Origin of the sequence: Caballeronia sp. LZ029 (assembly GCF_031451275.1) — a bacterium.
GTDB classification, from domain to species: domain Bacteria; phylum Pseudomonadota; class Gammaproteobacteria; order Burkholderiales; family Burkholderiaceae; genus Caballeronia; species Caballeronia jiangsuensis.
Genome location: NZ_JARUXO010000001.1, coordinates 3080336 through 3137226, shown reverse-complemented (window position 1 = coordinate 3137226; position 56891 = coordinate 3080336). Strand labels below are relative to the sequence as shown.

Sequence of the window (56891 nt, the reverse complement as noted above, 5' to 3'; positions counted from 1 at the left end):
GCTTGGTCTGCTGTTCGGGACGACGGGCTTTCTGCTGAATCATCGCGCGCCGCCGCTGCGCATTTCCACCGGCGAGCCGCAGGTTTCGCAGATGCAGATGCCGCTGCCTGCCGAAGGCTTCAAGACACCGCGCGACATGGGCGCGTGGCTGAAGAAGGAATTGAAGATCGAAGGCAATCTCGGGCGTGCGCGCCGCGAGCCGGCGCATCCGGTCGGCTGGGGCGACAAGACCACGATGCAGCCGGAGCAATGGTCGGTGATGGTCGCATCGCCAGGCGGCAGCGTGATGGCGGAGTACTGGGTTGCCAATAACTTCGTGTCGGTGAAACGCACCGAAAACACCTTCCTCGCGATGATGACCAACCTGCACAAGGGCGTGGGGCTTAGCGTGGGCTGGGTGCTGCTCATCGATACGTTCGCGGGCAGCATCATTTTGCTGTCGCTGACGGGCGTGCTGCTGTGGACCGAGCTGAACAAGAAACGCACGGCGGGCGTGGTGATCGTGGCGGCATCGCTGATTGCGGCGATTGTTTGCGGGTTGATGTGAGCGATCCGGCTTTTCGCGCCGACCATTTCGGTGACGTCACCGAAATGGTCGGCGCGGCCTGGATTCATGGCGCCGGATTGTCGTCTACGTCCTGCCTCTGTTGATCCAGGGATCTCTTCTGTGCCCGCTCGACCTGCTGAATGCTCGACTGTGGCGTGGGCAGTGCCTCGGGCATTGTTCCGCCGAGCTCACGAATAGTCTGACGCACCTTCGAGCCGACTTGAGTGTGCGTGTCATTGGCGTTCTGCTTGCCGCTGACCCCGTCGCGCCGCAACTTGTCTTCTGTCTGGGTGGCACGGAACAGATTGGCGGCAAGTTCAGTGCTGCCCATATGGTCCAAGATCTTCTGGCTTTTCTTGAGCCCTTTTCTCCCGTGAAGGTCTCTGGCGCCGAGGCCACCGTAGAGCCCCTTGTAGCCGTGGTCCTGAAATATTGCGTAGTCGAGTGTCGTCTCCACTCCGGCCGCGCGCGCCGCCGCACCAAGCGCCTTGTTGTGATGAGCCAGCTCTCCGCGAAGCATCAAGCGACGCTGATCCTCGGACATGCCCGAAAATGCTTTCTCGTCGCCAAGTTCCTGACGGCGCGTCTGAAGCGCAAAGTACGTCTGGCCGTTCGCGATCACCGGCTTCGATGGATCACCGTTCTGAACGATCAAATAACACGCGTACCTCGACAGGGTGACATCGGACACCGGCCGCTTCGCGCCGGACCCTAGCCGGACCATTTTGGTGACGTCACCAAAATGGTCCGCTACTCGATGCCCGGATCGCTCGCACGCGATCCTGGCCTTCTCGATCACCTGAGCGAAGTTTCGCCAGTCCTGATAGTCCAGCAACGGTGAAAGGGTCGCGCGCGAACCAGAATTCACTGTCATCCGCGCTGGTTTGCTTGATGCTTTCGAATGTCCCGTGATGATCTGCTGCAATGGTCTCTCTGTCAGCCATGCCCTGTCTCCCGATGATTGCGGCCCGAGTTCGAGCCGTACTGCGCGATGGCAGTCGGGCATGACTCTAAGCGTCGACGAGAGGCAGATCTCCACGGGAATTCCGAATGTTCGATATGAGACTTTGGTGGTCTCTCCGAGCCTGCAGCTCAGCAGAACATCATCGGCGTTGCGCCTTCTTTCCCCGGTTATGCCGCGTAAGCCACAAATAAAGCCCGCTCCCCAGCACGACAACCGTCAGCACATCGAACACCGCCCAGAAGACCTTGAGCGGCATCCCGCCGAAATCGCCGAAATGCAGCGGCTGCGAGCCGAGCAGCACCTTCAGATACCACGGCAACTCACGTGCGTCGGTGAGCGCGCCCGTCGATGCGTCGACGAGCACCGGCCGCAGCATGCGCGTCGTGAGGATGCCATCGCCGCGCATCCACACGGCATAGTGATGCGGGCTGGCAAAACGCGTCCCCGGAAACGCGACGAACGACGGAATCATGTCGGGCGCGACCTGCCGCGCGGTCTTCACGGCATCGTCGACGGAAGCGCGCACGGTCACCGGCGGCTGTCCGCGATACGGCGCGACCATCTGCGCGAGCTGATCGTTGCGCCACGCTTCGAGCATCAGATCGGCGAGCGTGTTGATCGATCCGGTCGCGCCGACGAGCAACGCCCACGCGAGCGTCAACATGCCGATCGCGTTATGCCAGTCGAGCCAGACGACTCGCCGCTTCTTCTTCAGGCGCACGCGGCCCAGCCCGACCTTGCGCCAGAACGGCAGATACACGACGACGCCCGATACGATCGCCGCAAGAAACACGACGCCCATCGCGCCGAGAAAGAGCTTGCCGAACAGCCCGGCGAACATGTCGATGTGCAACTTCAGCAGAACGAACTTGAGCGAGCCTTTGCCCGGCGGCATGCCGAGCGGCCGCGCGGTGCGTGCGTCGACGGTCGTGCTCAACGTATCGTCGGGCGGCGTGTCGGCGTGCGGCGCCGTGACGACAATTGGCAAGAGCGGATCGTCCGGCTCCCAGATCATGTATTGCGGCACATGGCCGGGATGCTCCGCGAGCGCGGCGCGCAGCACGGCGTCGTAGCTGGCGCGCGCATTGGCCTGCGATGCGGGCAGCTCGGGCGCTTCGATCGCATCGCCGGTGAGGATGTCGAGTTCGTGGCCGAACACGAGCGGCAGCCCGGTCAGACACAGCAGCAACATGAACGCCGTGCAGACGAGACTCGTCCAGCGATGCACGATCGACCATATGCGCAGCGCGCGCTGGCTCATGTGGCGCTTCGCCGTGTGTTCCTCGGCGACGCGAGGCGATGCGGCCGGCGCGACAGCGCGCCGGTCGTCGCCGGTCAAAACCTTGCCGGGCATTCGATGAAGACGTTGAACTGAGAGGAAAAGGCTTCGCGTCGGCCGATCCGGCCGAGCAAATGAGAACGACTATTATATAGCCGTGCGACGCGCACTCAGACGCCGCACACCTCGCCTTTCCCCGCGACCTCACGCGCCGCCTTCGCGCCTTCGACCTGAAGCAGCTCGGGCAACGACACGCCGTTCTTCGCCGCCGTCACCTCCGCGAGGATCGACACGGCGATCTCCGGCGGCGTCCTGCTGCCGATATAGATTCCCACCGGCCCATGCAGCCGCGCGAGCTCGGCTTCGCTCAGATCGAACTCCTTCAGACGCTCGCGACGCGCCGCGTTATTGCGCCGCGAACCGAGCGCGCCGACATAGAACGCGGGCGTCTTCAACGCTTCCATCAGCGCGAGATCGTCGAGTTTGGGATCGTGCGTGAGCGCGATTACCGCGCAGCGCTCGTCGAGCTTCATGTCCATGACGGTGTCGTCGGGCATGGAGCGGACGATCGTCGTGCCCGGCACGTTCCACTCTTCCGTGTATTCCTCGCGCGGATCGCAAACGGTGACCTGATAGTCCAGCCCGACCGCGATGCTGCACAGATAGCGCGACAACTGCCCCGCGCCGATCACCAGCATGCGATAGCGCGGACCGTGAATCGTCAGGAGCCGCTCGTCGTCGAACAGGACGCCATCGGTGGCTTGCGCGGGTTCGAGGCGCACGCCGCCCGTCGCCATGTCGAGAATGCGCGCGACGAGCCTGCCGCTCTCGACCGTCGCGCACAGTTCGGCGATGCCGCTCGACATCGTCAAGGGTTCCAGCACGAGCTGGATCGTGCCGCCGCACGGCAGGCCGAAGCGATGCGCTTCTTCCGCGCTGATGCCGTACTTCACCGCTTCCGGCTTCGTCTGCTCGATGCCCCGCTGCCGCACGCGATCGATGAGATCGTCCTCGATACATCCGCCCGACACCGAGCCGACGACGTGACCATCGCCTCGCACGGCGAGCATCGCGCCTTCCGGCCGCGGCGACGAGCCCCACGTCTTCACCACCGTCACGAGCAACACGCGATGCCCCTCTTCGAGCCATCGCGCGCTGTTCTTCAGGACTTCGAGATCCACGCTGTCCATGATTTCTTTCCTTTCTCCTGCCCTTCCTGCACTTCTGCGCCGTTTTCATCGGCGGCGGCTGCATCCTGTGATTCCGGCGCGCCCTGCAACTGCGCACCGAACCGCTTGAAAAATTCACCCGCAATCTTACGCGCCGCGCCGTCGACGAGCCGAGAGCCGATTTGCGCCAGCTTGCCGCCGACCTGCGCGTTCGCGCTGTAGCTGAGCTTCGTCGTGTCGGCTTCGTCGCCGGGTTCGAGGTTCACGGTCGCGCTGCCCTTGCTGAAGCCGGCCGCGCCGCCCTGCCCTTCGAACACGATCGTGTAAGTACGCGGAGCATCGATATTCGTCAGCTCCATTCTGCCCTTGAAGCGCGCCTTCACCGGTCCGACCGCCGCCGTCATCGCGACGTTGTAGGCATTCTCGCCGTCGGCGTCGATGCTGTCGCAGCCCGGAATGCAGGCCTTCAGGATCGACGTGTCGTTGAGCGCTTCCCACGCGCGCGCCTGCGGCACCGGCAACGTGTGTGTTTCGGTCAGTTCCATCGCGGGCCTCCCAGAGGCTTGTGTTGCGACAGGACGGCGAGTTCGCGGCCCACGGCGCCGAGGCTGTCGAGGTTATGGGCCGCGAGCATCGCATCGACGTGCGGCAAGATCGCGCGCACGCCTCGCGCGCGCGGCGTGAAATCGGCGAAACGCAACAGCGGATTGAGCCACACGAGCCGATGCGCGAAGCGCCTAAGTCGCTGCATCTCGGCGTCGAGCACGTCGATGGCTTCGTGGTCGAGTCCATCGGTGACGAGCAGCACCGTCGCCCGACCTGCCAGCACGCGGCGCGCCCAGCGTCGATTGAACTCCGCGAGCGTCGCGCCGATGCGCGTGCCGCCCGACCAGTCCGCCACGTTCTGCCCGAGCGCCGCGATGGCGACATCGGGATCGCGTTCACGCAATGCGCGCGTCGCGTTGGTCAGGCGCGTGCCGAACAAGAATACCTGCAGACGCTCGCGCGACTGCAAAAGCGCATGGCAGAAATAGAGCACGGCGCGCGAGTAAGCGCTCATCGAACCGGATATGTCGAGCAGCAAGACGAGCGGCGGCCTGCGCTCGACCGCCGCGCGATACTTCCACACGGTCCAGTCGCCGCCCGAACGCACGGCATGACGCGCGCTCGCCTTGAGATCGGCGTGCGTGCCGCGCGATGCGGCCTTCAGCCTGCGCGTCGGCTCGGTCGCGAGCGGCATGCGATGCGCGCGAATCTGATGCCGCAGCGTGCGCCATTCGTCGGCGCTGAGCGTATCGAAATCGCGGTGGCTCAGCCGTTCCTGCGAACTGAACGTGATGCGCGCGTGCGCCTCTTCCGGCTTCGATTCCGACGCCTGCGCCTTCGATGCCGCGGCGCGCGCCGCCAGCGCATCGGCGAGACGGTTGTTGCGCTTCGGCGGCGGCACGCCGCCCTTCACCTTCGGCAGCAACAGCGCGCGCAGCTTGCCTTCCCAATCGGGATCGCGCCAGAAGAGATCGAATGCGGCGTCGAAGATATCGCGCTCGTCGCTCGCGTGAACGAGCAGGCACGCGAGCGTCGCGCGCACGTCGTCGCGGCGGTTCAGATCGACGAAGCGCAGCGCATCGAGCGCGTCCACCGCGTGGGCGGGCGACATGCCGAGACCCGCGCCCCGCAGGAGCCTCACGAAATGCACGACGTTGCGGGCGAACGGTTGCATCGTCATGGCGTGGCGGAGAGGCAGTGCGCGAGCGTGTCGGCGTCCATGCGCGCGAGGTCGTCCTGATACTTCAGCAGCACGCCGAGCGTGTCCTGCACCGACTGCGGATCGAGCTCCGACACCGACAGCGCCGCGAGCGCGCGGCACCAGTCGATCGTCTCCGCGACGCCCGGCGCCTTGAACAGATCCAGCGTGCGCAACGCGTGCACGAACTCGACGGCGCGCTTCTGCAAAGCCTGCCCCGCTTCCGGCGCGCGCGCCGCGACGATCGCGAGTTCCACGTCCCGCTCGGGATACCCAATCCACTGATAGAGACAGCGGCGCTTCAACGCGTCGTGGACTTCGCGCGTGCGGTTCGACGTCATCACGACGAGCGGCGGCCGCGCCGCGCGCACCGTGCCGTACTCCGGAATCGATACCTGAAAATCCGACAGCAATTCGAGCAGAAACGCTTCGAACGGCTCGTCGGCGCGATCGATTTCGTCGATCAGCAACACGCGGCGCGCGTCGGGATTCACGGGGTCGGGCAGCAACGCCTGAAGCAACGGACGCTTCAGCAAAAACTCGCCGCGATACAGCGAATCGTTCGACGGCGTTTCACCCGATGCTTCCGCGAGCCGCAGCGCCATGATCTGCCGCGGATAGTCCCACTCGTAGAGCGCGCTCGCCGTATCGAGTCCTTCGTAACATTGCAGGCGCAGCAACGTGGTGCCGCACAGGCCCGCCGCCGCTTTCGCGAGCTCGGTCTTGCCGACGCCCGGCTCGCCTTCGAGAAACAGCGGACGCTGCATCCTGAACGCGAGAAAGAGCGCCGTCGCGAGTTCGCGGTTCGCGAAGTACTGATGCTCGCGCAAACGCGCGAGCGTATCGTCGATGGAAGCGGGCTCGCCCTGCATCGCGATCAGAAGGACATCGCGCGCTCGATCGCGCGGCCCGCGAGCACAGGAATCAGATGCGCGCGATATTCGGCGCTCGCGTGCATGTCCGAGTTCAGTTCGTCGGGCAGGATCTTGATGCCGCGCGCCGATGCCACCGAAAAGTCCTTCGACAACGCCGCTTCCAGCTCGGCCGGCCGAAACACCGACGACGCCGCGCCCGTCACGCCGACGCGCACGCCATCCTTGAACTTCGCGACGAACACGCCGACGAGCGCGAAGTGCGACGCGGGATTGCGAAACTTCTCGTAGCCCGCGCGCTCGGCGAGCGGAAACTCGACGGCCGTGATCAGCTCATCGGGTTCGAGCGCGGTCGTGTACATGTCGATAAAAAAATCGTCCGCGCCGATGCGCCGCCTGTCCGTCACGACGGTCGCGTTGAGCGCGAGCACGGCGCTCGGATAGCACGCCGCCGGATCGTCATTCGCGAGCGAGCCGCCGATCGTGCCGCGCTCGCGCACCTGTCGATCGCCGATGCGGCTCGCGAGGTCCGCGAGGCCGGGCAGCGCCTTTTTCACGTCGGCGTTCGACGCGACGTCCGCATGACACACCGCGCCGCCGATGGTGAGTTTGTCGCCATCGAGCGTGACGCTTTTCATCGACGCGATGCGCGTCACGTCGATCAGCGCCGATGGCTGCGCGAGGCGCAGGCGCATCGTCGGAAGAAGGCTCTGGCCGCCGGCGAGAAACTTGGCGTCGTCGTTCGCGCTCAGCGCCGCGACGGCTGCTTTTGCTTCGTCGGCCTTCTGGTAGTCGAATGAGTACATTTTGTCGGTCTCCTCAAACGTTCTGCATCGCGGTCCAGACGCGGTGCGGCGTCGCGGGCATCTGCAAATCCTTCACGCCGAGCGGCGCGAGCGCATCGAGAATCGCGTTGATCACCGCCGGCGGCGAGCCGATCGCGCCCGCCTCGCCGCAGCCCTTCACACCGAGCGGGTTATGCGTGCAGGGCGTGCCTTTCGCGGTCTCGACGGTGAAACTCGGCAGATCGATCGCGTGCGGCATCGCGTAATCCATGAACGAGCCGGAGAGCAACTGGCCGGTGCTGTCGTCGTAGACGCAGCGTTCCAGCATCGCCTGGCCGATGCCCTGCCCCAGCCCGCCGTGCACCTGTCCTTCGACGATCATCGGGTTGATCACGTTGCCGAAATCATCGACCGCCGTGAATTTTTGGATGCGCGTTTCGCCCGTGTCCTGATCGACTTCGACTTCGCACACATACGCGCCGGACGGATAGGTGAAGTTGGTCGGATCGTAGAACGCGTTTTCGTTGAGGCCCGGCTCCATGGTTTCGAGTGGGAAGTTGTGCGGCACGTAAGCGGCGAGCGATACATCGACGAACGTCTTCGTGCGGTCCGTGCCCGCGACGCTGAATATGCCGTTCTTGAACTCGATGTCCTCCGCCGCTGCTTCGAGCAGATGCGCGGCGATTTTCTTCGCCTTCGCTTCGACCTTGTCGAGCGCCTTCATGATCGCCGAGCCGCCGACGGAGATCGAGCGCGAGCCGTACGTGCCCATGCCGAACGGAATGCGGCCGGTGTCGCCGTGAATGATCTCGACGTTATCGATCGAGACGCCGAGCCGGTCCGCGACGACCTGCGCGAAAGTCGTTTCGTGCCCTTGCCCGTGACTATGCGAGCCGGTGAAGACCGTGACCGAGCCGGTCGGGTGAACGCGCACTTCGCCCGCTTCGAAGAGGCCCGCACGCGCGCCGAGCGCGCCCGCCACGTTCGACGGCGCGAGCCCGCAAGCCTCGATGTAACACGAGTAGCCGATGCCGCGCAGCTTGCCGCTCTTCTTCGATTCCTCCTTGCGCGCCGCGAAGCCTTTGACATCGGCGAGTTCGAGCGCGCGATCGAGACACGCGTCGTAATCGCCGGTGTCGTAGGTGAGACCGACCGGCGTCGCGTACGGAAACTCGCGGATGAAGTTGCGGCGGCGCAATTCGACCGGATCGATGTTCAGCTCGCGCGCCGCCGTTTCCACGAGGCGCTCGACGACATACGTCGCTTCCGGACGGCCCGCGCCGCGATATGCGTCGACGGGCACCGTGTTCGTGAATACGGCTTTGACTTCGGCGTAGATCGCGGGCGTCGTGTATTGACCGGCGAGCAGCGTCGCATAGAGCACGGTCGGAATCGACGATGCGAATGTCGACAGATACGCGCCCATGTTCGCCGTCGTATGCACGCGCATGCCGATGAACTTGCCGTCCTTGTCCAGCGCGAGCTCGGCCTTGGTCACGTGATCGCGGCCGTGCGCGTCGGAGAGGAATGCTTCGGAACGCTCGGCGGTCCACTTGATCGGCCGCCCGACTTTCTTCGATGCCCACGTCAGCGCGACATCTTCCGGATACAGGAAAATCTTCGAGCCGAAGCCGCCGCCCACATCCGGCGCGATCACGCGCAGTTTCGATTCCGGCAGTTGCAGCACGAACGCCGCCATCAGCAAGCGCTCGACGTGCGGGTTCTGATTCGCGACATAGACCGTGTAGCTGTCGTCGTGCCTCGAATAGCTCGCGTTGACGGCGCGCGGCTCGATCGCGTTCGGCACGAGGCGCTGGTTCACGATATCGAGCGTCGTCACGTGCGCGGCCTGCGCGAACGCGGCGTCGGTTTTCGCCTTGTCGCCGTGGCCCCAGTTGTAGCAGACGTTGTTCGGCACGCTGTCGTGCACGAGCGGCCGGCCGGCATCCGATGCGCTTCCGGTATCGACGGTCGCGGGCAGTTCTTCGTAGTCGACTTCGATCAGTTCGAGCGCGTCCTTCGCCTCCTTCACCGATTCCGCGACGACGAGCGCCACCTGATCGCCCACATGCAGCACCTTGTCGTGCGCGATGACGGGATGCGGCGGCTCGTGCATCGGCGAGCCGTCGGTGCTGTGGATGAGCCATCCGCACGGCAGGCCGCCGACGTTCTCGCCCGCCATATCCTTGCCGGTGAAAATGCCGATCACGCCCGGCGACTTCATCGCCGCATCGATATCGATGCGCTTGATCCTCGCGTGCGCATGTGGCGAGCGCAGGAATACGCCGTAGCTTTGCTGCGGCATGACGACATCGTCGGTGTACTGGCCCGCGCCCGTCAGGAAGCGGTAGTCTTCCTTGCGTTTGACGCCGGCGCCGATCAATTTCTGTTGCTCAGGGGCATTCATCGCGGTCTCCTGTTCAAGGCGCGATTCATCGTTTTCGGGAGGGAGTCTGGGTGGCGTCAGGCGCTGGATTTCATCGCCTGCGCGCCCTGAAGAACCGCTTTCACGATGTTGTGATACCCCGTGCAGCGACACAGATTGCCGTCGAGCTGTTCGCGCACGTCTTCTTCGGAAAGATCGGGCGATTGCGTCGCAAGCGCGCTCGCGCTCATCACCATGCCGGGTGTACAGAAGCCGCACTGCAGACCGTGACACTCCTTGAAGGCCGCCTGCATCGGATGAAGCTGGCCGTCTTTCGCCATGCCTTCGATGGTCGTCACGCTCATGCCGTCCGCCTGCGCGGCGAGGATGTTGCACGACTTGATCGCGCGGCCGTCGAGATGAACGGTGCACGCGCCGCACTGCGCGGTGTCGCAGCCGATATGCGTGCCGGTGAGCCTGAGTTGATCGCGGAGAAACTGGACGAGAAGCAGATGCGGTTCGACGGTGGCGGTCACGGATTTCCCGTTGACCGTCAGGCTGATGCTGAGCGCCATTTTCACTGTCTCCTAGGGGATGACCAGCTTCACGCCACGCACCGCCTACTGCCGCCGTGAGCGTTCAGCCGGATTTGGTGTTATGTGTTTGTGACATCGAGTAAAACACAAATCGGCGGGCCTCGCTATCGGCGCGAACGTCCGTCCCATATTCACGCAGACTCGGCCGCAAAAGCAAAGCGCCGCCTCTCGGGCGGCGCTTTCGCAAGCAACGACGATGCTCAGTGCGTCACGGTTTCACGCTTCTTCTGCATGGCGGCGGCGGTGGCGGCGGGCGGCGCTTCGAGCGACGCGCGTCCGAGCACGGAGTGGCGGCGCGAGTACGCGAAGTAGATCGCGAGGCCGATCACCAGCCACACCGCGAACGCGATCCACGTCATCGCCTGAAGATTCGCCATCAGGAACAGGCACGACGCCACGGCGAGAACGGGCACCACCGGCACGCCCGGGCAGCGAAACGCACGCGGCAGTTCCGGATGCGTGCGGCGCAGGATCAGCACGGCGATGGAGACCATCGAGAACGCGGCGAGCGTGCCGATGTTGATCAGCTCGGCGAGCACGTTGAGCGGCACGAGCGCGCCGATGAGCCCGAAGAAGATGCCGACGATCCATGTCGTGAAGAACGGCGTCGCGAAGCGCGGATGCACCTTCGACAGCCGCGCAGGTAAAAGGCCGTCGCGCGACATCGCGTAGATCACGCGCGTCTGGCCGTAGCTCATCACGAGAATCACGGTGAGCATGCCGAGCACAGCGCCGAGATCGATGAAGCCCGCGACCCAGTTCTGTCCCGCCATTTGAAGCGCGAACGAGACCGGATGCGGATTGTTCGCGAACTGCGCCGCCGGCACGATACCCGTCACGACCGCCGCGACCGCCACGTACAGCACGGCGCACACGGCGAGCGACGAGATGATGCCGATCGGCAGATCGCGCTTCGGATTCTTCACTTCCTCCGCCGCCGACGACACCGAATCGAAGCCGATGAACGCGAAGAACATCACCGCCGCCGCGCCGAACACGCCGGACCAGCCGTTCGGCATGAACGGATGCCAGTTCGCCGGCTTGACGTGGAACACGCCCACGGCGATCACGAGTAGCACGACCGTCACCTTGATCGCGACCATGATGTTGTTGATGCGCGTGGATTCCTTCACGCCGACTGACAGCAGCGCCGTGATCGCCATCATCACGAGAAACGCGGGCAGGTTGAAGAGCGTCGCGTGGCCGGGCAGCGCGCCGGGCGCGGCGGACAGCGCCGACGGCAGCGAAATGCCGAAGCCCGACAGCAGCGACTGCAGATAGCCCGACCATCCGACCGACACCGCCGACGTCGCGAGCCCGTATTCGAGCATCAAATCCCAGCCGATGATCCACGCCGCGAGTTCGCCGAGCGTCGCGTACGAATAGGTGTAGATGGAGCCGGCGACGGGAATCGTCGAGGAAAACTCGGCGTATGCGAGGGCGGCGAAACAGCACGCGATCGCCGCGACGAGGAACGAAATCATGAGCGCCGGACCGGCTTGCACTGCGCCGGTACCGGTCAGCACGAAAATCCCCGTGCCGATGATGGCCCCGATCCCGAGAAACGTCAGATCGAGGGCGCCGAGCGTCTTCTTGAGCGACGTGCTGTGCGCGCCGGCCAGCATGTGCTCGATATTTTTCTTGCGGAACAACGACATTGCGATGAGTCTCCTTCTGGCGCGCGCGGGCGCCCGGCTGCGGGAAAACCCGACATTTTATCGGAGACTCGAAGATTGCCCGCTTATTGGGCACGCGACGCAATGTTGCGGTGATTTGCTACAAATTTATCTCGATTAAGATAAAAATTATCCGGCGATCGCCGGGTTCATATCGACGAGGCGGTTGCTCATCACGTAGAACGTAAGCTCGGCGTTATTGGCGAGCTTCATCTTTTCCAGCAACCGCGCGCGATAAACGCTCACCGTTTTAACCGAAAGCGATAAAGCGAGGGCGATATCGGTCAGCCGCTTGCCCGACGCGAGCATGCAGAGCGTCTGGTATTCGCGGTCCGACAGCTTTTCGTGCGGAAGGCGGTCGGTGTCGAGAGAAACGTAGGTCGCGAGCGCTTCGGCCATTTCCGGGCTCACGTACTTTCGGCCCGCCGCGACCTGCTGGATCGCGCCGATCATCAGCGCGGGGTCCGCCGTCTTCGACAAATATCCCGACGCGCCCGCCTTCAGCGCGCGGACCGCGTATTGATCCTCCCGGTACATCGAGAACATCAGCACGGGCAAGCGCGGGTTTTCGCGCTTGAGACGCTTGAGCACGTCGATACCGTTGACGTCCGGCAGCGAGATATCGAGCATCGCGATGTCGAGCGGTCGGCGCGCGGCCAGCGCGAGCGCCTGCATGCCGGTCTCGGCCTCGGACACTTCGGATGCAACGCCGCGTTCCAGCAGCAATTGCGCGACGCCGCGGCGCACGATGGCGTGGTCGTCGGCGAGCAGAATTCGGAGCATCGCGGGCGGCCTCAGGCGCTGAACATGTGCAGCGAGCCGAGCGTGAAAAGACCGGGACGCGCCGCGGACCACGGCAGACGCGCGCGCACGCATGCGCCGACGGGCTTCGCCGCCGCGACGCGCAGAGTGCCGCCGAGCGCCTCGCAACGCGCGCGCATCCCCGAGAGACCGAAGCGCCCGCTCTTGCGCCGCGCGGCCGCGCTGATGCCGACGCCGTCGTCGGTGACGGTGAGCGTCACGCCCTGGCCGTCGAGCGAAACGGTCACGCTCGTGTGCGCGGCCTGCGCGTGGCGCGCGACGTTGCCGAGCGCTTCCTGCATCACGCGAAAGAGCGCGAGCGACATGTCGTGCGACATGCGATCCAGCCGCGCATCGTCCGGACAGGAGAATTCGACGGAAATCGCCGTGCGGGCGCCGAAGCTCGCGATCCAGTCGTTAAGCGTGGCGGCGAAGTTCGCTTCGAAGGCCGGCGTCTGCAGCCCCTCGACGATGCGATGGCTCGTCTCGCAGACTTCCGCAAGCGCCGCGCGCGCCTGAAGCAGCGCGTCGCCGAACGCGGCGGGCGCGTCGGCGGGCAAGCGGTGCTCGGCGCGCGCGAGCGCGAGACTGGCGACGGTGAGCGCGGCGCCGGTTCCGTCGTGGAAATCCTGCGCAAGCGCCTGACGCGCGCGCTCTTCAGTGACGGCGAGCAGCGCGGCGAGTTCCTGGACGCGGGCGGCGAGTCGCTGAATCTGGCGATCGCCCTTGAGCTTGGCGTCGATCAGCGCGGAATACGGAGAGGCAAACGACGCGCCGGAGCGTTCCGGCAACGGTGACGGAACCCCGCGCAGCGGGGCGCGGCGAATCGGGCTCTCATCGAGCGTGATCGTGGCCGACGGATTCATTCACTATCCTCGCGTTGAGCGCAACTGGAGCTACGTCCTCGGCCAACTCACGAGAGGCGTAACTGAATTTACACTCTGTAACATCGATGACGGACTACACGGTCGTGCGCGCCGTCTCAGCGTAAACGGATCATATCTCAAAAATATTATAAATCCATGTCCGACAAGGCTTCGACGGACGAACTTCATGTCGTTTACCAAGTTCGCTGCATCTAATGCGTAGGAAAAACACTTACTGACGACCGCCAATTTGTAACAAGGCGGAGTTGGCGCAGGCGAAAAAAAACCGGAGCGCGAGGCTCCGGTCTTTGCAAAACTGCGTTCGTCCCGACTCAGCCGACGAACGCCTTTTCCACGACATAGTGGCCAGGATGGTTGTTGCTGCCTTCCTGGAAGCCCATCGAGTCGAGCAACTCGCGGGTGTCGCGCAGCATGTGCGGGCTGCCGCAGAGCATCACGCGATCGTTTTCGATCGAGAACGGTTCGAGCGCGAGATCCGCGAACAGCTTCTTCGTCTCGATCAGATCGGTGATGCGGCCGCGGTTCGCGAATTCTTCGCGCGTGACCGTCGGGTAATACACGAGCTTCTCGGAGACGATTTCGCCGATATGCTCGTGCGCCGGAAGGTGCTCGGTGATGAAATCCTTGTACGCGAGTTCATCGACGAAACGGCAGGTGTGCGTCAGCACGATCTTTTCGTAGCGATCGTAGACGTCCGGATCCTTGATGATCGACATGAACGGCGCGAGGCCGGTGCCGGTCGACAGGAGCCACAGCGTCTTGCCGGGCAGCAGGTTGTCGGCGACGAGCGTGCCCGTCGGCTTCTTGCCGATCAGCACCGAATCGCCGACCTTCAAATGTTGCAGGCGCGAAGTGAGCGGGCCGTCCGGAACCTTGATGCTCAGAAATTCGAGATGCTCTTCGTAGTTCGCGCTCGCGAGGCTGTAGGCGCGCAGAAGCGGCTTGCCCTCGACTTCGAGACCCACCATCGTGAACTGGCCGTTCTCAAAGCGGAACGAGCTGTCGCGGGTGCAGGTGAAACTGAAAAGCGTGTCGGTCCAGTGATGGACGCTCAGAACGGTTTGAGAATTAAGGTTGCTCATGGCTTCTTGAACTGTGCTCTAACTGTGCGAAAGCGGTGACGCTCTGACGCTCGCGGCTGATTGCAGCCGATGCCACGCCGGGCCGGCGTCGAACATAAAGGGCGCTACGAGGGCGCTGCGCTGCCGAACAGACGATCGAATGGTGAAGGTTGCCGATTTGACCCGAAACCCGAGATTCGAAGACAGCGTCTCACGCCGCGCCATGCGTGAAGGTCGCGCAAAAAACCAGACAGCCCGGCGCAATCGGCTATTTTAACCCGATAGTCGTTTCGCGGTCCGAACGTCGTTTCGCCGGCAAAGGCGCGCACGTGCGCCTCGTGGGCGAACGTGCGTGCTGAAGAAATGCGCTTTCGGCTGGCTGCACGGACGGCGGCCTGAACCGGCGGCGATCGCAATCGCTGCCGAAAAGCCGCCGAGCCCGCATGATAGCAACGGATGCCGTCCTATCCCGAAATACCCTTCTGCCGAAAGGCTCGGCGCGTCAGACGCGTTGATCCGTCGACGGCTTTTCCCACAGGTTGATGCCGCCTTCCTGCGCGTGCTGGTCGATCTCCGCGAGCTCTTCCTTCGTGAACTCGAGGTTCTTCAGCGCGCCGACGTTCTCCGCGACCTGTTCCGGCCGGCTCGCGCCGATCAGCACCGAGGTCACGCGCCCGCCTCGCAGCGCCCACGCGAGCGCCATTTGGGCGAGGCTCTGGCCGCGCTTCTGGGCGAGGTCGTTGAGCTTGCGCACGTGCGCGAGGTTCGCGTCGCTCAGATGCTCCTGCTTTAGCGAGCCGCCGCCCGGCTTGTTCACGCGCGCGTCCTGCGGCACGCCGTTCAGGTATTTGCTCGTCAGCAGACCTTGCGCGAGCGGCGTGAACGCGATGCTGCCTGCGCCGACATCGTCGAGCGTATCGAGCAGTTCCTCCTCGATCCACCGATTCAGCATGTTGTACGACGGCTGATGGATCAGGAGCGGCACCTTGTGCTCGGCCAGCAACTTCGCCATTTCACGCGTTTTCGTCGCCGAATACGACGAGATGCCGACGTACAGCGCCTTGCCCGAATGCACGGCGGTCGCGAGCGCGCCGGCGGTTTCTTCGAGCGGCGTGTCGGCGTCGAAGCGGTGCGAGTAGAAAATATCGACGTAATCGAGGCCCATGCGCTTCAGGCTCTGGTCGAGGCTCGCCAGCACGTATTTGCGCGAGCCGCCGCCCTGACCATATGGACCGGGCCACATATCCCAGCCAGCCTTCGACGAAATCAGCAATTCGTCGCGATACGGCCGAAAGTCGTCCTTGAAAATGCGCCCGAAGTTCGCCTCTGCGCTGCCGTACGGCGGGCCGTAGTTGTTCGCGAGATCGAAATGGGTGACGCCGAGATCGAACGCGGCGCGAAGGATGTCGCGTTGCGTGGAGATCGGCGTGGTATCGCCGAAGTTATGCCACAAACCGAGCGACAACGCGGGCAACTTCAAACCGCTCCTGCCGCAGGTGCGGTATTGCATCTGCGTGTATCGCTCGGACGCTGCTTCGTAGGCCATGACGGATTTCCTCTGCGGATTGCTAATTGATCGGACGGCGACCAACAGGAAACGAGCACTCGCCCGCGCCCTGCAAGGGCGTCAATGGTAAGCCAATCGGGGCTGAGCGCGCACGACACGCGCCGCGGCCTCCCAATTCGGCATCGGCCGGATGGTCAGTAAGGGGAACGATCCAACGCGAATCCGGACCAATGCAGATTCTTTTGCAAGGAGCATGACCCATGGATTCGATCGACCGACTGCGCCCCGCCTACGATTCCTTCACCGCCATCGCCGTGACTTATGGCATCGACATCTTGTTGGCGCTGCTGATTCTCGCGGTGGGATGGTGGATTTCGAACACGGTCGCGAACGCCATGCGCCGCGCGCTCGCCCGCACCAATGTCGACGCCACGCTCACGCCCGTGCTGGCCAGCCTGGCGATGTGGGCGATTCGCGTCGTGGCCATCGTCGCGGCGCTCGGCAAGTTCGGCATCGCCGCGGCCAGCATCCTGACCGTGCTCGGCGCCGCCGGCCTCGCCATCGGCCTCGCGCTGCAAGGCACGCTGCAGAATATCGCGGCCGGTCTGATGCTCCTGCTGCTGCGGCCGTTCCGTGTGGGCGATTACATCGAAGGCGTCGGCACGACGGCGGGCACGGTCAACGAGATCGGACTCTTCACGACGCGCCTCACGAAAGCCGACGGCATCGTCATGTTCGTGCCGAACAGCCTCATCTAGGCGAATGCCATCACGAACTACAGCGCGAACGATCGCCGTCGCGTCGTCATCAATTTTCAGGCGCAGCATGGGCTGAAGGTCGAGCACGTGCTCGCGGAATTGCGCAGCCTGATGAGCGAAGATTCGCGCATCGTGCAGGACGGGCCGTCGGCGCCGTGGGTCGCGGTCACCGATTACACGGATACCGGCGTCAAGTACAACCTCGGCGCGTGGACGAACAGGAGCGATCATCAGTACGTGATGGCCGATCTGCTCCGCAAGATCCAGCCCTACACGCGCGAGGAAGCGCAAGCTGCCTGAGCGCAGTGGACGCGCCCGCGCAGACCCGCTAACCTGACGCGCCCTCAAGTTACGAGAACACGATATGACCCGAGCGATTTCCGTTGCGCTGCTTGTCGGCGGCGTCGTGCTGCTGTATTTCGGCGGCCAGTCGTTTCATTCGCTCTCCAACGACGTCGCACGCTTCTTCACCGGCTCGCCCACGAACAAGACCATCTGGCTGATCGCGGGCGGGATCGTCGCGTCGCTCGCGGGGCTGATCGGCCTCGCGATTCCTTCGAAGCGCTGACCTTCAGACCAGCGGCACTTCCGGTTTCGATGCCGAGCGCGTGCCGGGCAGCGCCACGTTGCTCGCGCCGCGATACGTGAACACGAGCGAGAACTTCACCTGATCGGTCAGGTTCTTACCCGCCGAGTGCAGCGTGTTGCAGTGAAAGAAGACGACATCGCCCGGTTCCAGTTCAGGCGACACCGCCGTGCGGATCAGCGCGGCGTTCTCGGGCAGATCGGAGCGGAAGAACTTGGCTTCGTCGAAACGATCGGACGTGAACGGCAGCTTGTGCGATGTCGGCACGAACCACAGCGCGCCGTTATCCACCGTTTCGTCGCCGAGCGCGACCCACGCGGACACGAGATCGTCGCGCTCGAACGCCCAGTAGCGCACGTCGCGATGCCAGCCGGTCAGACTGCCGTACGCCGGATGCTTCGTCATCATGCAGTTGTGATGCGCGCGCGATAGATACGGCGTCTCGCCGAAATACAGCTCCATCCAGCCGCGCACGTCGGGCGATGTCGCGAATTCCGCGAAGAGCGGATGCCGCACATACGCGTCCAGAAGACGCCGCACCGTATGGCCGCCCGGCGCGTCCTTCGAATCGGGCGCACCGGGATATTTCAGATCGGCCTCGAACTCCAGTGGCGCGGCAGCGTCGGCGAGCTGCTGACGCGCCACCTCGCGCATCGCGTCGCAACGTTCTTTCGTGACGAGCCCCTTCACGATCACGTAGCCTTTTTCGCGCAACTCGCGCACTTGTTCCTTTTTCGATTTCAATGCGTTTTGATCTGACATTTCAGTTTTTGCCTCCAACGGCTTTCGATTTTATTCATGCCGTCGACGCTATACCTAGAATTGGGGCGAATACGACGATTGTAAATCCGGCAGCGCGGGAAGGCCCGTGCGGCAATGCATCGGCTGATTTTTATCAGCAAACGCTTCATAAAACGGCAGGGAAAACGCGGACTTACCCGGGTAATAAAGGTCTTGTACATTGGGCGCGTCATTTCGGTGCAACTAAGCAAACGCCGTTGAATCGAAGCCTTGAACGCTAATTTTGAGACGACTATCGTCGAGTTTGCTTCCACGCAACCGACCTTCCGCTGACATGAACCACCGAATCGCTATTGGCCTGACTCGCGTTGCCTCGCGAGCGGCGCGCCCTGCCCGCCGCGGCATGATCCGCGCGTTGCGCCATCACTCCGCACGCACGCAGGTGCTTGCCGAGCAATTGAAAAACGTGCATCCGGTCGACGGCATCCGGTCGTGGGTCCGTGGGTTCTTCTTCAATTTGCGCGTGCGCGCTGCATCGCGCCGGGTGTCGTTGCGTGCGTTGCTGCGCCGTCCGGTGCAGTTGCGCGCCCCATCGCCCAAACCGAAGGCCGCCGCGCTGACGAGCCGCCGTCCGCGTCGCGTGTCGGCGAGTAGCGCCGGCTGGTACGCGTTCGCTGCGCGCTGAAGCGCTCAACCGGATTTGGCGTCGTCGAGTGACGGATAGTCTGTGTAGCCTTTTTCGCCGCCGCCGTAGAACGTCGCTTCGTCGGGCGTGTTGAGCGGCGCGTTTGCGGCGAAGCGCTCGACCAGATCCGGATTGGCGATATACGCGCGACCGAAAGCCACGGCATCGGCATCGCCTCGTTCGATGCGCGCGTTCGCCTCCTCCGCCGTGTACTCGCCGCACACGATGATCGCGCCGTCATACGCCTTGCGCAGCGCGCGGCGATAGTCTTCCGAAAGCGGCGCGCCGCCGGTCCAGTCGCCTTCCGCCAGATGCAGGTACGCGATGCCGATGCGCTTCAACTCCTGCGCCAGATACAACGATGAAGCGTCGCCTTCATCGTCCTGAAGATCGAATCCCGTGAAGTTCGGCGAAATGCGAATGCCCACGCGATTCGCGCCCATCACGCCGGCCACCGCCTCCAGCAGATCGACGACCAGCCGCACGCGATTTTCGATGCCGCCGCCGTAGTCGTCCGTGCGCCGGTTGGTGCCCGTCGCCATGAACTGATGCAGCAGATAGCCGTTGGCCGCGTGCACCTCGATCATGTCGAAACCGGCACGTTGCGCACGATGCGCGGCATCGACGAACTGGAGCACGATGCCCGGCAACTCGTCGGTTTCGAGCGCGCGCGGGTCGTCGGCGTCGGTCATCGCGTATGAGCCGTCATCGTTTTTCACGAACACCTGCGTATTGCGCGCGCGGATTGCGGACGGCGCGACAGGCGGTGCGCCGCCTTCCTGAAGCGATCGATGCGACACGCGCCCCACATGCCAGAACTGCGACGCGATGCGTCCGTGCCGCGCGTGAACCGCGCCCACGACGGACTTCCATCCGGCTTCCTGCGCATCCGAATAGATGCCCGGCGTCGCGAAATAACCCTGACCTTGCCGCGAAACCTGCGTCGCCTCGGTGACGATGAGTCCCGCACTCGCGCGCTGCGCGTAATAGTGCGCGTTCATTTCGGACGGCACGTCGCCGGGCTGCGACGCGCGGTTGCGCGTGAGCGGCGCCATCACGACGCGATTCGGCAGTTGAAGATTGCCGATGGAGACAGGTGAGAGAAGCGTGTCGTACGGCATGGCGGTTCCATCGGCGGCGGTGATATTGCCCGAGGATCACGCAAAAATCGCGCCGCGAAAGCGCAAAAAAAACCGGCGAGCGCAATGCTCGCCGGTCCTTGTCCCGCCCGTTCAGCGGATGGCTTTACGCCACGCTCACTACCGGTTCCGTGCCTGCCGCTTCCGCCAGGATGAGCGCCTTGTCCGCGGCTTCCCACGAGAATTCCGGCTCTTCGCGGCCGAAGTGGCCGTATGCCGCCGTCTTTTCGTAGATCGGGCGCAGCAGGTCGAGCATCTGGATGATGCCCTTCGGACGCAGATCGAAGTGCTCCTGAACGAGCTTCGTGATTTCGGCATCCGACACGCGGCCCGTGCCGAACGTGTTCACCATCACGGAAGTCGGACGCGCGACGCCGATTGCGTACGACACCTGAATCAGCGCGCGCGATGCGAGCCCGGCCGCGACGATGTTCTTCGCGACATAGCGGCCTGCGTAAGCCGCCGAGCGGTCGACCTTCGACGGATCCTTGCCCGAGAACGCGCCGCCGCCGTGCGGAGCTGCGCCGCCGTACGTATCGACGATGATCTTGCGGCCCGTCAGACCGCAGTCGCCTTGCGGACCGCCGATGACGAAACGGCCCGTCGGGTTCACCAGGAACTTGATGTCGCCCTTGATGAGTTCCTTCGGCAGCGTCGGCTTGATGACTTCCTCGATGACCGCTTCGCGCAGTTGCGACAGGTCGATGTCCGGCGAGTGCTGCGTGGAGAGCACGACGGTGTCGATGGAGTGCGCCTTGCCGTCGACGTAACGCACGGTGACTTGCGACTTCGCGTCCGGACGCAGCCAGGGCAGACGGCCATCGCGGCGCAGATCGGCCTGACGCTCGACGAGGCGGTGCGAGAGGTGGATCGGCAGCGGCATCAGTTCGGGCGTTTCGTCGCACGCGTAGCCGAACATCAGACCCTGGTCGCCGGCGCCCTGATCGAGGTTGTCGTCGTGCGCCTTGTTCACGCCTTGCGCGATATCCGGCGATTGCTTGTCATACGCGACGAGCACCGCGCAGCCGCGATAGTCGATACCGAAGTCGGTGTTGTCGTAACCGATGCGCTTGATGGTGTCGCGCGCGACCTGGATGTAATCGACATTGGCGGTGGTCGTGATTTCGCCCGCGAGGACGACGAGACCGGTGTTGCAGAGCGTTTCCGCCGCGACGCGCGAATATTTGTCCTGCGACAAGATGGCGTCGAGGATGGCGTCGGAGATTTGATCGGCGACCTTGTCCGGGTGGCCTTCGGAAACGGATTCGGAAGTAAAGAGATAGTCGTTTGACACGCTTCAGACTCCATTTGAGTACGGTTGATATTCACGTAGCCGTCTTCGTTTGGAGTCTGAAGCGGCGACGCTTTAGCGGATGTCTTTCCAGGCCGGCGACTTCCAGAAGTTCAGAAGTCTCCAGCCCGCTTCGCCCCGCAAGTTGTCCATTAACTCGGCGAAGGTTCTATTATACCGGTTTCCCTTGTTTTCACAGAGCCGAACGCTTTTGTCGCTACCCGCCACGCATCAATCATCCGCACGTCGCGGTCGTCCGTCCGCTCGCTGGAGCCGCTCATGCTAGGGCGTATCGGCGTGGCGCTCGCCATCGGCTTTCTCAAGTTTCTGGCGCTCATCCCTTACGGCATCACCGCGCGTTTCGGCGACGGCCTCGGCTGGCTGCTTTATCAGATTCCGAGCCGGCGCAAGCGCATCGTCCACACGAACCTGAAGCTGTGCTTTCCGGAGTGGTCCGACGAAAAGCGCGAGGACATCGCGCAGAAACATTTCCGGCATGCGATCCGCAGTTATGTCGAGCGCAGCGTGCAGTGGTTCGGCTCGGCGAAAAAGCTCGAAAAGCTGATTCAGGTAGATAGCGCCGTCGATCTCACCGATCCCGATCTGCCGCCCACGCTCTTTCTGGGCCTGCATTTCGTCGGCATCGAAGCGGGGTCGATCTTCCTGAACTATTCGCTGCATCGGCGATGCGGATCGCTGTATCAGCCGTTTTCGAATCCGCAGATCGAGGAACTCGCGAAGGCGCAGCGCGCCCGCTTCGGCGCCGACATGGCGAGCCGCGCCGACAGCGCGCGCATCGTGCTGCGCTGGCTGCGCGACCGCAAGCCCGTGATGCTCGGCGCGGACATGGACTACGGCATGCGCAACTCCACGTTCGTGCCGTTCTTCGGCGTCCCGACCTGCACGCTGACGGCTGTCGGCCGGCTCGCCAAGACGGGCAAGGCGCAGGTCGTGCCGTTCATCGGCGAGGTGCTGCCGGACTACAAGGGTTATCGGCTGAAGATCTTCGAGCCGTGGGACAACTACCCGACCGGCGACGACGAAGCCGACGCGCGCCGCATGAATGCGTTCCTGGAAGAGCAGATTCCGCACATGCCCGAACAGTATTACTGGGTGCACAAGCGCTTCAAGACGCGGCCGCCGGGCGAGCCGGGCTTTTACTGAAGCGTGCGCGGCGCGAAACGCCGCACTTGCGGGTCACATACAATAGCGCGATGAAACTGAAATTCACCAAGATGCAAGGCGCGGGTAACGACTTTGTCGTGCTCGACGGCTACACGCAGGCGCTCGATCTGACCGCGCAGCAAGTGCGCGCGCTCGCGAACCGCCATTTCGGCGTGGGCGCGGATCAGTTGCTGCTCGTCGAAAAGCCGACGATCGACGGCGTCGATTTCAAATATCGCATCTTCAATTGCGATGGCGGCGAGGTCGAGCACTGCGGCAACGGCGCGCGCTGCTTCGTGAAGTTCGTGCGCGATCGCCGGCTGACCGACGCGTCCACCGTGCGCGTGCAGGTGCAGAACGGCATCATCACGCTGACGATGCAGGAAAACGGCGAAGTCGTCGTCGACATGAGCACGCCGGTATTCGATCCGCCTCGTGTGCCGTTCGACGCGCAAGGGCTCGAAGGCCGCAAGGAAGGCAACGACATTCTCTGGCCGCTCGACGTGAACGGTGCAACGCGCCTGATCTCCGTCGTATCGATGGGCAATCCGCACGCGGTTCAGATCGTCGACGATGTCGAGGCATATCCGGTGCTGATCGAAGGCCCGCTCGTCGAACGTCACGCGCGCTTTCCGAAGCGCGTCAACGCGGGCTTCATGGAGATCGTCGATCGCCATTCGGTGAAGCTGCGCGTCTACGAACGCGGCGCGGGCGAAACGCTCGCGTGCGGCACGGGCGCGTGCGCCGCCGTGGCTGCCGGCATCCGCCGCGGCGCCCTCGATACGCCGGTGCGCGTCGAAACGCATGGCGGCACGCTCACGATAAGCTGGAACGGCGCGCGCGACGAATCCTCCGCGCTCTTCATGGCGGGCCCCGCAGCGACCGTTTTCGAGGGCGAAATCGAGCTCGATCGCATCGTCTAACGCACACACGTCACCATGAATCCACGCGAAGTCGCCGACTACCTGCTCGACAACCCCGATTTCTTCGCCGAGCACGCGGAACTGCTCGGCACCATCCGGCTTTCGAATCCGCACGGCAAAGCCGCCGTGTCGCTTCAGGAACGCCAGATGGAAATGCTGCGCGACAAGAACAAGCAACTCGAACGGCGTCTCGCCGAGCTGCTGCGCTACGGCCACGAGAACGACAGCATCTCGACCAAGTTCAACCGCTGGACCGTGCGCGTGATTTCGCAGCGCGATCCGTACGCGTTGCCCGCGACGATCAGCAAGGGCCTGTGCGAAGTCTTCGACGTGCCGCACGCCGCGCTGCGCGTGTGGGATATCGACGAAGCGTATCGGCAAGCGGATTTCGCGCGTCAGGTCGGCGAGGAAGTGCGCATTTTCACGAGCAGTCTCGCCGCGCCGTATTGCGGCGCGAACACGGGATTCGCGGCGGCGCAGTGGCTCGGCGCGGCGAACTCGGCATCGGCGACGGTCCCGCCCAGCGACGGCCCGCCCGACACCGACCGCAAGATCGAATCCGTGTCGCTGATCGCGCTGCGCGATCCGCAAGCCGGACCGGATGCACCGAGCTTCGGTCTGCTCGTGATGGGCTCGCCCGATCCGCGACGCTTCCACGACGGGATGGCGACGGACTTCCTCACGCACATCGGCGCCTTGGCGAGCGCCGCGCTGTCTCGCTTGCTGCCGTACTGAACATGAACGCCGCCGCCGACGCCGCCGCCCCGAAGGAAGTCCCGCTGGACGGTGCGATCGCCGACTATCTCGCGATGCTCGAGCATCAGCGGCATCTGTCCGAGCACACGCTGCGCGGCTACACGCACGAGTTGAGCGAACTGCGCGCCCTCGCCAAAGGCCGTCCGCTGGAATCGCTGACCACCGCCGATATTCGCGGCGCGGTCGTGCGGGCGCACTCGGGCGGGCTGTCGTCGCGTTCGATCGCGCATCGGCTGTCGGCGTGGCGCGCGTTTTATCGATGGCTCGCCGAGCGCGTCGAGATGCCCGCGAATCCCGTCGCGACAGTGCGCGCCCCGAAACGCGACAAGACGCTGCCGAAAGCACTTTCCGTCGATGACGCCATGAGGCTCATGGACGCGCCGCAGGCCGGCACGACCGAAGCGCTGCGCGATCACGCCATTCTCGAACTCTTCTACTCGTCGGGCTTGCGGCTCGCCGAGCTCGTCGGGCTGGACGTGCGTCACGTCGATACCAAGGAACACACGTCCGAGGGCTGGATCGATCTGGACAGCGCGGAAGTCACGGTTCTGGGCAAGGGCAAGCGTATGCGCAAAGTGCCCGTCGGCAGCAAGGCGATCGACGCATTGCGCGCGTGGATCGCCGTGCGCGACGAGTTCGTCAAGCTCGATCCGCACGCGCTCTTTGTCTCGGTGCGCGGCAATCGCATGTCGCCCGGCGTGGTGCGCGAGCGCGTGAAGCGGCTCGCGTTGCAGGCCGGCATTCCGTCGAACGTGCATCCGCACGTGCTGCGGCATTCCTTCGCCACGCATGTCCTGCAATCGAGCGGCGATCTGCGCGCGGTGCAGGAACTGCTCGGCCACGCGAGCATCACCGCCACGCAGATTTATACGTCGCTCGATTTTCAGCATCTCGCCCGCGTCTACGATGCGGCGCACCCGCGCGCAAAGAAGCGCGATTGATCCCGACAGCGCCCCGCGCGCTGCACTTGTCACTGCAATGAACACCATCACGCTCAAACCGGCGAAGGACAGATCGCTCGTCCGCCGCCATCCGTGGATCTACGCGAACGCCATCGCGCGCATCGACGGCAATCCCGCGCCCGGCGCCACCGTCACCGTGCGCGCCGCCGACGGGCGCTTTCTCGCGCGCGCGTCGTACAGCCCGCACTCGCAGATTCGCGCGCGCGTCTGGACGTTCGACGAAAGCGAGCCTGTCGATCACGCGTTCTTCAAGCGCCGCGTGCAGCGCGCCGTCGGGCATCGCGAGACGATGGTGAAGGACACCGGCGCCACGCGCCTCATCTTCGGCGAAGCGGACGGCTTGCCGGGATTGATCGTCGATTATTACGTCGCGGACGTCGGCTCGCACGCGCAGCTCGTCTGCCAGTTCATGGCGACGGGCGTCGAGTCGTGGAAGGAAGCGATCGTGCAGGCGCTGATCGCGGCAACCGGCTGCCCGAATGTCTACGAGCGCTCGGACGTGTCGATCCGCCAGAAGGAAGGCCTCGAACAGACGACGGGCGTGCTCGCCGGCGACGCGCCGCCCGAGACGCTCATCACGAACGAATGCGGCGTGCGCCATCACGTCGACGTGCGTAACGGCCACAAGACGGGCTTCTACGTCGATCAGCGCGACAACCGCGTGCTCGTCGCGCAGAACGCGCAAGGCCGCGAAGTGCTGAACTGCTTTTGCTACACCGGCGGCTTTTCGCTTGCCGCGCTGAAAGGCGGGGCGACGCGCGTGGTTTCCGTCGACTCGTCCGGCGAAGCGCTTGCGCTCGCACGCGCAAACGTCACGGCGAACGGCTTCGACGCGGAAAAAGCCGAATGGCTCGACGCCGACGCGTTCAAGACGCTGCGCCGTCTCTACGACGAAGGCCAGCGCTTCGACCTGATCGTGCTCGATCCGCCGAAGTTCGCGCCGTCGAAGGAAACCGTCGATCGCGCCGCGCGCGCGTACAAGGACATCAACCTGAGCGGCTTCAAGTTGCTGCGTCCGGGCGGACTGCTCTTCACGTATTCATGCTCCGGCGCGATCGATTCGGAACTGTTCCAGAAGATCGTCGCGGGCGCGGCCGCCGACGCGCGCGTCGATGCGCGGATCCTGAAACGTCTGGGCGCGGGCGTCGATCATCCGCTGCTGACGGCGTTCCCGGAAGGCGAATACCTGAAAGGGCTGCTGTTGCAAATCGCCTGATCGGCCTAATCTGCGCGCGATGCACTGACGCGCGGAGCACGGAAGCATCGGCTTGACAAATATGTTTCAATAGCCGATTCAGTGCGATCTACGTATTACAGACAAGGACACAGGCGACACCATGATCCCCGTAACCATCCTGACCGGCTTTCTGGGCAGCGGCAAAACCACGCTGCTCAAACGCATCCTGAACGAGAAGCACGGCATGAAGATCGCCGTGATCGAGAACGAATTCGGCGAAGAGAACATCGACAACGAAATTCTCGTGCAGGAAACGAACGAGCAGATCATCCAGATGAGCAACGGCTGCATCTGCTGCACGATTCGCGGCGATCTGGCGCGCGCGCTCGAAGATCTCGCCAACCGCAAGAAGGCGGGCACGCTCGATTTCGACCGCGTCGTGATCGAGACCACCGGCCTCGCGAATCCGGGTCCGGTCGCGCAGACGTTCTTCATGGACAACACCGTCGCCGACGAATTCCTGCTCGACGCGATCATCACGCTTGTCGACGCGAAGCACGCGAATTCGCAGCTCGATCAGCACGAAGTGGTGCAGCGTCAGGTCGGTTTCGCGGATCGCCTGTTCGTCACGAAGTCCGATCTCGTGTCGGCAGACGAGCTCGACGCGCTGAAGCATCGCCTGGTGCACATGAACCCGCGCGCGGCGATCAAGGTCGTGAATTTCGGCGATGCCGACATCAAGGAAATCTTCGACCTGCGCGGCTTCAATCTGAACTCGAAGCTCGAAATCGATCCGGACTTCCTCGCGGAAGACGATCACGATCACGATCACGCGCACGACCACGCGCATGACGACGATCACGATCATTCGACCTGCGGCCACGATCACAGCCACGATCACGAGCACGGGCATCATCATCACCATCACGCGCACCACGATGACAAGATCAAGTCGTTCGTGTATCGCAGCGACAAGCCGTTCGATCCGAACCGCCTCGAAGACTTCCTCGGCGGCATTCTGCAGATTTATGGCGAGCGTTTGCTGCGCTACAAGGGCGTGCTGTACATGAAGGGCGTCGATCGCAAGGTCGTGTTCCAGGGCGTGCATCAGATGATGGGCAGCGACCTCGCCGGCAAGTGGATGCCGATCGAAAAGAAGAACAGCAAGATGGTGTTCATCGGCATCGAGCTGCCGCAGGATCTGATCACCGACGGTCTCGACGCCTGTCTCGTGAAGTAATCCGGCACGTATCTCGCTTGGATCGTGCCATTCACGCGGGGCGAGAACGGGCATCAGATTAAAACGCCGCACGCGAATGCCTCGCGTGCGGCGTTTTTCACGATTGACTTTCGATGCGCGTATGTAATCGCGGCCACGAACCGACATCGCTTTTTGCACGTCCAGGCGTTATATTTTTGAAATTCCGTCGCGAATTGACAGGGTTTTCCTCGTTATCGTCGGAATTTGCGGTTCAGTTACAATACAGCCCCACTGGAGAAGGGCAGTCTCGCCGGATGTGTGTCGATCAGACGCTCGCTCGGCGGAAGTCAGGAGAAGGGATGTCCCGTCGGGACGATGCCTCGATTTGCCGGGGGAAGGCAAATCAAGACAAAGCACCGGGGCCGGAAATCCCGGGCCATGCGAATGCGCCCGGTCATCCGGAGCATCATCCAAGATCGGTTTCCAGAGGAGTTCGGCCCCGCATCGGCGCATCGCGCAGCCCAAGCGCACTGATGCGCTGCATGCGGGCAACGCAAGTGCGGGCGTTGCGAAGACATCGCCTTACATTGAAGAAGCAAGCAGATGACAACGAAACTCTTGACCGAAGCCGAAATCCTGAAGATGAGCGAGAAGGACTACATGAACGAGGATCAACTCGCCTTCTTCAAGAACCGGCTCGAGCAGTTGCAAGCGGACATTCTGAAGAATGCCGGCCAAACGACCGAAAATCTGCGGGAAACGGTGATCGTGCCGGACCCGGCGGATCGCGCGACCATCGAGGAAGAACATGCACTGGAACTGCGCACGCGTGATCGCGAACGCAAGCTCCTGAAAAAGGTGCAGCAGTCGCTCGCGCGCATCGATTCGGGCGATTACGGCTGGTGCGAAGAGACCGGCGAACCGATCGGCATTCCGCGCCTGCTCGCGCGTCCGACGGCCACCCTCTCGCTCGAAGCTCAGGAACGCCGCGAACTGCGCCAGAAGCTTTTCGGCGACTGAAATCGCCGTTGGCAGGCGAGCGTCGCGGGACCGGCCCGCCACGGGGAAGACGCCGCCGCAAAAAGCTGCACACAAGCATTCGCATCAGGAAAAGGGCACCCATCGAACGGGTGCCTTTTTTGCTTTCCGACAGGTAAAAACGGCGAGCGCCGGCACCGTACGTCTTGATAAATCTCGCGCCGCCCTAAAATGCTTTCGACGCGCCCCGCAAAAGCATCATCGCGACGGGCGCGTGCGCGGCGCCGTCCGCCCGAGGCCTCGAGCCTGGACGGAACCCCGCGCCGTGCACTCCATCGAATTCTCGACTGCGTGGCGGCCGGTCGCTCGACGACGAAACCGCCCCGCGTCCCTCTGGTTTTCACAAGGAACGCACATGGAACAATTTCACGGCACGACCATCGTCTCCGTGCGCCGCGACGGCAAGGTCGCGCTGGGCGGCGATGGTCAGGTGACGCTCGGCAACATCGTCATGAAAGGGGGCGCGAAGAAAGTGCGCCGCATCTATGGCGGCAAGGTGCTGGTCGGCTTCGCCGGCGGCACCGCCGACGCGTTCTCGCTGCTCGATCGATTCGAAGCGAAGCTCGAGAAACATCAGGGCAATCTGACGCGCGCCGCCGTCGAACTGGCGAAGGACTGGCGCACCGACCGCATGCTGCGCCGGCTCGAAGCGATGCTGATCACGGCCGACAAGGACACGACGCTCGTCATCACCGGCAACGGCGACGTGCTCGATCCCGAACACGGCATCGCCGCGATCGGCTCGGGCGGCGCCTACGCGCAAGCCGCGGCGCAGGCGCTGATCGAGAATACGGATCTCGCGCCGCGCGAGATCGTCGAGAAGGCGCTCACCATCGCCGGCGACATGTGCATCTACACCAACCACAACCGCGTCATCGAGACGATCGAATAAAGGACCCAAGCGATGACCACCATGACTCCCTCCGAAATCGTCTCCGAACTCGACAAGCACATCATCGGCCAAGGACGCGCGAAGAAGGCGGTTGCCGTCGCGTTGCGCAACCGCTGGCGCCGCCAGCAGGTCGCCGAGCCGCTGCGCCAGGAAATCACGCCGAAGAACATCCTGATGATCGGGCCGACGGGCGTCGGCAAGACCGAGATCGCGCGCCGTCTCGCGAAGCTCGCGGACGCGCCGTTCATCAAGATCGAAGCGACCAAGTTCACCGAGGTGGGCTACGTCGGGCGCGATGTGGACAGCATCGTGCGCGATCTGATCGAGATTTCCGTCAAGCAGACGCGTGAATCCGAGATGAAGAAGGTGCGCACCAAGGCGGAAGATCGCGCCGAGGACCGCATTCTCGACATTCTCTTGCCGAGCGCGCGCCCGGTCGGCTTCGGCGCGGCCGAGTCGTCGAGCAGCGAGGGCGACAACGCCACGCGTCAGACTTTCCGCAAGCGCCTGCGCGAAGGCGCGCTCGACGACAAGGAAATCGAGCTCGATGTGGAAATGCCGCAAGTCGGCATGGACATCATGGGGCCGCCGGGCATGGAAGACATGACCGAGCAGATCCGCTCGATGTTCGCGAACATCGGCGGCGGCAAGAAGACGCGGCGCAAGGTGAAGGTGAAGGAAGCGCTCAAGCTCCTCACCGATGAAGAAGCCGGCAAGATGCTCAACGACGAAGAGGTCAAGAGCAAGGCGGTGCAGAACGTCGAGCAGAACGGTATCGTGTTTCTCGACGAAATCGACAAGATCGCGTCGCGCAGCGAGGCGGGCGGCGCCGAGGTGTCGCGCGCGGGCGTGCAGCGCGACCTGCTGCCGCTCGTCGAAGGCACGACCATCAACACGAAGTACGGGATGATCAAGACGGATCACATCCTGTTCATCGCGAGCGGTGCGTTCCATCTGGCCAAGCCGAGCGATCTGATTCCCGAGCTGCAAGGGCGTTTCCCGATTCGCGTCGAGCTGGATTCGCTCTCCGTCGGCGACTTCGAATCGATCCTGAATTCGACCGACGCGAGCCTCGTCAAGCAGTACAAGGCGCTGCTCGCAACCGAAGACGTCGAACTCGATTTCACCGACGAAGGCATCCGGCGTCTCGCGGAAATTGCGTACTCGGTGAACGAAAAGACCGAGAACATCGGCGCGCGGCGGCTTTATACCGTCATCGAAAAGCTGCTGGAGGAAGTCTCGTTCGCGGCGGGCAATCATGCGGGCCAGCCGGTGCGGATCGACGCGGCTTACGTGGACCGCGCGCTCGGCGATGTGGCGCAGGACGAGGACTTGTCGCGCTACGTGCTGTAACGACGGCGGCGTTGTCCAGTAAAGAACCGGGTTGCAGGGCCCGGTTTTTTTCGTCTGACGCAAATGCACCGGACGAAAAAAAGCCCGCCTAGTTGGCGGGCTGAATCCATATCAGGAGGAGACATGGAGGAGACAGTTCCAATAATACACAGGCACTTGATGCGACGCAATAGAAATTTCGGTAAAAACCCCTATAGCTTCCATTTGTGGTATCTGCGCGTCATTTTTCGGATTCCGCCCGCCGATGACACAGCAAGAAACGGCGCGTAACCTCATCTGCGCGGCTCTACAGTGGTCCCGTACCCAAGAGCCATCGAGGTCGTCATGAAAACCGTAGCAGATTCTGTCTTTTCGTCCGATCAATGCCGCTGGCAAGCGGTCGTCGATCGGGACGAGCGCGCCGACGGCGCCTTCTTCTTCGCCGTGCGCACGACCGGCGTGTTTTGCCGGCCGTCGTGCGCTTCGCGTGCGCCGCGTCGCGAGAACGTCGAATTCTTCCCGACCACAGACGCAGCCGAAGCGGCCGGATACCGCGCGTGCAAGCGCTGCCAGCCGACGAGCCTGCCGCGCGAACTGGCGATCGTCGAGCGCGCGTGCAAGGTGCTCGACGCCGATCCGCAGCAGCGCGTCACGCTCGCGCAACTGAGCGACGCCGTGCACGTGAGCCCGTTCCATCTGCAGCGTCTGTTTTCGCGGATTGTCGGCATTTCGCCGCGGCAGTATCAGGCGGCGCAACGCGCGGGCGTGCTGCGCGACGCGTTGCAGCGCGGCCGCGACGTCACGCGCGCGACGCACGACGCCGGCTTCGGATCGCCATCGCGTATGTATGAAGCCGTGCCTACCGAACTGGGGATGACGCCGTCGGCTTACAAGCGCAAGGGCGCGGGACTGACCGTGCGTTACGCGACCGCCACGACGCCGCTCGGCACGGTGCTCGTCGCCGCCACCGACAAGGGCGTCTGCAAGATCGCTTTCGGCGACGATGCGAATACGCTCGCCGAGCAACTCGCCGCCGACTTTGCGCAGGCCGAACGCGTCGAGGATGCCGCGAAGATGGAGCCGTTCATCGCGCAGATTCGCGCTTATCTGCAAGGCACGCGCGAGCGTTTCGACTTGCCGCTCGACATCGGCGCGACCGCGTTTCAGCGGCGCGTGTGGGACGCGCTGCGCTCCATCCCGTACGGGCAGACGCGCAGTTACAGCGATATCGCCGAATCGCTCGGTTCGCCGCGCGCGGTGCGGGCCGTGGCGAATGCGTGCGGATCGAATCCGGTGGCGCTCGCGATTCCGTGCCATCGCGTGATCGGCAAGGACGGGGCGATCTCGGGCTATCGCTGGGGCAAGCCGCGCAAGGAAGCGTTGCTCGAAACCGAGCGCACGCGCAACCAAACCAACAAGGTTGCATGAAGCACGGGCGCTCGCCGTCGACATGACGCGCGAGCGCTTCGATTTCCCTCGCGAACCGGCTCCGGAACGCACCCCGCGAAACGCCCGAAAACCCCGCAATCCCTTGCCTGGTCTGGGTTCAAGCACGCCTGACACCGAGATGTTAAAGTGCCCGCTACCCTAAAAATACGACCGGGCGAATGCCGCTCGCGCTCGCGCTCCTCGCAGATTGCTTCAATGACAAACAAGAATTCCGCTCACTCCAAGGCCGGCGCTTACGAGCGCAGGCTTGCCGCGCTCGCGTCCGGCCCGCATGCCGATGCGTTGCGCCAAGGCTTGCGCGGCATCGAGAAGGAGAGCCTGCGCGTGACGCCGCAAGGCAAGCTCGCGATGACGCCGCATCCGCGTGCGTTCGGCTCGGCGCTGACGCATCCGCTCATCACGACCGATTACTCTGAAGCACTGGTCGAGCTCATCACGCCCGCCGAATCCGATATCTCGATCACGCTCGATCGCCTCGACGCGCTGCATCGATTCGCCTACGCGCATATGGGCGAGGAGCTGCTGTGGAACGACTCGATGCCGAACTCGCTGCCGCCCGAGGACGAGATTCCGTTCGGCTACTACGGGACGTCGAATATCGGCAGGCTGAAGACCGTCTACCGGCGCGGGCTCGCGCTGCGCTATGGCCGCACGATGCAATGCATCGCGGGCATTCACTACAACTATTCGCTCAACGAAAATGTCTGGCGCGCGTGGCAGGCGCTCGACAAGACGAGCACGCTGTCCGCGAAAGATTTTCAGTCCGAACGCTATTTCGCGCTGATCCGCAACTTCCGCCGCACGAACTGGCTGTTGATGTATCTGTTCGGCGCGTCGCCGGCGCTGAACAAGCGCTTCGTCGAAGGCAAGACGCATCATCTCGAACAATTCGATGCCGACACGTTCCATCTGCCGCACGCGACCAGCCTGCGCATGAGCGATCTCGGCTACGCGAACAATCCCGCGCAGGCGGATCTGCTGCCGAGCTACGACAACCTCGACGCCTATCTCGACGTGCTCGCCAAAGCCGTGAGTCAGCCGTATGCGCCGTATGAAGCCATCGGCACGCGGCGCGACGGCGAATGGGTGCAGATCAACGCGAACGTCCTGCAGATCGAAAACGAGTTCTACTCGACGATCCGCCCGAAACGCGTCGCGCACTCGGGAGAGCGTCCGCTGCACGCGTTGGCGGAGCGCGGCGTGCAGTACATCGAAGTACGTTGCCTCGATATCGATCCGTTCGTGCCGACCGGCATCTCGCTCGAAACCGCGCGCTTTCTCGACGCCTATCTCCTCTACTGCGCGCTGGAGGACAGCCCGTTGCTGCCGTTCGACGCGAACATCGAGGCGAACGGCAATTTCAGCACGGTGGCGAAGGAAGGACGCAAGCCTGGCCTCACGCTACAACGCGACGGCGTGAACGTGCCGATGCAGCAATGGGCCGAAGAACTGTTCGATGCGATCGAACCCGTCGCGAAGACGCTCGACGCGCTCAACGGCAATGACGAGCACACGCGCGCGCTCGTGGCGCTGCGGCCGCGTATCGCCGATGCATCGCTCACGCCGTCCGCCCGCGTGCTGCAGACGATGCGCGACAAGCAGCAGACCTTCGACGAGTTCGCGCTCGAACTCAGCGCGCGTCATGCGGAAGGTTTTCGCGCGCGCCCGCTGTCCGTCGATGAAGAACGAGCGATGGAAGAGCTGGCAGCGAAATCCCTGGTGGAACAGACCGTGGTGGAAAGCAGCGACACCGAATCTTTCGATGCATTCATCGCGGCATATCAGGTCTACACGCTGAACCCCGCGAGCGCGTGATCGCTTTTGCTGCATCTGGCAGGTTTTTCCGGACAGTCGCCTTTGGCCGCTGGCAATGCTTACCGGCTTATGCAACAGAGGGAAACGCGTCACAACGTCATCGGGTTTGGCGGGGCAAAATATGGCCGACTTTTCGACGATCGAGGGAGCAATGAAAAAGAAGTTCTTCGGCGCGCTCGCGCTGGGGGCGACGTCGCTCGCGCTCCTGGGCGGCTGCGCGGTGCAGGATCAGGTCAGCAGCACCGTCATGGAACAGGCCACCCAACCGCTCACTTGCATGAGCAAGGCCGAATGCGACGCGTGGTGGGCGCGCGCGCAAGTCTGGGTCACGAATCATTCGGAGTACAAGCTGCAGACCGTGACGGATTCGATCATTCAGACCGCCGGACCGTCGAGCGGCAAGCGCGCGCTCGCGTATCAAATCACCAAGACGCCGACCAACGAGGGCACCGCGACCATCGGTTTCGCCGCGCATTGCGACAATCCGCTCGGCTGTCAGCCGAATCCGTGGGAAGCGGGCGCCGACTTCAAGCAGTTCATCCGAAACGGTCCGGGGCTGCGGAAATCGGCGACGCCGCAGGCCGGCGCAATGCCGCCCGCCGCGCCCGGCGGCGTGCAGGTCATCCCGCTGGACGAGCCGGGCCAGTCGGCGACGCCGCTCACGCCTCAGTAATCTAGTGTCCCATCGAGGCTGACGCGCCCTTCTTCGGCCGCGTCAGCCAGACCATCGCGGCCAGCACCAGAAACGCATAAAACGAGATGCGGAAAAAGTCGTTGGTCGACATCATGTACGCCTGCGCCGACACGACGCGATCCAGTTGCGCCGTCAGCGCCTGCCCCGACAATCCGAGTCCCGAAAGCAGATCCGAGTATGCCGTCGTGCCCGCCGAATACGGCGTGACCGACTCGGTGAGCCGCGCGTGATGGCGGATCATGTCGTTTTCCCAGAAGGTCGTGCTGACCGCCGTGCCGATCGCGCCCGACAAGGTCCGCAGGAAGTTCGACAAACCCGCCGCTCCCGCTAGCCGTTCGTCGGAGACGCTGGACAGCGTGATCGTCGTCATCGGCACGAAAAAGCACGCGACGCCGATGCCCTGAATCAGTCGCGGATAGATGATCTGATGGAACGGCGTGTCGAGCGTGAAGGTCGAGTTCCAGTGCGACACGAACGCAAACGTGAGAAACGCGAAACTCGCGACCACGCGCAGATTCATCCGATGCATGTTCTGCCCGATCATCGGCGACAGCACCAGCGCGAGAATGCCGACCGGCGCGGTGGCGAGGCCCGCGAGCCACGGCGTGTAGCCGAGCACCGTTTGCAGCCACAGCGGCAACACCACGACCGAGCCGAAGAAAGCAAGAAAGCCGAGCGACGTGATGAGCACGCCCATCGCGAAATTGCGGTCGCGGAACAGCGAAAGGTCGATGACCGGCTCCTTCTCGGTCAGCTCCCACGCGAACATGAAGGCGAGCGACACCGCCGACACGATCGCCAGCGTCACGATGAAGCTGGAACTGAACCAGTCGCGGTCCTTGCCGAGGTCGAGCATCATCTGCAGGCTCGCGACGCCGATCACGAGCAGCGCGAGCCCGACGCCGTCGATGCGCTGCTGCGTCGTCTTGGTCTCGTGGCCGCGCAACAGGAAGTACGCGATGGCCGCCGAAAACACGCCGATCGGCACGTTGATATAGAAAATCCACGGCCAGGTGTAGTTATCGGTGATGTAACCGCCCATCACCGGGCCGAAGATCGGCGCGACGATCACGGTCATCGCCCAGAGACCGAGCGCGAGGCCGCGCTTCTCCGGCGGATAGCTGCGCATGAGGATGGTTTGCGACAGCGGGACCATCGGGCCGGAGACGAGACCTTGCAGCAGCCGGAACGCGATCAGCGATTCGAAGTTGTGCGCGAGGCCGCAGAGTGCCGACGCGATCGAAAACAGCAGCACGGAAATGGTGAACAGCTTCACCTCGCCCACGCGCCGCGCGAGCCAGCCGGTCAGCGGCACCGCAATCGCGGACGCGACGGAATACGACGAGATCACCCACGTGCCTTCGCTCGTCGCCACGCCGAGATTCCCGGAGATGGTCGGCACCGCGACGTTCGCGATCGACGTGTCGAGCACTTCCATGAAGGTGCCGAGCGCGAGGCCCAGCGTCAACAGGGCGAGGATGCCGCCTTTGAGCGGCATGGGCGCGGGCGGCGCGGCGGGCGTGCTGGTCGCGGATGAGGACATCGTTGGTTCTCCGGCGCGTGAACGGCGCCCAAAGCGCGCATTGCACGCAAACTATTTCTTGTCGCGGCATTCTCTGCCCAGACAGTGAAATCCGTGCAAGAAAACACCGTTTTCGTCGGATTATTCAGGGTAATGCTTCATCGAACGAACATGGCGCGCAATCTCCCGCCGGCGTATTGCCGATGATGCGCGCGAGCATCGCGATCAATAGATCCAACTCCGCGCGGCTGAAACCGCGCAACTGCTCGTTGAGCACCGCCGCGCCGATGACAGGCAAACGCCCGGCCGCGTCGCGTCCGCGCTCCGTCAGACTGAGCTCGACGATTCGTCGGTCCGCCTCGCTGCGCGCACGGCTCACGAAGCCCTTCTTTTCGAGCCTGTCGAGCATACGCGTCATCGAGCCGCTGTCGTAAGACATTTCCCGCGACAACTCAAGCGGCGTGCGTGCGCGCCCGGACGCCAGCAGCAGCATCACGCCGATTTGCGGCGACGTGAGGTCGAGCGGCTTCAGCGCCTGATCGGTGCGCATGACGAGCACGTTACGCGCCTTGGCGAGGTAATAGCCGAGGCTCGTTTCGAGTTGAATCGTGGCTGGATCGTAAAGCGGTTCGCTGTTCATGCGACATCGGTCAAACGGCTGATGCGGAAGTGCGACACCACGTCGCGTCTCGATAAGGCAACAATACCGAAAAAGCAATCAGCAGTATCTTGAAAAGTAGTTGCACAGTCAATATTATTCTATGCAACGAGTTATGCGCTTCGATGCGCCGCCCGAGACCATGTTCTGACCGCCTGCCGTCGTTTGCGACGCCCGAAGGACCTTCCAATGACCCGCTTTGTTCGCACCGCTCGCCGACGCTTCGGCCCCATCAGCAGCCTGATCGCCAACGCTTCCCGTCACTTCGTCCCGCCGAAGCTGAGTTCGTGGAAACTTGCGTTGTATCTGATCGTGTTCCTGCTGCCGGGCGGTTCGTTCGTGGTGCTGGGCATGGGATGGTTCGAGAATCGGAACCGGCGCAAGACGGCAGCTTCCGCACCGAAGAAGCCGCCCTCGCGGCCTCTGCTCGCCGCGCCCTGCCACGGCGGCGGCGCCGGCGGCGCGTGACGCCCCCGTAACGCGTCGTAACCGATTCCTGCTGCGGCGTAACACCCGCCTTACGGCGAACCCGTTACGCTAACGTCTGCCTGACGAGCGCGCATGACAAGCGCCCGTCGCGTTCCGTTACCATTTCGGCTTGCCGCGTCCGTCGCTTCGGACTGCGCGGCGCCGACAGGAATCCCGACAAGCAGATGCCGCATCGCCCCGCCTTTCCCGCTTTCACCGTCACGCGCCCGCTGACCGCCACGGCGCTCGCCGCCGCGCTTGCGATGTTCATCGCCGGTTGCGCGGTCGGCCCCGATTATCAGCGCCCCACGACGACGGTCCCGGCCAGCTACAAGGAAGCGCCCGAAGGCTGGAAAGTCGCGCAGCCCGCCGATCAGACCGATCGCGGCACCTGGTGGACCGTCTACAACGACGAGCGCCTCAACGAGCTCGAAACGCGCCTGAATCAATCGAATCAGAGCATCGCGCAGTTCGCGGCCGCGTACCGGCAAGCGCGGGCGCTCGTCAGCGAAGCACGCGCGGCGTATTTCCCGACGATCGGCGCGGCGGCATCGGCTGCGCGCTCCGGAACCGGCGCGGGCAACCGGTCGACCAACAGTTCCAGCTTCGGCCAGCAAGGCTCGGTGAACAACCAGTTCAGCCTGTCGCTCGATGCATCCTGGGAACCGGACCTGTGGGGCAGCGTGTCACGCACCGTCACCGCACAGAAAGCGGGTCAACAGGGCGCCGCCGCCGATCTCGCCAACGCGCGGCTGTCCGCGCAGGCCACGCTCGCGCAAAGCTATTTCCAGTTGCGCTCGCTCGACGCGCAGCAGAAGCTGCTCGACGAAACCGTCGCTGCCTACGAGCAATCGCTCAAGCTCACGCAGAATCAGTACGCGCAGGGCATCGTCGCGCGTTCCGACGTGATTCAGGCGCAGACGCAACTGCAATCCGCGCAGGCATCCGCCATCGATAACGGCGTCGCGCGCGCACAGTTCGAGCATGCGATCGCGGTGCTCGTCGGTGAGCCGGCTTCGACCTTCTCCGTTCCGCCGATTCCGCTCGACGCAACGCCGCCCACCGTGCCCGTGCAGATGCCGTCCGCGATTCTCGAGCGTCGGCCGGATATCGCGTCGGCGGAGCGCAAGGCGGCCGCGGCGAACGAGCAGATCGGCATCGAGATGGCCGCCTATTTCCCGACGGTCACGCTCTCCGCGCAAGGCGGCTTCGAAAGCTCGGTGCTGTCGCAATTGCTGCGCGCGCCGTCGCGTTTCTGGACGCTCGGACCGGACATCGCCGCGACCATTTTCGACGGCGGCCTGCGTTCCGCGCGCACCGAAGCCGCGCGCGCCGCCTACGATCAGAACGTCGCGACCTATCGGCAGACGGTGCTGACCGCGTTTCAGGACGTCGAAGACAATCTCGCGTCGCTGCGCATTCTGGAAAAGGAAATCGTCGTGCAGCAGCAGGCCGTCGAGTCGGCGCAGCAGGCGCTCGCGATCATCAACAATCAATACAAGGCGGGAACGGTCGCATTCATCAGCGTGCTGACCGCGCAGACCACCGCGTTCACCGCGCAGCAGAAGCTCGCGAATATCGCGGGGCAGCGGATGGTGTCGTCGGTGGGACTGGTGAAGGCGCTCGGCGGCGGCTGGGATGTCGCGCAGATGGATCGCGAGACGGGCGGCGTCGAAGCGCCCGCCGCGGCTGCGTCCGCTGCGAGCGCGACGCAAACCGCCAATCGCTGATTCTTAGCGCATGAAGGTCAGCGCGACCGTGTCCGGATCGGTATGGCGGCCGAGCAGGTTCAGCAGACCTGCGAGGTTTTCACGCTGATCCGGCGCGGCCGTCGCGGTGCCCTGAAACGAAGTCGATTCCTGCGAGATCGCGCCGTTGCCGGTCAGCATGAGCGGCCCTTTGCTCGTCGAAAGATCGATCGTCGCGGATGCGCCCTGCGCCTGCAGCGCGACGCGATACGAACCGAGCGGCTTAACACGCGAGACGCGCGAAGCCATATCGTCGAGCGTGACGACCACCTGTCCGTAAGTGTTGCGGTTCAGCAGGCGGAATTCCGTCCACGAAAGCCGCACGCTGCCATCGAAGTCCAGCGTGTTGAACGGCGCGCCCAGCCCCGCGAGCAGCGTCGCGGGCACGGCGATCTGGCCCGACGTGACAGTCGCGCCGCGCGTGGTGGCGTCGACGGTCACGGCATCGGGCATCGCGTCGGTCTGACGCATCGTCATGTGCACGCGGCCGGTAAAGAGCGGCAGGAAGGCCGTCGTCCATTCGATGCGCCCCGGCAGCAGCGTCGCGCCGGCGCCATCGGTGCCAGCGGCGAGCATCAGCGTGGCCGAGCCGCTCCACAGCGATCCCGCCGGATCGACCAGATTCACGTGGCCGCCAGTCGCTTTCGAGAACTGCGGCACGATCCACGCGGCGGGCATCATCGTGAGCAGCGTGCCGGCGACCGATATCACCATCACGAAAAGCGCCGGCAATGCGAGCCGGAAACGTCGCGTCCAGTAGCTCATTTCGCGCCGGCCGGTTGCAGCGACGCGGTCAGATCCACTTGGCCATCGGGCTTCAGCGCCGTGACGTGCGCCTCCGACACCTGCACCTTGAACTGCTTGCGCGCGTCGTCGAGCCACATCGTCCAGTTCGGGAACGACGCGTTCTTCAACTGGATCTGAACCGCCGCACCGATCACCTGAACCTGCGTCGGCTGCATGCCGTTGTCGGCGAGCGACTTCGAGAGCGCGTCGCGCAACGCGCCGCCCGTCGGCATCACGCCCTCGGCGGCAGGCGCGAGCGAGCGCGCGTCGTTGGCCTGCGCGGTCATCGTCGCGAGCTGGCGTTGCATCGCGGGCAGACTTTCGCGCAAGCGCGCGCGGCCTTCGTAGGCAGGCGCCCACAGCACGAGATACACGAGCACGAGCCCGAGCGCGAGGCCGCCCCACATCAGCAGCGTCTTCTCGCGCGGCGTGCGCACTTCCCAGAATTCCGACAGTGAACGTGCGATTTCCGCTTTCATTGGCCGCTCCTGATCGTCCATTTGCCGGTGTTGCTATCGATCGAACCGTTCAGGCCGTTCGCCGCGAGGCGCTTCGTGAGGTCGGGATCGACCTTCGTTTCCGGCTTGAAGGTCACTTCCAGACGACGGTCGCGATAGTCGAGCCCCGCGACGCCGTTCACCGGCACGGGACCGAGCGAGCGCGCGAGCCCGTCCGCGAGCGATAGAAAGTCCGACGGCGACAGTTCGCCCGACGCCACCCGCAGCCGGTCGAGATTGCGCGACATCTGATCGGGCGCGTCGAGCACGACGGTCGTCTTCGGAAACGCGTTGAGCAGCAGTTCGGTTTCCTGCGCGCTGATCGCATCGCGCTGACGCGAGAGTTGCAGCCACTGCACGTTGACGCCGATGATCGACACGACGATCGACGCCGCCACGAGCGCGATCGGCACGCGCAGACGACGCATCGTCGCGCGGTCGAGGCGCCACGGCTGCGCGGCGAATTCGAACTGGCACAGGTCGAAGCGGCTCGCGACGGCGTTGCGCGCGAGCGCCTCGAACGTGAGCGGCAGCGCGCCGGCGACCGCTGCCGCGGCATTGCGCGAACCCGACAGACGCGGCTCGTCGCGGGGAAGATCGGAGAGCGAATAGAGCGTCGCGGGATGATCGCCCGCGAGCGCCGCGAGCGTCGCGGGAATCGAGTCGGCGGGCAGCGCGAGGCCTTCCCCAAGCGCCGCGCGCTCACCGCGTGCGATCGCGATTTCGATGCGCGGCGCGCCGAATGTGGCGGGCGACGGCGCGGCGAGCTCGCCGATCAGCGCGGGCGCGGTCGATACGACCTGACCGAGCAGACCCGCGATGAACGGCGTCGGCGGCGCTTCCGTTTCCTCGGCTTCCTTGCCTTCCTCGATGGGCGCCGAAACCGGAGCCGGGAGGCAACGCATCGCGGGCACGGCCTTCACATTGCGATGCCCCGCGCCCGAAAACGCGCCCAGCACGAAGCGGAACCAGCCGCGATCGATCACGGCGACCACGCGCTTGCCATCGGCGAGTGCGACCGGATCGACCGCGATATGGCACGTCTGCGGATCCTGAATCAGCTGATCCTCGACGACGTTCGGCAGCGCCTGCCGCAAGCGCGGACCCTTGAGCGGTGGCAAGGAAGCGGCGAGCAGCAGCGTATCGCGCGCCGCGACGATCAGCACCGTCGCGCTCGCACGCGGCAGGAGTCCGAGCGCCGAACGGCCGATGCGTTGCGGCTCGCCGCGCTTGTCGAGCAGCAGAAACGGCATATCCGGCAGATGCCACTCTTCCGAGCGCACCGCGGGATCACGCGGTGGTAATAAAACGATCAGTGTGCTCAATGGCCACTTCCTCTCATCAATGACTGCGGCACGTCTTCACTGCGCGTCGCGCGTGTAGACGATGCGCGTCGTATGCGTCGTCGGATCGCGATACACGAGCGTCGTGCGCTCCAGTTGCGCGCGCTCATGTTCGACGCTTCCGCGGATCACGAAATACTTCGTGGTGACGTCCATCTCGTTCGGATCGATCGTCACCGTTTTGACGCCCGCGCCGGTCAGCGCGAGCTGCACGTTGCCGACATCGTGGAAGAACACCGTCTCCCGGCGCGCGACGAACGCCTGCGCCTGCGACAGATTCATCCCCGGCACGACGGCCGCGATCACTTCGGCGGGCGCGGTGTTCATGTTCACGGCGGTCGTCGTCGGCAGGACGGTGACGAACGGGCGCAACTTCGTGACCGCTTCGGGCGAAAAGCCCGGCACATCGAGCAGCGAATCGACGGTGATCATCTGCAAGGGCGCGACGGGCGCGTTGCTGTCCGCGTCCTTCAGGCCGGGATCGTCGGTGAAATTGCCGCCACCCGTGCCGCCGCCCTGCGCGATCGCCGCGAGCGTCGTCGCTTCGTTGTTCGCGCCGGTCGCCATGGTCGCGCTCGCGCCCGTCTGCGTCTGAAAGCGCGTCGCGGAACGCGCGAGGCCCGCGCGCATCTGCAATGCGACGGTCTTCGCGAGCGAGCCGTTGATGCCGAGCATCGTGAGCAGCCGCTGGAACGCCTGAATCTGCGCGACGTTGATGGTCAGCACGCCGGGCGTCGGCGTCGAGACCAGATTGCGCAGGTTGAACTTCGCCTGCGCGTCCTCGATCGAGCCGGACAGATACGTCGATGCGCCTTGCTGCGCCCGCACTTCGCCGATCTGCCCGAGGAAATCCGACAGCTTCGTCTTCGCGATCGGCACGCCCCACACGCCGCCGAGATACGTGACCGTCGGCGAGGTATCGGCTTCCGAGCGCAGGATGAGGCGCGTCCAGTCGAGCGCGCTGCGCGAAATCCACTGCGCCTGCGCGAGCAGCCGCTGATTCTCGATACGGCGAATCTGCACCTGCTGACGCCACAGCATGCCCGACACGAGAATCGCCGCGAGCGATACCACGAGAAGCGCGCTGATGATCGCGACGCCGCGTTGCCTCTTCGGGTTCGGAGCGCGCATGCTCATTCTCCGACCAGAAACACGCGCGTGAGCGGCGTCGCGAGCGTGCGCGCGCCGACCGCGATCTGAATGCCCGACACCGCACGCGCGAGCGGCGCGTTGCCGAGTTGCGGCACCTTCAGGTTGTTGTCGTTCTGGTTGATCTGCGCGAGCACGTCGCTCATGCGCGTGGACCAGCCTTTTTCCGGGATATAGACGCGCGTCGCGAGCGAGGCCACGCCGCCCATCAGCGGAATCGAGCTCCAGCCGTCGCCGGTATCGCCCGACGACAACGCGCGCCGCACTTCGCCGACATTCGAAAGCGGCGGCGACGCAAAGCGCACGATGCGCCCGTTCGACAGCCGATAGCGCACCACCTGAAGCCGCGGCGGCGTGCCCGGCGCGAACACGCCGCGCACGATCTGCAGCGAGCCGTTGCCGACCTGCACGGCGGGCTGGCCGGCCTCGTCGTCGGTGGCGGCCTGGCGCGCGTCGATGCGCATCTGGTCGAACAACTGCGCGACGACGCGCTCGTCTTGCATCGCGTTCTCGATGGTCGCGCGGCCGCGGATCACCGAGTCGAGCCCGCGCCACGACAACACCGCGAGCACCGCGAGAATCGCGATGGCGATCAGCATCTCCAGCAGCGTGAAGCCGCGCTGCCTAGCGCGGCGGTCAGAGCGAGCGGTTCGTTTCATTCGCCACCACCGTGACCATTTGCGCCAGATTGCCGGAACGGCCCGGCGTCGAGACGAACATCTCGACGCGCCGGAAAATCGGGTTCGGCGTCTGACTCACGCGCTGCGTGCAGACGAGCTTCAGATTGCCCTGCGAGCAGTCGAAGGTGCGCGAGCCGATCGGCGGAAACTGATGCGAGAGCCGCAGTTGCGCGAGTTCGTTGTCCGCGCTCCAACCCGCGAGCAGCCGCCGATGCAGGTCCGCTTCGCCCGTCGCGAGCGAGCCGACCGCGCGCACCGATGCGGCGAGCGCCACCGCGATGATCGCCAGTGCGACGAGCACTTCGATCATCGTGAAGCCGCGCTGATGTCGACGATCACGCATCACCGCACCTGATAGCGGCCGTTGCCGCTCCCGACGATGGTCACGCGCCCCACGGCCGAAAACAGCGTGATTTCCATCGGCGCGTCGATGGCTTCGGTGCCGAACACGAGCCGGCTCACCGTTTTGTCCGAGTCGAGGAACTGGATCGACACGCCGGTCACGCCGCCTTCCCAGCGGCGCTGGCGCAGGAGATCGTCGCGCAGCGGCCGCCAGCCGTCTTCCGTGCGGATGTCGAAGCGAAAGCCGCCGTCGAGCGGCTGCCACGCGATCGGCCGCGCGCGCACCTGCGCCTCGTCGCCCGCCGATTCGAACAGCAGCGCGAGACGTTGCGCTTCCTCGTTGAGATCGGTGCGCGGGTTGCGCGTCAGTTGCAGCGACGCGAGCGACACCAGCAAACCCGCGATCACCAGCACGACGAGCATTTCGAGCAGCGTGAAGCCCGCGTTGCGTCGCGTATGTCGGTGCCTGTTCACGCCGCTGTCCTTCGTCTATCGTGCGACGATCATTGCCACGAGCCGACATCGGCATCGTTGCCTTCGCCGCCCGCCTTGTTGTCCGCGCCGTAGCTGAACACGTCGACTTCGCCGTGCACGCCCGGATTCAGATATTGATACTGCGCGCCCCACGGATCCGCCGGCAGGCGTTCGAGATAGCCGCCGTCCTTCCAGTTGTTCGGCACCGGCTCGGTCGTCGGCTTTTCGACCAGCGCGCGCAGACCCTGCTCCTGCGTCGGATAGCGGCCGTTATCGAGGCGATACAGCTTCATCGCCTGCATGATGGTGCCGATGTCCTGCTTCGCGGCGACGCGACGCGCCTCGTCCGGGCGGCTCATGATCTTCGGCACGATCAGCGCGGCGAGAATGCCGAGAATCGCGATCACGACCATGATTTCGATCAGCGTGAAACCGCGCTGACGGCGTCCCTGCGCCTGAGCCTGTTGAATTCGCATGCGGCGTTGTGTCCACAATTGCATGACTGCTACCTCTTGAATTGAAAATATCGTTTCCGGGCCTTATGCCCGGTGATGATTGGAAAAATCGCGCGGCTTCCTGTCTTTCGGAAGCCGCCGGTCATTCTATCGATCCGCTTTCGTCGCGTGCTTCATGCACGAGCGAGGCATCGCGTCACGTTCAGCGCACCCAGATCGTCGGTCCGGGCGGATTCTGCGGCAGGAAGATCTCCGACTTCACGCCGTTGCGCTCGATGATGATCGAACGCGCGCGCACTTCCGAGAGCTTCACGCCCTGCGTGAGCGGCCCGCCCAGCGACACGGCCTTCGCCGCTTCGCCGCCGTAGCTCACGATGGCCGCCGCGCCGCCCTGCAACGCGAGAATGCCGAACAGATGCACGTCCGAATTGGCCTGACGCTCCAGCCGTCCGCCGAAAATGGTCGCGGCCTGTTCCACCGACGGCGTGCGCGTCGCGGCCGCGGCGGGCAGCGGCGCGGTCTGCCGCGCGGTCAGCGTGACGACCCAGTACGTCACCGTCACGCAAAAGAGCGCGAGCGCGGCGAGCGTCAGTAAACGAGTTTGAAGGGCGTTCATCACTGCACCAGATTATTCAGTTCGATGATCGGCAACATCACCGCGAGCACGATCACCAGCACCACGCCGCCCATCGCGAGAATCAGCAGCGGTTCGAGCAGGCTCGTGAGGAACATCGTGCGCCGTTCGAGTTCGCGCGCTTCGCCTTCGGAGGCACGGTCGAGCATCGTGGTGACGTCGCCGGTCGCTTCGCCCGAGCGGATCAGGTGAACCAGCACGGGCGGAAACGTCTTCGTGTTGCCGAGCGCGCGCGACAGCGACGAACCTTCGCGCACGCGCACGATCGCGTCGTCGACGTTCTCGCGCATCGCCGTGTTGCTGAGAGTTTCGCCGGCAGCCTGAAGCGCGCGCAGGATCGGCACGCCGGCGGCGGTCAGGATCGCGAGCGTGCTGGCGAAGCGCACCGTGTTGTAGCCGCGCACCAGCTTGCCGATGAGCGGCGCGCCGAGCAGCCACCGGTCGAACGACATGCGCGGTCCGGGCCGCGCGAGAATGGTCTTCACGAGCCACGCGAAAATCACGACGCCGATCAGCATCGCCCACCAGTAACTCCGGACGAAGGAAGACAGCGCCATCATCATGACGGTCAGGAAAGGCAGCGCCTGCTTCGTGCTCGCGAACACGTTCACGACCTGCGGCACGACATAGCTCAGCAGGAACGTGACGATACCGAACGCGATGAGCGTCACGATGCCCGGATACGTGAACGCCAGAATGATCTTCTGCTTCAGCGCGTTACGTTGTTCGATGTAATCGGCGAGACGCGACAGCACGAGGCCGAGCTTGCCGGTATGCTCGCCCGCCGCGACGAGCGCGCGATAGATCTCCGGAAAGTCCTTCGGATGCTGCGCGAGCGCGTTGGCGAAGGAATGGCCGCCGAGCACTTCGGCGCGGATCGCGGCCATCAGTTCGCGGATGTAATCGCGTTCGGACTGCTCCGTCAGCACCGCGAGCGTTTCGCCGAGCGGCAGACCCGCGATCAAAAGACTCGCGAGCTGGCGCGTGAGAATCGCCTGCTCGCGCTGCGACAGACGCCGCCCGAGCGACAGCCGCTGCTGACGCTCGCCGCGCGTGCGCGTGCCCGCCGCCTCGACGACGAGCGGTGTCAGCCCTTGCGTGCGCAACTGGCTGCGCGCGGCGCGGGCGCTGTCGGCATCGAGCACGCCTTTTTGCGTCTTGCCCGCGTGGTCGATCGCTTCGAAACGAAAAGCCGGCATACGTTTACTCTCCGCCCGTCACGCGCAGCACTTCTTCCAGCGACGTCACGCCCGCCGCGAGCCAGCGCTCGCCGTCCTCGCGCAGCGTGCGCATGCCTTGCTTGCGGCCCGCGTCGAGAATCTCGGCATCCGCCGCGTTGCGATGGATGAGCGGGCGGATCGCGTCGTCGATCAGAAGCAGTTCATAGACACCGCGACGGCCGACATAACCCGACTGGCCGCATCGCTCGCAGCCGACCGGATGGTAACGCTTCGTGCCGTCTTCCTCGACGCGCTCTTCCTTGCACACCGGGCAGAGCTGGCGCAGGAGACGCTGCGCGAGCACGCCGAGCAGCGACGACGCGAGCAGATACGGCTCCACGCCCATGTCGGTGAGACGCGTGACGGCGGATGCAGCATCGTTCGTGTGCAGCGTCGCGAGCACCAGGTGACCTGTGAGCGATGCCTGCACCGCGATCTGCGCGGTTTCGAGATCGCGGATTTCACCGATCATGATGATGTCCGGATCCTGACGAAGAATCGAGCGCAACGCGCGCGCGAACGTCATGCCGATGCGCTCGTTCACCTGCGTCTGCCCGATCCCCGACAAGTCGTATTCGATCGGGTCTTCCACCGTCATGATGTTGGTGGTCGTGGTTTCCAGACGCGACATCGACGCATAGAGCGTGGTCGTCTTGCCAGAGCCGGTCGGACCCGTCACGAGCACGATGCCGTGCGGACGGCCGATCAGCTTGTCGAAGTGGACGAGCGTGTCGCGCGCCATGCCGAGCGTTTCGAGATTCAGACGCTGCGCGTCCTTTTCCAGGAGACGCAGCACCGCGCGCTCGCCGTGGCCGGTCGGCAGCGTGGAAACGCGCACGTCGACCGGACGTCCGCCCACGCGCAACGTGATACGGCCATCCTGCGGCAGGCGTTTTTCGGCGATGTCGAGCTGCGCCATGATCTTGATACGCGAGATCAGCGCGCCGTGCAGCGCTTTCTTCGGGCGCACGACATCGCGCAACGTGCCATCGACGCGAAAGCGCACGACCGACGCGTTCTCGAACGGCTCGATATGAATATCCGATGCCTGCTCGCGCGCCGCCTGCGTGAGCAGCGCGTTGATCATGCGGATGATCGGCGCGTCATCTTCCGATTCGAGCAGATCCTCGACTTCGGGAATGTCCTGCATCAGGCGCGACAGATCGACTTCGCCTTCCACTTCGCCGACCACTTGCGCCGCGCTGCCGTCGTTGCGCGCGTAGGCCGAATTGATCGCCGCGGCGAGTTCGGCGGCGGGCTTGCGCACGATCGACAGCGCGCCGAAATTGCGCGCGACTTCGGCGAGCGCCGCGTCGGTGGTGCGCTCGCTGATCCATACCTCGATGCTGTCCGCGTGCTGGTGCGCGAGCAGAATCTGCCCGCTGCGCGCGAAGCCGTAGGGCACGAGCCGAGCCGCCAGCGGCGACGCCGCGCTGCTCGCGCTCTCGACTGCACCGTTGACCGTGCTCACGGCCGGACTCCCTGTTGGCCGTTCGTCGCGGCGTTACCCGGCAGGGTGTTGGTCGCCGCGTTGCCCGGCATCACGTTGGTCGCGCCGTTCGCGGGAAGCGGATAGCTCTGCGGCGGCATCGTCGATTGCGGCGCGGACTGCATCGGCTGCGGCGCCGGACCTGCGTCCGGATTCTGCGGCAGCGTCGTGCTCGGTCCGGGGCCGCGCGTCGTGTTGCTCCAGTCCAGCAGATTCTGGGCCGGCGCGCCGCCGCCCTCGCTCGGACCGAGCGGCTTCGGCGGCATCACCGGCACATTCTGATCCTTGATGAGACGGTTGTCCGTCGTCGAGCCGTACTGCTGCTGACGCAGATAGTCGTAGCGCGTGTTGGCGATCTGCGTGGAGGTCGCCTGATCGCGCACGATCACCGGGCGCAGAAACACCATGAGGTTGGTCTTCGTGCGCGTCTTGCTTTCGCTTCTGAACAGGCTGCCGATGAACGGAATGTCGCCGAGCAGCGGAATCTTGCTGTTGTTATTGTTGTACTGATCCTGCATCAGGCCGCCGAGCACGACGATCTCGCCGTCATCCGCGAGGATGGTCGACTGCACCGAGCGCGTGTTGATGGTCACGCCGCCCGGATCGTTCTTCGTCGTGGTATCGACGCTCGAATCTTCCTGATAGATCTGCATCTTGAGCACGCCGCCGTCGGTGATCTGCGGCTTCACGTGCAGCGTCACGCCGACGTCGCGCCGGTCGAAGGTGTTGAACGCGGTGACCGAGGTCGCGGCGTTCGCGGTCGGCGTCGCGTAGGAGCCCGTCACGACCGGCACGTTCTGGCCGACGACGATCTTCGCTTCCTCGTTGTCGAGCGTGATCAGGTTAGGCGTCGAGAGGATGTTCGCATCCGCCGACGTCGACAGCGCCTGCAACAGGCCGCCCAGACCGAACAGGTTGCCGAAACGGTGCAGCAGCCCGATGTTCACGCCCTGCGCGAGCAGGCCCGTCGCCGATGTGAGCGCGGACGGATTCTGCGCGATCGCGTTGCCCTGCAAGGTCAGATCGACGATATTCGTGTTGCCCTGGCCGAAGCTCGTGCTGCCGTAAAGCGCGTTGTTGCCGCTGTTGGAAAGCAACGCGCCCTGCCACTGAATGCCGAGGTTCGCGCCCGAGGTCGCGGACAATTCGACGATCAGCGCCTCGATATACACCTGCGCGCGGCGCGCGTCGAGCTGGTCGATCACGGCGCGCAGGTTCCGGTAAACCGGGTCGGCCGCGGTGATGATCAGCGAGTTCGTCGCGGCATCGGCCTGGATCATGCCGCCGCCCTGGTCGTTGCCGGACTCGTTGTCCTTGTTCGACGAGAAGCTCGAATCGCGATTGCCGGTGCCGCCCGACATCGGATTGTTGCTGCTGCCCGTGCTGCCGCCGAGACCGCCCGGCAGAGGCGGCGTGCCGGACGTGCCGGTGGACATCGATGAACTGCCGAGTCCGTTGCCGCTCTGGCCGAACGAATTCGAGTTCGAGCCGGAACCCGACGTATTGTCCGAATTGCTGTTGCCCTTGCCCATCATTCCGCGCAGCGTCTTGGCGAGGCGCGTGGCGTCGGCATTGCGCAGCGCCACGACGTGCATGTTGCCCGGCTGCGAGGTGGGCGAATCGAGCTTCTGCGCGAGTTGCTTCGCCGCGGCGAGGCGCGAGGCGCTGGATGCGCGGAACATCAGCGAGTTGGTGCGCGCGTCCGGCGTGACGGTGACTTTGAGCGTGGCGTCCGTGCTGCCGACCGCGCCGGGATCGAGCAGCTTGTTCATCTGCTCGGCGACGTCGATGGCGTTCGCATTCTTCAGCGTCACGACATCGACGGAACGGCCCGCCGCCGTATCGACGCCCGCGATGATGCCCGCGATGCGGCGCACGTTGTCGGCGTAATCCGTGACGACGAGCGTGTTGTTCGCCGGATACGCCGCGATGGTGTTGTTCGGCGAGATCAGCGGGCGCAGCACCGGCAAGAGATTGTTCGCCGATTCGTTACGCAACTGAAAGACCTGCGTGATCACCTGATCGCCGCGCGCGGCCGGCGTATTGCCGACATACGTGGGCACGCCCTGCAGCTTGGCGTCGGCTTCGGGCACGACTTTCAGGACGCCGTGATCCTGCACGAGCGCGAAGCCCTGCATGCGCAGCGACGACTGGAGCGTCTTCAGCGCCTGCTCCTCGGGAACCGAATTCTCCGAGACCAGGTTGAGTTGCCCCTTCACGCGGGGATCGACGATGATCGTTTTGCCGGTAGCGGCGCCGATCGCTTTCGCGACCTGGTCGATGTCCGCGTTGACGAAATTCAACGTCACTTGCGCGTGCGCGGCTTGCGCGACGATAAGTCCCGCCGCCAGCAGTGCCGTCGCGTTACGACGCAGTGCCATAGGTTGTCTTCTCATGAATGTGATGTCAGAGCCGGGTCTCTTGGGGAGCCGGCTAAGGCAGCACCGCTCCTCAGCCGAGAGCGCTGCCAACCGCGTCGCGGGACGGATAGTTCCATCCCCTCGCGATCATTTTAAAAAATATGACGATAACAGCATAATGTAACGAAATTGTGCCAATTCGTTCCATATCAGGTTGCCCTTGCTGTTTCGTTCGAAACCAACCAGCGCTCTCAAGCTTTCGAATAACTTGCCGATAGACCGTACTTGGAGCGGTTCCAAAGGTCGGCCGATGCGCGCGGGAGTCGAATTGTACCCCGTCCAGAAGTCTTATTATTCATACATTTAGAACACGTCCGATTGACAGGTCGGGGGCGTTCTTGGGTATGAGGACTTCCGTCGGTCAGCGAGGCGTATGTCTGATAGCCAACTTATGGTCTGATTCGTCAGCCGGTATGATACGGTCGGTTCCGCATTCCGGGCGGTTGCAAAATGGGCGGGTTTTCCCCATGCAGTCCGGCCGCGGGCGTTGATTTGTTGGCGTTGGCGCCAAGGCGCCGCAACGGCGGCATGACGTTCCGCATGTGCGGATGGAGTAGAAGGAAGATGAAGAGAACACTGCGATTACTTGCGATATGCGTGCCGCTCACAGCGGCCGCCTCCGCGCACGCAGACTGCTTCGACGAAGCAGCGAAGTATCAGAAGGTCAATCCGCTCATCCTGCGCGCGATCGCATGGCAGGAATCGCACAACAAGCCCGACGCCATCAACAAGAACGCCAATGGCTCGACCGACTACGGGCTGATGCAGATCAACTCGATCCATCTCAATACACTGGCGCAGTACGGCATTTCGAGCGGCACGCTCATGGAACCGTGCAAGAGCGTGTACGTCGCGGCCTGGCATCTGCGCCAGAAAATGAACAAGTACGGCAATTCGTGGCAGGCAGTCGGCGCTTACCATTCCGAAACACCCGCGCTGCGCGACAAGTACTCGGCACAGATCATCGAGATCCTGCGGCGCTGGAAACTGCTCCAGGCCACGCGCTGAGCTCAGGCGCACTCGTCGCATGCGCGCCGCGTCCCGCGCGCATTTGATGCAAAATCCCCTATTCGATCGCCCGCGCCGTCGTCCTGACGGCAGCGCGGGCTCGCGCTCGCGCGCTCCATTCCCCGTCACGCTTCCACTGCGATGAACCAGACGCCATTGCCCATTACCGTGCTATCGGGATTCACCGGCGCGGGTAAGACCACGCTCGTCGATGCCCTGCTCGCCAACGCCGACGACATCCGCATCGGCGCCGTGACATGCGGCAAGGCCGCGTCCGCCGCGGATCGCGAAACCACCGAACTGCCCAACGGCTGCCTCGTCCTGACGCTCGGCGACCGGTCGATTGAAGCGCTCGAAAGCGCGATCACATGGATTGCGGAACAGCAACGCTTCGATGCGATCGTCGTCGAGTTGCCGGGCGTCGCTCATCCCATGACGATCGCCGAGCATCTCGCGTTCGGCGATGACGACGACGCGACCCTCGCAGGCCGCGCGCATCTCGACACTTTCGTCACCGTGATCGATGCCGCGAGCTTCCTGCGCGACTATGCCTCTTCGGATTCGCTCGCCGAGCGCGGTCTTGCGCAAGCAGGCCACGACGACGAAGACGATCAGACAGTCGTCGAAACGCTCATCGAACAGATCGAGTTCTGCGATGTCATCGTCATCAACAAGATCGATCTCGCCAGCGCGGACGAAGTGGAACGCATCGCGCGCATTCTTCACGGCCTCAATCCGCGCGCGCTCCAGGTGCGGGCGCAATCGGGCAACGTGCCTTCCGGCGATGTGCTGAACACCGGCCGTTTCGATTTCGATGCGACCGCGAGCGCGCCCGGCTGGCTCGCGATTCTCAACGGCGACGATGCGGCGAGCGACGAACCCGATGCATCCGGCGTCGGCCATTTCGTGTATCGTGCGCGCCGGCCGTTTCATCCCGAGCGCCTGTGGAACCTGCTGCATCAGGAATGGCCCGGCGTGCTGCGCGCGAAAGGCTTCTTCTGGCTCGCGACGCGCAGCGATGTCGGCGGCTCGTTATCGCAAGCGGGCGGCACGGTCCGGCATGGTCCGGCGGGGCTTTGGTGGGCGGCGCAAGATCGCAGCGAATGGCCGACCGACGACCCCGAACTCGAAGCGGAGATCGTTGCGGAATGGTATGGCGATCCGGATGACAACAGCATCGGTGACCGTCGGCAGGAACTGGTGCTGATCGGCGAGCATCTCGATCGGACCGCATGGCAGGACAAGTTCGACGCATGCCTTCTGACCGACGACGAATGGACGCTCGGCCTCGATGGCTGGCAACGCTTCGCCGATCCGTTCCCCGCGTGGGAAGTCGAAGAGCATGACCACGATCACGATCACGATCATGGTCCCGATTGCGATTGCGACGATCATCGGCACTGAAGGCGTGACCGGTTCGAAAGCGAAACGCACAGCCGAAAAAAAACCCGCCGATGGCGGGTTATGTATATCGGGCTACTTTGAGTAGCCGCACAATCGGCAAGAAGCTTACCGCTTGTTCACTGCGTCCTTGAATGCCTTGCCAGCCGTAAACTTGACCGTCTTTGCGGCCGGAATCTTGATGGACTCGCCAGTCTTCGGATTGCGGCCGGTGCGCGCTGCGCGCTTTCCCGAGCCGAAGCTGCCGAAGCCGATCAACTGCACTGCGTCACCTTTCGAGACAGCCTTCTTGATCACTTCGAGCAACGTGTCCAGCGTTTCGCCGGTTTGAGCCTTGCTGGCGCCGGTCTGAGCGGCTACGGCGTCGATCAATTCCTGTTTGTTCATTAAGGTTCCTTTATCAGTTTAGGTTGACACGAACAGCGCGAACGCGCCGATTATACGTGCGCAAACCGTGCAGTCGAGTAGGGACGGCCTTCTGGCGCGCCCGCCCGACGAATCGGCGTTGTTACGCGCCATCTCACCGGCATTGCTCCACTTCGTCGCCTTCACGCCGCCTCTATACGCGGCGCTTGGTATGATAGCGCAGCGCAAACCCAATCAGGATAAGGGTTTCAAAGATTTACCCTTATATTTTTTGGGCTCCCGGCGGTTTTTTCAGCGCAGAACAACTGGGTCCGATCCATGCTACGCGAGCTGATCATCGAATACGGCCTGCCGTTGGTTTTTGCCAACGTTCTGCTCGAATGCCTCGGCCTCCCGCTCCCAGCCTTGCCCACATTGGTTTTGACGGGTGCGATCACGGTCTCCGCGAGCTTCGCATCGGGCGCGGTTTCGGGCTTCGCGTCGGGTGCGTGGGAGCCGCTCGCGGCGATCGTCGTCACGGCGAGCATCGCCGCGCTCATCGGCGATACGCTCTGGTTCTGGCTCGGACGCCGCTACGGCAGCCGCGTGCTTGCCTTCATGTGCAAGGTCTCGATCTCGCGCGATACCTGCGTGAACCGCAGCCTCGACTTCTTCGGGCGCTTCGGCGTGCGCATTCTGGCCTTGTCGAAATTCATTCCCGGCTTGTCGACGCTCGCGATCCCCGTCGCGGGCGCGACCGGCATCGGCTTTGGCAGCTTTCTCTTTTACGATGCGCTCGGCGCGCTGCTGTGGTCCGGCATCGGCGTCGCGTTCGGCGCGATCTTCGCCGATCTCGTCGATCGCGCGCTCGCATGGCTCGACCTGTTCGGGCGCGGCGTGATCGTGCTCGCGGTCATCGCGCTCGCGCTCTATCTCGCCGTGCGCTGGTGGCAGCGCGTGTCGCTGTTGCGCAGGCTGCGCATGGCGCGCATCGATATCGCGATGCTGCGCAGGCTGCTCGATGGCGAACCGCCGCCGCTCGTCATCGACGTGCGCCGCCGCGAACGACGCGCGATGGACCCGTTCGCGATTCCCGGCGCGCTGCTGCTCCACGACGACGCCGCCACGCAGCTCGCCGGCATCGCCCGCAACCGCAAGCTCGTGACCTACTGCGATTGCCCGAGCGAAGTTTCGGCCGCGCTCGCCGCGAAGGATCTGGTCGCGCATGGCTTCACCGATGTCGCGCCGCTGCTCGGCGGACTCGCCGCATGGCGAGCGGCGGGCTACGCGCTCGAACCGCTGATGATCGAAGACGCGGTGAATGGCGCCGCGCGCGTCATCGCCAAGTCGTCTTCCGCCTGATTTGTCTTTCCCTATCGCATGACCGAATCCCTGCTTTTCGCGCCGCACGATCTTCCCGCGCGCTGGCGGCGCACACGCGTCTTCACGTTCGTCGATACGACGTTCAGCGCCTTCCTTCCCCTTTGGCAGCGCTGGCGCGACGACGATGAACGTTGCGACCGGCTGCATGTCGTCGCCACTGCAACGCTGAACGCGCTGGACGATCCACCTTCGACCGATGACGCATCGCCGCTCGCAACCGAGCTCGCGCGTGCGTGGCCGATGCGCGTGCCGGGCGTGCATCGGCTGGAGTTCGACGAGGGTCGCGTGGTGTTGACGCTCGCCATCGGCGATGACGCGCACGAGATGTTGTCGAAACTCTGGCTGCGCGCCGATGCATTCCATCTCGAAGCAATCGACGATCCGCGCAAGCTGTGCAAAACGCTCGCGCGTTTCGCCGGCGACGGCGCGACGGTCTGTGCGAACGCATCCGGGCCGCTTCAAGTGCCTTTGCGCCGCGCGCTGGAATCGTCGGGCTTCGAGTGCCTGTCGGCGGCGACGGACACGCGGCTCATCGCACGCTTCGCCCCGCGCTGGCGCGTGCGCCGCCACGAACCGCCGCTTCCTTGCGACGCGAGAACACGCGAGGCCATCGTGATCGGCGCGGGACTCGCGGGCTGCGCGGTGAGCGCGCGGCTCGCCGGGCGCGGCTGGCAGGTCACGCTGATCGATCGTCACGCGTTGCCCGCGCGCGATGCATCGGGCAATCCGGCGGGCGTGTTTCATCCTATCGTCTGGCGCGACGACAGCGTCGCCGCTCGCCTCACGCGTGCAGGCTTTCTCTATGCCTTGCGCCGATGGCACGCGCTCGAAGATGCCAGTCGCGACCTGATGCGCAGCGACGCGGGCCTGCTTCAGATCGCCGATACCCCCGACGACGCCGATGCCCTCGCCGCCGCCATCGCGCGCTTCGCGTATCCATCCGACTATGTGCAGCCGATGACGCGCGACGATGCATCGCGCATCGCTGGCATCGATGTCGCACGCGGCGGCTGGTTCTTTCCGCGCGGCGGTGCGATCTCGCCCGCGGCCGTTTGCGCCGCGCAACTCGCCGACGGCGCGGCCCGAATCACGCCGCACATGAAAACCGAAGTGACGCGCATCGCGCACGATGGCGACGTCTGGACCGCGTTCGATTCGAGCGGCGGCGAGATCGCCAGCGCGCCGGTGATGGTGCTCGCGAACGCACACGATGCCGCGCGTCTCGCCGGTCTGTACGGTGCGCCGACACGCAACGTGCGCGGTCAGCTCACCGTGCTCGATTCATCCGCGCTCGATGCCCTGCGCGCGCCGGTCGTCGGCGAAGGTTACGCGGTGCCGCTTGGCGCGGACGGCGCGCTCATCGGTGCGACCTATGACATCGACGATCCCGACCGCGACATCCGCGACGCGGGGCATCGGGAGAACATCGAGCGCGTCGCGGGCATGTTGCCGGATCTCGCGCTCGCGCCCGGAGAAATCCGCGCGGGCCGCGTCGCGTTCCGCTGCGTGACGAGCGACCGCATGCCGATGATCGGCCAGCTCGCCGACGAGAGCGCCGCGCGCCGCGATGCGCATCGGCTTTCGGGCGCGTGGCCGCTCGATCTGCCGCGCATGGCGGGTCTATATGGCGCGTTCGCATTCGGCTCGCGCGGACTCGTCTGGGCGACGCTCGCGGCCGAACTGATCGCATCGCAGATCGAAGGAGAGCCGTGGCTCATCGAACGCGAACTCGCCGACGCCATCGACCCAGCCCGATTTTTGCTCAGGGCACTTCGTCATGGAGAAATCGGCTCGACATAGTTGTTCCCGGCGCGCTGTGGATAACCCGTCGAATTGCCGGTGAAACTCTTGTGAACGCGATGTGCACGTAAACGGGACAACTACGCCTTCACGTTTACGCGCCCAAAAGTTGTTCCGGGTTGACCGCGCCGCGCCAACATGTTTACGGCCCGCTTCTGCTTTGTCCAAATGATTGAATGAAAAGACGAAAACGAGGTTATCCACAGAAGCGGC

General features: G+C 64.2%; 55 protein-coding genes (1 of these 55 cut by a window edge). 23 read left to right on the top strand and 32 right to left on the bottom strand.

Going from position 1 to position 56891, the window contains the following annotated elements; translation table 11 throughout:
* Positions 1-547, top strand: partial view of a PepSY-associated TM helix domain-containing protein gene (locus QCE73_RS14780; RefSeq protein WP_309881835.1) — the 3' portion only. It extends 182 nt beyond the left edge of the window; 547 of the gene's 729 nt are visible here — the last part of the coding sequence; its start codon lies beyond the left edge, outside the window; it ends in the stop codon at positions 545-547.
* A gap of 64 nt (positions 548-611) precedes the next feature.
* On the opposite strand, the gene dinD is transcribed toward QCE73_RS14780, so the two are convergent.
* From dinD to mgrA, 14 genes are all read right to left on the bottom strand, one after another.
* A complete protein-coding gene (dinD, locus tag QCE73_RS14775) occupies positions 612-1472 on the bottom strand; it encodes a DNA damage-inducible protein D (RefSeq protein WP_309881833.1) in 861 nt (286 codons plus the stop codon).
* A gap of 178 nt (positions 1473-1650) precedes the next feature.
* Positions 1651-2865 carry a PepSY domain-containing protein gene (locus QCE73_RS14770; protein ID WP_309881832.1) on the bottom strand — a complete coding sequence of 405 codons (1215 nt, stop codon included), beginning with the start codon at positions 2863-2865 and terminating at the stop codon, positions 1651-1653.
* A 95-nt stretch (positions 2866-2960) separates the two neighbouring features.
* Complete coding sequence (locus QCE73_RS14765; protein WP_187608148.1) at positions 2961-3980, bottom strand: XdhC family protein; 1020 nt, start codon at positions 3978-3980, stop codon at positions 2961-2963.
* Positions 3953-4504 carry a carbon monoxide dehydrogenase subunit G gene (locus tag QCE73_RS14760; RefSeq protein WP_309881831.1) on the bottom strand — a complete coding sequence of 184 codons (552 nt, stop codon included), beginning with the start codon at positions 4502-4504 and terminating at the stop codon, positions 3953-3955. The genes QCE73_RS14765 and QCE73_RS14760 overlap by 28 nt, the downstream gene beginning before the upstream one ends.
* A complete protein-coding gene (locus QCE73_RS14755) occupies positions 4495-5679 on the bottom strand; it encodes a VWA domain-containing protein (protein ID WP_309881830.1) in 1185 nt (394 codons plus the stop codon). The genes QCE73_RS14760 and QCE73_RS14755 overlap by 10 nt, the downstream gene beginning before the upstream one ends.
* Positions 5680-5681: 2 nt before the next feature.
* Positions 5682-6575 carry a MoxR family ATPase gene (locus QCE73_RS14750; RefSeq protein ID WP_309881829.1) on the bottom strand — a complete coding sequence of 298 codons (894 nt, stop codon included), beginning with the start codon at positions 6573-6575 and terminating at the stop codon, positions 5682-5684.
* 5 nt (positions 6576-6580) lie between these two features.
* Positions 6581-7381 carry a xanthine dehydrogenase family protein subunit M gene (locus tag QCE73_RS14745; RefSeq protein ID WP_309881828.1) on the bottom strand — a complete coding sequence of 267 codons (801 nt, stop codon included), beginning with the start codon at positions 7379-7381 and terminating at the stop codon, positions 6581-6583.
* A gap of 13 nt (positions 7382-7394) precedes the next feature.
* On the bottom strand, positions 7395-9767 hold the full coding sequence (locus QCE73_RS14740) for a xanthine dehydrogenase family protein molybdopterin-binding subunit (RefSeq protein ID WP_309881827.1): 2373 nt from the start codon (positions 9765-9767) through the stop codon (positions 7395-7397).
* 56 nt (positions 9768-9823) lie between these two features.
* On the bottom strand, positions 9824-10300 hold the full coding sequence (locus tag QCE73_RS14735) for a (2Fe-2S)-binding protein (protein WP_035499479.1): 477 nt from the start codon (positions 10298-10300) through the stop codon (positions 9824-9826).
* Between the two features lie 221 nt (positions 10301-10521).
* Positions 10522-11979: an amino acid permease gene (locus QCE73_RS14730; RefSeq protein WP_309881825.1), complete on the bottom strand. Its 1458-nt coding sequence runs from the start codon at positions 11977-11979 to the stop codon at positions 10522-10524.
* Positions 11980-12126: 147 nt separating this feature from the next.
* Entirely contained in the window at positions 12127-12780 is a 654-nt protein-coding gene (gene rqpR / locus QCE73_RS14725; protein ID WP_035499475.1) for a response regulator transcription factor RqpR, read from the bottom strand.
* Between the two features lie 11 nt (positions 12781-12791).
* The gene (locus tag QCE73_RS14720; RefSeq protein WP_309881823.1) at positions 12792-13664 is read right to left on the bottom strand and encodes an ATP-binding protein; all 873 of its coding nucleotides are present in this window, start codon (positions 13662-13664) and stop codon (positions 12792-12794) included.
* A 332-nt stretch (positions 13665-13996) separates the two neighbouring features.
* The gene (locus QCE73_RS14715; protein ID WP_035499472.1) at positions 13997-14767 is read right to left on the bottom strand and encodes a ferredoxin--NADP reductase; all 771 of its coding nucleotides are present in this window, start codon (positions 14765-14767) and stop codon (positions 13997-13999) included.
* A gap of 481 nt (positions 14768-15248) precedes the next feature.
* The gene (mgrA, locus tag QCE73_RS14710; protein ID WP_309881821.1) at positions 15249-16292 is read right to left on the bottom strand and encodes an L-glyceraldehyde 3-phosphate reductase; all 1044 of its coding nucleotides are present in this window, start codon (positions 16290-16292) and stop codon (positions 15249-15251) included.
* 221 nt (positions 16293-16513) lie between these two features.
* Between mgrA and QCE73_RS14705 the strand changes: the two genes are divergently transcribed.
* The 3 genes from QCE73_RS14705 (at position 16514) to QCE73_RS14695 (ending at position 17579) form a co-directional block, all read left to right on the top strand.
* On the top strand, positions 16514-17011 hold the full coding sequence (locus tag QCE73_RS14705; RefSeq protein ID WP_309881820.1) for a mechanosensitive ion channel domain-containing protein: 498 nt from the start codon (positions 16514-16516) through the stop codon (positions 17009-17011).
* A gap of 111 nt (positions 17012-17122) precedes the next feature.
* Positions 17123-17311: a hypothetical protein gene (locus QCE73_RS14700; RefSeq protein WP_309881818.1), complete on the top strand. Its 189-nt coding sequence runs from the start codon at positions 17123-17125 to the stop codon at positions 17309-17311.
* Positions 17312-17375: 64 nt separating this feature from the next.
* A complete protein-coding gene (locus QCE73_RS14695; RefSeq protein WP_035499468.1) occupies positions 17376-17579 on the top strand; it encodes a DUF3185 family protein in 204 nt (67 codons plus the stop codon).
* A 3-nt stretch (positions 17580-17582) separates the two neighbouring features.
* Here the strand turns inward: QCE73_RS14695 and QCE73_RS14690 are convergent, their stop codons facing one another.
* Positions 17583-18359 carry a phytanoyl-CoA dioxygenase family protein gene (locus QCE73_RS14690; protein WP_187608137.1) on the bottom strand — a complete coding sequence of 259 codons (777 nt, stop codon included), beginning with the start codon at positions 18357-18359 and terminating at the stop codon, positions 17583-17585.
* 313 nt (positions 18360-18672) lie between these two features.
* Between QCE73_RS14690 and QCE73_RS14685 the strand changes: the two genes are divergently transcribed.
* Positions 18673-19023, top strand: coding sequence for a hypothetical protein (locus tag QCE73_RS14685; RefSeq protein WP_309881815.1), 351 nt, complete (start codon positions 18673-18675; stop codon positions 19021-19023).
* A gap of 5 nt (positions 19024-19028) precedes the next feature.
* Here the strand turns inward: QCE73_RS14685 and QCE73_RS14680 are convergent, their stop codons facing one another.
* Both QCE73_RS14680 and metK read right to left on the bottom strand, forming a co-directional pair.
* Positions 19029-20144: an alkene reductase gene (locus QCE73_RS14680; RefSeq protein WP_309881814.1), complete on the bottom strand. Its 1116-nt coding sequence runs from the start codon at positions 20142-20144 to the stop codon at positions 19029-19031.
* A 124-nt stretch (positions 20145-20268) separates the two neighbouring features.
* Complete coding sequence (metK, locus tag QCE73_RS14675) at positions 20269-21456, bottom strand: methionine adenosyltransferase (RefSeq protein ID WP_309881812.1); 1188 nt, start codon at positions 21454-21456, stop codon at positions 20269-20271.
* Positions 21457-21732: 276 nt separating this feature from the next.
* Between metK and QCE73_RS14670 the strand changes: the two genes are divergently transcribed.
* The 12 genes from QCE73_RS14670 (at position 21733) to QCE73_RS14615 (ending at position 34835) form a co-directional block, all read left to right on the top strand.
* Positions 21733-22617 (top strand): lipid A biosynthesis lauroyl acyltransferase, encoded by an 885-nt coding sequence (locus QCE73_RS14670; protein WP_309881810.1) that lies wholly within the window; start codon positions 21733-21735, stop codon positions 22615-22617.
* Between the two features lie 50 nt (positions 22618-22667).
* Positions 22668-23540, top strand: coding sequence for a diaminopimelate epimerase (gene dapF / locus QCE73_RS14665; RefSeq protein WP_309881808.1), 873 nt, complete (start codon positions 22668-22670; stop codon positions 23538-23540).
* Positions 23541-23555: 15 nt separating this feature from the next.
* A complete protein-coding gene (locus QCE73_RS14660; RefSeq protein WP_035499455.1) occupies positions 23556-24275 on the top strand; it encodes a DUF484 family protein in 720 nt (239 codons plus the stop codon).
* A gap of 2 nt (positions 24276-24277) precedes the next feature.
* The gene (gene xerC, locus QCE73_RS14655; RefSeq protein WP_309881806.1) at positions 24278-25237 is read left to right on the top strand and encodes a tyrosine recombinase XerC; all 960 of its coding nucleotides are present in this window, start codon (positions 24278-24280) and stop codon (positions 25235-25237) included.
* 37 nt (positions 25238-25274) lie between these two features.
* A complete protein-coding gene (locus tag QCE73_RS14650; RefSeq protein ID WP_309881805.1) occupies positions 25275-26474 on the top strand; it encodes a class I SAM-dependent rRNA methyltransferase in 1200 nt (399 codons plus the stop codon).
* A gap of 121 nt (positions 26475-26595) precedes the next feature.
* Positions 26596-27675, top strand: coding sequence for a GTP-binding protein (locus QCE73_RS14645; RefSeq protein WP_309881804.1), 1080 nt, complete (start codon positions 26596-26598; stop codon positions 27673-27675).
* A 564-nt stretch (positions 27676-28239) separates the two neighbouring features.
* Positions 28240-28656, top strand: a complete 417-nt coding sequence (gene dksA / locus QCE73_RS14640) for an RNA polymerase-binding protein DksA (RefSeq protein WP_035499449.1) — start codon at positions 28240-28242, stop codon at positions 28654-28656.
* 373 nt (positions 28657-29029) lie between these two features.
* Positions 29030-29566, top strand: coding sequence for an ATP-dependent protease subunit HslV (gene hslV / locus QCE73_RS14635; protein ID WP_035499446.1), 537 nt, complete (start codon positions 29030-29032; stop codon positions 29564-29566).
* Positions 29567-29578: 12 nt separating this feature from the next.
* Positions 29579-30919: an ATP-dependent protease ATPase subunit HslU gene (gene hslU / locus QCE73_RS14630; RefSeq protein ID WP_187608128.1), complete on the top strand. Its 1341-nt coding sequence runs from the start codon at positions 29579-29581 to the stop codon at positions 30917-30919.
* Between the two features lie 324 nt (positions 30920-31243).
* Positions 31244-32326, top strand: a complete 1083-nt coding sequence (ada, locus tag QCE73_RS14625; RefSeq protein WP_309881801.1) for a bifunctional DNA-binding transcriptional regulator/O6-methylguanine-DNA methyltransferase Ada — start codon at positions 31244-31246, stop codon at positions 32324-32326.
* A gap of 216 nt (positions 32327-32542) precedes the next feature.
* Positions 32543-34162 (top strand): glutamate--cysteine ligase, encoded by a 1620-nt coding sequence (gshA, locus tag QCE73_RS14620; RefSeq protein WP_309881799.1) that lies wholly within the window; start codon positions 32543-32545, stop codon positions 34160-34162.
* A gap of 151 nt (positions 34163-34313) precedes the next feature.
* Positions 34314-34835: a hypothetical protein gene (locus tag QCE73_RS14615; protein WP_187608125.1), complete on the top strand. Its 522-nt coding sequence runs from the start codon at positions 34314-34316 to the stop codon at positions 34833-34835.
* A 1-nt stretch (position 34836) separates the two neighbouring features.
* Here QCE73_RS14615 and QCE73_RS14610 read toward each other — a convergent pair whose 3' ends face one another.
* Together QCE73_RS14610 and QCE73_RS14605 are read right to left on the bottom strand one after the other, a co-directional pair.
* Positions 34837-36399 (bottom strand): DHA2 family efflux MFS transporter permease subunit, encoded by a 1563-nt coding sequence (locus QCE73_RS14610; protein ID WP_309881798.1) that lies wholly within the window; start codon positions 36397-36399, stop codon positions 34837-34839.
* A 124-nt stretch (positions 36400-36523) separates the two neighbouring features.
* On the bottom strand, positions 36524-37018 hold the full coding sequence (locus QCE73_RS14605) for a MarR family winged helix-turn-helix transcriptional regulator (protein WP_035499435.1): 495 nt from the start codon (positions 37016-37018) through the stop codon (positions 36524-36526).
* Positions 37019-37225: 207 nt separating this feature from the next.
* Here QCE73_RS14605 and QCE73_RS14600 point away from each other — a divergent pair, with 207 nt between their 5' ends.
* Positions 37226-37504: a hypothetical protein gene (locus QCE73_RS14600; protein WP_035499432.1), complete on the top strand. Its 279-nt coding sequence runs from the start codon at positions 37226-37228 to the stop codon at positions 37502-37504.
* Positions 37505-37689: 185 nt separating this feature from the next.
* The gene (locus QCE73_RS14595; RefSeq protein WP_238209390.1) at positions 37690-39234 is read left to right on the top strand and encodes an efflux transporter outer membrane subunit; all 1545 of its coding nucleotides are present in this window, start codon (positions 37690-37692) and stop codon (positions 39232-39234) included.
* A gap of 3 nt (positions 39235-39237) precedes the next feature.
* Here the strand turns inward: QCE73_RS14595 and QCE73_RS14590 are convergent, their stop codons facing one another.
* The 12 genes from QCE73_RS14590 to gspD form a co-directional block, all read right to left on the bottom strand.
* Positions 39238-40017, bottom strand: a complete 780-nt coding sequence (locus QCE73_RS14590) for a type II secretion system protein N (protein ID WP_035499428.1) — start codon at positions 40015-40017, stop codon at positions 39238-39240.
* The gene (gspM, locus tag QCE73_RS14585; RefSeq protein WP_035499560.1) at positions 40014-40517 is read right to left on the bottom strand and encodes a type II secretion system protein GspM; all 504 of its coding nucleotides are present in this window, start codon (positions 40515-40517) and stop codon (positions 40014-40016) included. The genes QCE73_RS14590 and gspM overlap by 4 nt, the downstream gene beginning before the upstream one ends.
* The gene (gene gspL, locus QCE73_RS14580) at positions 40514-41860 is read right to left on the bottom strand and encodes a type II secretion system protein GspL (RefSeq protein WP_309881797.1); all 1347 of its coding nucleotides are present in this window, start codon (positions 41858-41860) and stop codon (positions 40514-40516) included. Before gspL ends, gspM begins: the two co-directional genes overlap by 4 nt.
* Before the next feature lie 36 nt (positions 41861-41896).
* Positions 41897-43015: a type II secretion system minor pseudopilin GspK gene (gene gspK / locus QCE73_RS14575; RefSeq protein WP_309881795.1), complete on the bottom strand. Its 1119-nt coding sequence runs from the start codon at positions 43013-43015 to the stop codon at positions 41897-41899.
* Positions 43012-43686 carry a prepilin-type N-terminal cleavage/methylation domain-containing protein gene (locus QCE73_RS14570; protein ID WP_309881794.1) on the bottom strand — a complete coding sequence of 225 codons (675 nt, stop codon included), beginning with the start codon at positions 43684-43686 and terminating at the stop codon, positions 43012-43014. The genes gspK and QCE73_RS14570 overlap by 4 nt, the downstream gene beginning before the upstream one ends.
* Positions 43664-44050, bottom strand: coding sequence for a type II secretion system minor pseudopilin GspI (gene gspI / locus QCE73_RS14565; protein ID WP_309881793.1), 387 nt, complete (start codon positions 44048-44050; stop codon positions 43664-43666). The genes QCE73_RS14570 and gspI overlap by 23 nt, the downstream gene beginning before the upstream one ends.
* Positions 44050-44523 (bottom strand): GspH/FimT family pseudopilin, encoded by a 474-nt coding sequence (locus tag QCE73_RS14560; RefSeq protein WP_035499420.1) that lies wholly within the window; start codon positions 44521-44523, stop codon positions 44050-44052. The genes gspI and QCE73_RS14560 overlap by 1 nt, the downstream gene beginning before the upstream one ends.
* Positions 44524-44552: 29 nt before the next feature.
* Complete coding sequence (gene gspG / locus QCE73_RS14555) at positions 44553-45023, bottom strand: type II secretion system major pseudopilin GspG (RefSeq protein WP_035499417.1); 471 nt, start codon at positions 45021-45023, stop codon at positions 44553-44555.
* Between the two features lie 157 nt (positions 45024-45180).
* The gene (locus QCE73_RS14550) at positions 45181-45594 is read right to left on the bottom strand and encodes a general secretion pathway protein GspC (RefSeq protein ID WP_187608113.1); all 414 of its coding nucleotides are present in this window, start codon (positions 45592-45594) and stop codon (positions 45181-45183) included.
* Positions 45594-46811: a type II secretion system inner membrane protein GspF gene (gene gspF, locus QCE73_RS14545; protein ID WP_035499414.1), complete on the bottom strand. Its 1218-nt coding sequence runs from the start codon at positions 46809-46811 to the stop codon at positions 45594-45596. The genes QCE73_RS14550 and gspF overlap by 1 nt, the downstream gene beginning before the upstream one ends.
* A 4-nt stretch (positions 46812-46815) precedes the next feature.
* Entirely contained in the window at positions 46816-48303 is a 1488-nt protein-coding gene (gene gspE, locus QCE73_RS14540; protein WP_309881790.1) for a type II secretion system ATPase GspE, read from the bottom strand.
* Positions 48300-50702 (bottom strand): type II secretion system secretin GspD, encoded by a 2403-nt coding sequence (gene gspD / locus QCE73_RS14535; RefSeq protein WP_309881789.1) that lies wholly within the window; start codon positions 50700-50702, stop codon positions 48300-48302. The genes gspE and gspD overlap by 4 nt, the downstream gene beginning before the upstream one ends.
* Before the next feature lie 603 nt (positions 50703-51305).
* On the opposite strand from gspD, the gene QCE73_RS14530 reads away from it, so the two are divergent.
* Positions 51306-51749 carry a lytic transglycosylase domain-containing protein gene (locus QCE73_RS14530; RefSeq protein WP_035499410.1) on the top strand — a complete coding sequence of 148 codons (444 nt, stop codon included), beginning with the start codon at positions 51306-51308 and terminating at the stop codon, positions 51747-51749.
* A 141-nt stretch (positions 51750-51890) separates the two neighbouring features.
* A complete protein-coding gene (locus QCE73_RS14525) occupies positions 51891-53153 on the top strand; it encodes a GTP-binding protein (RefSeq protein WP_309881788.1) in 1263 nt (420 codons plus the stop codon).
* 105 nt (positions 53154-53258) lie between these two features.
* On the opposite strand, the gene QCE73_RS14520 is transcribed toward QCE73_RS14525, so the two are convergent.
* A complete protein-coding gene (locus QCE73_RS14520; protein WP_008352404.1) occupies positions 53259-53537 on the bottom strand; it encodes an HU family DNA-binding protein in 279 nt (92 codons plus the stop codon).
* A gap of 297 nt (positions 53538-53834) precedes the next feature.
* Between QCE73_RS14520 and QCE73_RS14515 the strand changes: the two genes are divergently transcribed.
* Together QCE73_RS14515 and mnmC are read left to right on the top strand one after the other, a co-directional pair.
* Positions 53835-54857 (top strand): VTT domain-containing protein, encoded by a 1023-nt coding sequence (locus QCE73_RS14515; protein WP_035499406.1) that lies wholly within the window; start codon positions 53835-53837, stop codon positions 54855-54857.
* A gap of 18 nt (positions 54858-54875) precedes the next feature.
* The gene (gene mnmC, locus QCE73_RS14510) at positions 54876-56678 is read left to right on the top strand and encodes a bifunctional tRNA (5-methylaminomethyl-2-thiouridine)(34)-methyltransferase MnmD/FAD-dependent 5-carboxymethylaminomethyl-2-thiouridine(34) oxidoreductase MnmC (protein WP_309881785.1); all 1803 of its coding nucleotides are present in this window, start codon (positions 54876-54878) and stop codon (positions 56676-56678) included.
* The last annotated feature ends 213 nt before the right edge of the window (positions 56679-56891 follow it).

Bases quoted from the DNA above. Each gene is read 5' to 3' on its own strand.
- QCE73_RS14770 (WP_309881832.1), bottom strand. From the start codon at position 2,865: ATGCCCGGCAAGGTTTTGACCGGCGACGACCGGCGCGCTGTCGCGCCG.
- QCE73_RS14765 (WP_187608148.1), bottom strand. From the start codon at position 3,980: ATGGACAGCGTGGATCTCGAAGTCCTGAAGAACAGCGCGCGATGGCTC.
- QCE73_RS14760 (WP_309881831.1), bottom strand. From the start codon at position 4,504: ATGGAACTGACCGAAACACACACGTTGCCGGTGCCGCAGGCGCGCGCG.
- QCE73_RS14755 (WP_309881830.1), bottom strand. From the start codon at position 5,679: ATGCAACCGTTCGCCCGCAACGTCGTGCATTTCGTGAGGCTCCTGCGG.
- QCE73_RS14750 (WP_309881829.1), bottom strand. From the start codon at position 6,575: ATGCAGGGCGAGCCCGCTTCCATCGACGATACGCTCGCGCGTTTGCGC.
- QCE73_RS14745 (WP_309881828.1), bottom strand. From the start codon at position 7,381: ATGTACTCATTCGACTACCAGAAGGCCGACGAAGCAAAAGCAGCCGTC.
- QCE73_RS14740 (WP_309881827.1), bottom strand. From the start codon at position 9,767: ATGAATGCCCCTGAGCAACAGAAATTGATCGGCGCCGGCGTCAAACGC.
- QCE73_RS14735 (WP_035499479.1), bottom strand. From the start codon at position 10,300: ATGGCGCTCAGCATCAGCCTGACGGTCAACGGGAAATCCGTGACCGCC.
- QCE73_RS14730 (WP_309881825.1), bottom strand. From the start codon at position 11,979: ATGTCGTTGTTCCGCAAGAAAAATATCGAGCACATGCTGGCCGGCGCG.
- rqpR (WP_035499475.1), bottom strand. From the start codon at position 12,780: ATGCTCCGAATTCTGCTCGCCGACGACCACGCCATCGTGCGCCGCGGC.
- QCE73_RS14720 (WP_309881823.1), bottom strand. From the start codon at position 13,664: ATGAATCCGTCGGCCACGATCACGCTCGATGAGAGCCCGATTCGCCGC.
- QCE73_RS14715 (WP_035499472.1), bottom strand. From the start codon at position 14,767: ATGAGCAACCTTAATTCTCAAACCGTTCTGAGCGTCCATCACTGGACC.
- mgrA (WP_309881821.1), bottom strand. From the start codon at position 16,292: ATGGCCTACGAAGCAGCGTCCGAGCGATACACGCAGATGCAATACCGC.
- QCE73_RS14705 (WP_309881820.1), top strand. From the start codon at position 16,514: ATGGATTCGATCGACCGACTGCGCCCCGCCTACGATTCCTTCACCGCC.
- QCE73_RS14700 (WP_309881818.1), top strand. From the start codon at position 17,123: ATGAGCGAAGATTCGCGCATCGTGCAGGACGGGCCGTCGGCGCCGTGG.
- QCE73_RS14695 (WP_035499468.1), top strand. From the start codon at position 17,376: ATGACCCGAGCGATTTCCGTTGCGCTGCTTGTCGGCGGCGTCGTGCTG.
- QCE73_RS14690 (WP_187608137.1), bottom strand. From the start codon at position 18,359: ATGTCAGATCAAAACGCATTGAAATCGAAAAAGGAACAAGTGCGCGAG.
- QCE73_RS14685 (WP_309881815.1), top strand. From the start codon at position 18,673: ATGAACCACCGAATCGCTATTGGCCTGACTCGCGTTGCCTCGCGAGCG.
- QCE73_RS14680 (WP_309881814.1), bottom strand. From the start codon at position 20,144: ATGCCGTACGACACGCTTCTCTCACCTGTCTCCATCGGCAATCTTCAA.
- QCE73_RS14670 (WP_309881810.1), top strand. From the start codon at position 21,733: ATGCTAGGGCGTATCGGCGTGGCGCTCGCCATCGGCTTTCTCAAGTTT.
- dapF (WP_309881808.1), top strand. From the start codon at position 22,668: ATGAAACTGAAATTCACCAAGATGCAAGGCGCGGGTAACGACTTTGTC.
- QCE73_RS14660 (WP_035499455.1), top strand. From the start codon at position 23,556: ATGAATCCACGCGAAGTCGCCGACTACCTGCTCGACAACCCCGATTTC.
- xerC (WP_309881806.1), top strand. From the start codon at position 24,278: ATGAACGCCGCCGCCGACGCCGCCGCCCCGAAGGAAGTCCCGCTGGAC.
- QCE73_RS14650 (WP_309881805.1), top strand. From the start codon at position 25,275: ATGAACACCATCACGCTCAAACCGGCGAAGGACAGATCGCTCGTCCGC.
- QCE73_RS14645 (WP_309881804.1), top strand. From the start codon at position 26,596: ATGATCCCCGTAACCATCCTGACCGGCTTTCTGGGCAGCGGCAAAACC.
- dksA (WP_035499449.1), top strand. From the start codon at position 28,240: ATGACAACGAAACTCTTGACCGAAGCCGAAATCCTGAAGATGAGCGAG.
- hslV (WP_035499446.1), top strand. From the start codon at position 29,030: ATGGAACAATTTCACGGCACGACCATCGTCTCCGTGCGCCGCGACGGC.
- hslU (WP_187608128.1), top strand. From the start codon at position 29,579: ATGACCACCATGACTCCCTCCGAAATCGTCTCCGAACTCGACAAGCAC.
- ada (WP_309881801.1), top strand. From the start codon at position 31,244: ATGAAAACCGTAGCAGATTCTGTCTTTTCGTCCGATCAATGCCGCTGG.
- gshA (WP_309881799.1), top strand. From the start codon at position 32,543: ATGACAAACAAGAATTCCGCTCACTCCAAGGCCGGCGCTTACGAGCGC.
- QCE73_RS14615 (WP_187608125.1), top strand. From the start codon at position 34,314: ATGAAAAAGAAGTTCTTCGGCGCGCTCGCGCTGGGGGCGACGTCGCTC.
- QCE73_RS14610 (WP_309881798.1), bottom strand. From the start codon at position 36,399: ATGTCCTCATCCGCGACCAGCACGCCCGCCGCGCCGCCCGCGCCCATG.
- QCE73_RS14605 (WP_035499435.1), bottom strand. From the start codon at position 37,018: ATGAACAGCGAACCGCTTTACGATCCAGCCACGATTCAACTCGAAACG.
- QCE73_RS14600 (WP_035499432.1), top strand. From the start codon at position 37,226: ATGACCCGCTTTGTTCGCACCGCTCGCCGACGCTTCGGCCCCATCAGC.
- QCE73_RS14595 (WP_238209390.1), top strand. From the start codon at position 37,690: ATGCCGCATCGCCCCGCCTTTCCCGCTTTCACCGTCACGCGCCCGCTG.
- QCE73_RS14590 (WP_035499428.1), bottom strand. From the start codon at position 40,017: ATGAGCTACTGGACGCGACGTTTCCGGCTCGCATTGCCGGCGCTTTTC.
- gspM (WP_035499560.1), bottom strand. From the start codon at position 40,517: ATGAAAGCGGAAATCGCACGTTCACTGTCGGAATTCTGGGAAGTGCGC.
- gspK (WP_309881795.1), bottom strand. From the start codon at position 43,015: ATGAGCATGCGCGCTCCGAACCCGAAGAGGCAACGCGGCGTCGCGATC.
- QCE73_RS14570 (WP_309881794.1), bottom strand. From the start codon at position 43,686: ATGAAACGAACCGCTCGCTCTGACCGCCGCGCTAGGCAGCGCGGCTTC.
- gspI (WP_309881793.1), bottom strand. From the start codon at position 44,050: ATGCGTGATCGTCGACATCAGCGCGGCTTCACGATGATCGAAGTGCTC.
- gspG (WP_035499417.1), bottom strand. From the start codon at position 45,023: ATGCAATTGTGGACACAACGCCGCATGCGAATTCAACAGGCTCAGGCG.
- QCE73_RS14550 (WP_187608113.1), bottom strand. From the start codon at position 45,594: ATGAACGCCCTTCAAACTCGTTTACTGACGCTCGCCGCGCTCGCGCTC.
- gspF (WP_035499414.1), bottom strand. From the start codon at position 46,811: ATGCCGGCTTTTCGTTTCGAAGCGATCGACCACGCGGGCAAGACGCAA.
- gspD (WP_309881789.1), bottom strand. From the start codon at position 50,702: ATGGCACTGCGTCGTAACGCGACGGCACTGCTGGCGGCGGGACTTATC.
- QCE73_RS14530 (WP_035499410.1), top strand. From the start codon at position 51,306: ATGAAGAGAACACTGCGATTACTTGCGATATGCGTGCCGCTCACAGCG.
- QCE73_RS14525 (WP_309881788.1), top strand. From the start codon at position 51,891: ATGAACCAGACGCCATTGCCCATTACCGTGCTATCGGGATTCACCGGC.
- QCE73_RS14520 (WP_008352404.1), bottom strand. From the start codon at position 53,537: ATGAACAAACAGGAATTGATCGACGCCGTAGCCGCTCAGACCGGCGCC.
- QCE73_RS14515 (WP_035499406.1), top strand. From the start codon at position 53,835: ATGCTACGCGAGCTGATCATCGAATACGGCCTGCCGTTGGTTTTTGCC.
- mnmC (WP_309881785.1), top strand. From the start codon at position 54,876: ATGACCGAATCCCTGCTTTTCGCGCCGCACGATCTTCCCGCGCGCTGG.